Annotated in this window: 60 protein-coding genes and 1 pseudogene (1 of these 61 cut by a window edge); 38 read left to right on the forward strand and 23 right to left on the reverse strand. The window is 60.4% G+C overall.

The window, feature by feature from the left end:
- Both BMH52_RS29625 and BMH52_RS17200 read left to right on the forward strand, forming a co-directional pair.
- Positions 1-158 (forward strand): annotated as a pseudogene (locus BMH52_RS29625) (lysis protein); the annotation flags it as partial.
- A 106-nt stretch (positions 159-264) separates the two neighbouring features.
- Positions 265-1,449: an acyltransferase gene (locus BMH52_RS17200; RefSeq protein WP_073844439.1), complete on the forward strand. Its 1,185-nt coding sequence runs from the start codon at positions 265-267 to the stop codon at positions 1,447-1,449.
- A 17-nt stretch (positions 1,450-1,466) separates the two neighbouring features.
- Here the strand turns inward: BMH52_RS17200 and BMH52_RS29630 are convergent, their stop codons facing one another.
- The 3 genes from BMH52_RS29630 to BMH52_RS17215 form a co-directional block, all read right to left on the reverse strand.
- A complete protein-coding gene (locus BMH52_RS29630; RefSeq protein WP_073844441.1) occupies positions 1,467-1,859 on the reverse strand; it encodes a hypothetical protein in 393 nt (130 codons plus the stop codon).
- Positions 1,860-1,947: 88 nt separating this feature from the next.
- Positions 1,948-2,157: a hypothetical protein gene (locus BMH52_RS17210; protein WP_019816802.1), complete on the reverse strand. Its 210-nt coding sequence runs from the start codon at positions 2,155-2,157 to the stop codon at positions 1,948-1,950.
- A 331-nt stretch (positions 2,158-2,488) separates the two neighbouring features.
- The gene (locus tag BMH52_RS17215; protein WP_020303086.1) at positions 2,489-3,265 is read right to left on the reverse strand and encodes a hypothetical protein; all 777 of its coding nucleotides are present in this window, start codon (positions 3,263-3,265) and stop codon (positions 2,489-2,491) included.
- A 346-nt stretch (positions 3,266-3,611) separates the two neighbouring features.
- Here BMH52_RS17215 and BMH52_RS17220 point away from each other — a divergent pair, with 346 nt between their 5' ends.
- The 6 genes from BMH52_RS17220 (at position 3,612) to BMH52_RS17245 (ending at position 8,434) form a co-directional block, all read left to right on the forward strand.
- Complete coding sequence (locus tag BMH52_RS17220) at positions 3,612-4,028, forward strand: Ivy family c-type lysozyme inhibitor (protein ID WP_032902864.1); 417 nt, start codon at positions 3,612-3,614, stop codon at positions 4,026-4,028.
- Between the two features lie 129 nt (positions 4,029-4,157).
- A complete protein-coding gene (locus BMH52_RS17225; RefSeq protein WP_014718871.1) occupies positions 4,158-4,559 on the forward strand; it encodes a hypothetical protein in 402 nt (133 codons plus the stop codon).
- A 92-nt stretch (positions 4,560-4,651) separates the two neighbouring features.
- The gene (locus BMH52_RS17230) at positions 4,652-4,849 is read left to right on the forward strand and encodes a hypothetical protein (RefSeq protein ID WP_014718870.1); all 198 of its coding nucleotides are present in this window, start codon (positions 4,652-4,654) and stop codon (positions 4,847-4,849) included.
- Between the two features lie 194 nt (positions 4,850-5,043).
- On the forward strand, positions 5,044-5,784 hold the full coding sequence (locus BMH52_RS17235; RefSeq protein ID WP_032902865.1) for a hypothetical protein: 741 nt from the start codon (positions 5,044-5,046) through the stop codon (positions 5,782-5,784).
- Positions 5,785-5,917: 133 nt separating this feature from the next.
- Positions 5,918-6,187 carry a hypothetical protein gene (locus tag BMH52_RS17240; RefSeq protein WP_019816804.1) on the forward strand — a complete coding sequence of 90 codons (270 nt, stop codon included), beginning with the start codon at positions 5,918-5,920 and terminating at the stop codon, positions 6,185-6,187.
- Between the two features lie 135 nt (positions 6,188-6,322).
- A complete protein-coding gene (locus BMH52_RS17245) occupies positions 6,323-8,434 on the forward strand; it encodes a TonB-dependent receptor domain-containing protein (protein ID WP_073844443.1) in 2,112 nt (703 codons plus the stop codon).
- Between the two features lies 1 nt (position 8,435).
- On the opposite strand, the gene BMH52_RS17250 is transcribed toward BMH52_RS17245, so the two are convergent.
- Positions 8,436-10,250, reverse strand: a complete 1,815-nt coding sequence (locus BMH52_RS17250; protein WP_073844447.1) for a sigma-54-dependent Fis family transcriptional regulator — start codon at positions 10,248-10,250, stop codon at positions 8,436-8,438.
- Between the two features lie 345 nt (positions 10,251-10,595).
- Between BMH52_RS17250 and BMH52_RS17255 the strand changes: the two genes are divergently transcribed.
- From BMH52_RS17255 to BMH52_RS17310, 12 genes are all read left to right on the forward strand, one after another.
- A complete protein-coding gene (locus BMH52_RS17255) occupies positions 10,596-11,690 on the forward strand; it encodes an ABC transporter ATP-binding protein (RefSeq protein ID WP_014718865.1) in 1,095 nt (364 codons plus the stop codon).
- Positions 11,690-12,787 carry an ABC transporter ATP-binding protein gene (locus BMH52_RS17260; RefSeq protein ID WP_032902868.1) on the forward strand — a complete coding sequence of 366 codons (1,098 nt, stop codon included), beginning with the start codon at positions 11,690-11,692 and terminating at the stop codon, positions 12,785-12,787. The genes BMH52_RS17255 and BMH52_RS17260 overlap by 1 nt, the downstream gene beginning before the upstream one ends.
- Positions 12,784-13,650: a carbohydrate ABC transporter permease gene (locus BMH52_RS17265; RefSeq protein ID WP_003192014.1), complete on the forward strand. Its 867-nt coding sequence runs from the start codon at positions 12,784-12,786 to the stop codon at positions 13,648-13,650. Before BMH52_RS17260 ends, BMH52_RS17265 begins: the two co-directional genes overlap by 4 nt.
- A gap of 10 nt (positions 13,651-13,660) precedes the next feature.
- Positions 13,661-14,461, forward strand: a complete 801-nt coding sequence (locus BMH52_RS17270) for a carbohydrate ABC transporter permease (protein ID WP_003192012.1) — start codon at positions 13,661-13,663, stop codon at positions 14,459-14,461.
- Positions 14,462-14,472: 11 nt separating this feature from the next.
- The gene (locus BMH52_RS17275) at positions 14,473-14,745 is read left to right on the forward strand and encodes a DUF2160 domain-containing protein (protein WP_014718862.1); all 273 of its coding nucleotides are present in this window, start codon (positions 14,473-14,475) and stop codon (positions 14,743-14,745) included.
- Between the two features lie 47 nt (positions 14,746-14,792).
- A complete protein-coding gene (locus BMH52_RS17280) occupies positions 14,793-16,535 on the forward strand; it encodes an ABC transporter substrate-binding protein (protein WP_003192009.1) in 1,743 nt (580 codons plus the stop codon).
- A 145-nt stretch (positions 16,536-16,680) separates the two neighbouring features.
- Positions 16,681-16,875 (forward strand): hypothetical protein, encoded by a 195-nt coding sequence (locus tag BMH52_RS17285; protein ID WP_014718861.1) that lies wholly within the window; start codon positions 16,681-16,683, stop codon positions 16,873-16,875.
- Positions 16,875-17,150, forward strand: coding sequence for a type II toxin-antitoxin system RelE/ParE family toxin (locus BMH52_RS17290; protein ID WP_019816805.1), 276 nt, complete (start codon positions 16,875-16,877; stop codon positions 17,148-17,150). The genes BMH52_RS17285 and BMH52_RS17290 overlap by 1 nt, the downstream gene beginning before the upstream one ends.
- A gap of 209 nt (positions 17,151-17,359) precedes the next feature.
- The gene (locus BMH52_RS17295) at positions 17,360-18,739 is read left to right on the forward strand and encodes an iron-containing redox enzyme family protein (RefSeq protein ID WP_073844450.1); all 1,380 of its coding nucleotides are present in this window, start codon (positions 17,360-17,362) and stop codon (positions 18,737-18,739) included.
- Positions 18,740-18,750: 11 nt separating this feature from the next.
- A complete protein-coding gene (locus BMH52_RS17300; RefSeq protein ID WP_073844452.1) occupies positions 18,751-19,695 on the forward strand; it encodes a class I SAM-dependent methyltransferase in 945 nt (314 codons plus the stop codon).
- A gap of 7 nt (positions 19,696-19,702) precedes the next feature.
- Positions 19,703-20,821, forward strand: coding sequence for a carboxylate-amine ligase (locus BMH52_RS17305; RefSeq protein ID WP_073844454.1), 1,119 nt, complete (start codon positions 19,703-19,705; stop codon positions 20,819-20,821).
- An 83-nt stretch (positions 20,822-20,904) separates the two neighbouring features.
- A complete protein-coding gene (locus BMH52_RS17310) occupies positions 20,905-22,149 on the forward strand; it encodes a zinc-dependent alcohol dehydrogenase (RefSeq protein WP_014718857.1) in 1,245 nt (414 codons plus the stop codon).
- A gap of 286 nt (positions 22,150-22,435) precedes the next feature.
- Here the strand turns inward: BMH52_RS17310 and BMH52_RS17315 are convergent, their stop codons facing one another.
- Positions 22,436-22,867, reverse strand: a complete 432-nt coding sequence (locus BMH52_RS17315; protein WP_072434017.1) for a hypothetical protein — start codon at positions 22,865-22,867, stop codon at positions 22,436-22,438.
- Between the two features lie 92 nt (positions 22,868-22,959).
- On the reverse strand, positions 22,960-23,748 hold the full coding sequence (locus tag BMH52_RS17320; protein ID WP_014718855.1) for a helix-turn-helix domain-containing protein: 789 nt from the start codon (positions 23,746-23,748) through the stop codon (positions 22,960-22,962).
- Positions 23,749-23,833: 85 nt separating this feature from the next.
- Between BMH52_RS17320 and BMH52_RS17325 the strand changes: the two genes are divergently transcribed.
- From BMH52_RS17325 to BMH52_RS17340, 4 genes are all read left to right on the forward strand, one after another.
- Positions 23,834-24,832 (forward strand): bile acid:sodium symporter family protein, encoded by a 999-nt coding sequence (locus BMH52_RS17325; protein WP_019816810.1) that lies wholly within the window; start codon positions 23,834-23,836, stop codon positions 24,830-24,832.
- A gap of 87 nt (positions 24,833-24,919) precedes the next feature.
- Positions 24,920-25,282, forward strand: a complete 363-nt coding sequence (locus BMH52_RS17330; protein WP_014718853.1) for a type 1 fimbrial protein — start codon at positions 24,920-24,922, stop codon at positions 25,280-25,282.
- A gap of 112 nt (positions 25,283-25,394) precedes the next feature.
- Positions 25,395-26,582, forward strand: coding sequence for a sugar transporter (locus tag BMH52_RS17335; protein WP_073844456.1), 1,188 nt, complete (start codon positions 25,395-25,397; stop codon positions 26,580-26,582).
- Positions 26,583-26,604: 22 nt separating this feature from the next.
- Entirely contained in the window at positions 26,605-27,165 is a 561-nt protein-coding gene (locus BMH52_RS17340; RefSeq protein WP_073844458.1) for a hypothetical protein, read from the forward strand.
- Positions 27,166-27,229: 64 nt separating this feature from the next.
- Here the strand turns inward: BMH52_RS17340 and BMH52_RS17345 are convergent, their stop codons facing one another.
- The 3 genes from BMH52_RS17345 to BMH52_RS17355 all read right to left on the reverse strand — a co-directional run bounded on the left by BMH52_RS17345 (position 27,230) and on the right by BMH52_RS17355 (position 30,159).
- Positions 27,230-27,487, reverse strand: coding sequence for a hypothetical protein (locus tag BMH52_RS17345; RefSeq protein ID WP_054917309.1), 258 nt, complete (start codon positions 27,485-27,487; stop codon positions 27,230-27,232).
- Positions 27,488-27,852: 365 nt separating this feature from the next.
- Positions 27,853-29,052 (reverse strand): NAD(P)/FAD-dependent oxidoreductase, encoded by a 1,200-nt coding sequence (locus BMH52_RS17350; RefSeq protein ID WP_073844460.1) that lies wholly within the window; start codon positions 29,050-29,052, stop codon positions 27,853-27,855.
- Between the two features lie 111 nt (positions 29,053-29,163).
- A complete protein-coding gene (locus BMH52_RS17355) occupies positions 29,164-30,159 on the reverse strand; it encodes a GlxA family transcriptional regulator (protein WP_014718850.1) in 996 nt (331 codons plus the stop codon).
- 285 nt (positions 30,160-30,444) lie between these two features.
- On the opposite strand from BMH52_RS17355, the gene BMH52_RS17365 reads away from it, so the two are divergent.
- Together BMH52_RS17365 and BMH52_RS17370 are read left to right on the forward strand one after the other, a co-directional pair.
- Positions 30,445-31,998, forward strand: a complete 1,554-nt coding sequence (locus tag BMH52_RS17365; protein WP_072434020.1) for a DUF726 domain-containing protein — start codon at positions 30,445-30,447, stop codon at positions 31,996-31,998.
- Between the two features lie 42 nt (positions 31,999-32,040).
- Positions 32,041-33,360, forward strand: coding sequence for an Nramp family divalent metal transporter (locus BMH52_RS17370; RefSeq protein ID WP_003191984.1), 1,320 nt, complete (start codon positions 32,041-32,043; stop codon positions 33,358-33,360).
- 76 nt (positions 33,361-33,436) lie between these two features.
- Here the strand turns inward: BMH52_RS17370 and BMH52_RS17375 are convergent, their stop codons facing one another.
- Positions 33,437-34,369: a LysR family transcriptional regulator gene (locus BMH52_RS17375; protein WP_073844464.1), complete on the reverse strand. Its 933-nt coding sequence runs from the start codon at positions 34,367-34,369 to the stop codon at positions 33,437-33,439.
- Between the two features lie 119 nt (positions 34,370-34,488).
- On the opposite strand from BMH52_RS17375, the gene BMH52_RS17380 reads away from it, so the two are divergent.
- The 6 genes from BMH52_RS17380 to BMH52_RS17405 all read left to right on the forward strand — a co-directional run bounded on the left by BMH52_RS17380 (position 34,489) and on the right by BMH52_RS17405 (position 37,818).
- On the forward strand, positions 34,489-34,977 hold the full coding sequence (locus BMH52_RS17380) for a DMT family transporter (RefSeq protein ID WP_014718846.1): 489 nt from the start codon (positions 34,489-34,491) through the stop codon (positions 34,975-34,977).
- Between the two features lie 4 nt (positions 34,978-34,981).
- Complete coding sequence (locus BMH52_RS17385) at positions 34,982-35,437, forward strand: DMT family transporter (protein ID WP_014718845.1); 456 nt, start codon at positions 34,982-34,984, stop codon at positions 35,435-35,437.
- Between the two features lie 88 nt (positions 35,438-35,525).
- Positions 35,526-35,696 carry a putative metallothionein gene (locus BMH52_RS17390; protein ID WP_019816816.1) on the forward strand — a complete coding sequence of 57 codons (171 nt, stop codon included), beginning with the start codon at positions 35,526-35,528 and terminating at the stop codon, positions 35,694-35,696.
- A 114-nt stretch (positions 35,697-35,810) separates the two neighbouring features.
- Positions 35,811-36,587: a helix-turn-helix transcriptional regulator gene (locus BMH52_RS17395; protein WP_019816817.1), complete on the forward strand. Its 777-nt coding sequence runs from the start codon at positions 35,811-35,813 to the stop codon at positions 36,585-36,587.
- A gap of 69 nt (positions 36,588-36,656) precedes the next feature.
- On the forward strand, positions 36,657-36,830 hold the full coding sequence (locus BMH52_RS17400) for a DUF1427 family protein (RefSeq protein ID WP_072434024.1): 174 nt from the start codon (positions 36,657-36,659) through the stop codon (positions 36,828-36,830).
- Between the two features lie 28 nt (positions 36,831-36,858).
- Positions 36,859-37,818, forward strand: a complete 960-nt coding sequence (locus BMH52_RS17405) for a zinc-binding alcohol dehydrogenase family protein (protein ID WP_072434025.1) — start codon at positions 36,859-36,861, stop codon at positions 37,816-37,818.
- Positions 37,819-37,928: 110 nt separating this feature from the next.
- Here the strand turns inward: BMH52_RS17405 and BMH52_RS17410 are convergent, their stop codons facing one another.
- The 3 genes from BMH52_RS17410 to BMH52_RS17420 all read right to left on the reverse strand — a co-directional run bounded on the left by BMH52_RS17410 (position 37,929) and on the right by BMH52_RS17420 (position 41,030).
- The gene (locus tag BMH52_RS17410; protein ID WP_060766981.1) at positions 37,929-38,960 is read right to left on the reverse strand and encodes a purine nucleoside permease; all 1,032 of its coding nucleotides are present in this window, start codon (positions 38,958-38,960) and stop codon (positions 37,929-37,931) included.
- Between the two features lie 14 nt (positions 38,961-38,974).
- Complete coding sequence (locus BMH52_RS17415; RefSeq protein WP_072434026.1) at positions 38,975-39,925, reverse strand: nucleoside-specific channel-forming protein Tsx; 951 nt, start codon at positions 39,923-39,925, stop codon at positions 38,975-38,977.
- Positions 39,926-40,103: 178 nt separating this feature from the next.
- Positions 40,104-41,030, reverse strand: coding sequence for an AraC family transcriptional regulator (locus tag BMH52_RS17420; protein ID WP_073844466.1), 927 nt, complete (start codon positions 41,028-41,030; stop codon positions 40,104-40,106).
- 254 nt (positions 41,031-41,284) lie between these two features.
- Between BMH52_RS17420 and BMH52_RS17425 the strand changes: the two genes are divergently transcribed.
- Complete coding sequence (locus tag BMH52_RS17425) at positions 41,285-42,058, forward strand: L-iditol 2-dehydrogenase (RefSeq protein WP_014718837.1); 774 nt, start codon at positions 41,285-41,287, stop codon at positions 42,056-42,058.
- A gap of 217 nt (positions 42,059-42,275) precedes the next feature.
- Entirely contained in the window at positions 42,276-42,923 is a 648-nt protein-coding gene (locus BMH52_RS17430; RefSeq protein WP_073844468.1) for an isochorismatase family protein, read from the forward strand.
- A 3-nt stretch (positions 42,924-42,926) separates the two neighbouring features.
- Here BMH52_RS17430 and BMH52_RS17435 read toward each other — a convergent pair whose 3' ends face one another.
- The 7 genes from BMH52_RS17435 to BMH52_RS17465 are packed head-to-tail and all read right to left on the reverse strand — an operon-like array spanning position 42,927 to position 49,365.
- A complete protein-coding gene (locus BMH52_RS17435; RefSeq protein ID WP_014718835.1) occupies positions 42,927-43,958 on the reverse strand; it encodes an ABC transporter substrate-binding protein in 1,032 nt (343 codons plus the stop codon).
- Positions 43,959-43,971: 13 nt separating this feature from the next.
- Positions 43,972-45,069, reverse strand: coding sequence for an FAD-binding oxidoreductase (locus BMH52_RS17440; RefSeq protein ID WP_014718834.1), 1,098 nt, complete (start codon positions 45,067-45,069; stop codon positions 43,972-43,974).
- Positions 45,066-46,409 carry an FAD-dependent oxidoreductase gene (locus tag BMH52_RS17445; protein ID WP_014718833.1) on the reverse strand — a complete coding sequence of 448 codons (1,344 nt, stop codon included), beginning with the start codon at positions 46,407-46,409 and terminating at the stop codon, positions 45,066-45,068. The genes BMH52_RS17440 and BMH52_RS17445 overlap by 4 nt, the downstream gene beginning before the upstream one ends.
- On the reverse strand, positions 46,406-46,696 hold the full coding sequence (locus BMH52_RS17450; protein WP_014718832.1) for a (2Fe-2S)-binding protein: 291 nt from the start codon (positions 46,694-46,696) through the stop codon (positions 46,406-46,408). Before BMH52_RS17450 ends, BMH52_RS17445 begins: the two co-directional genes overlap by 4 nt.
- Positions 46,696-47,490 (reverse strand): ABC transporter permease, encoded by a 795-nt coding sequence (locus BMH52_RS17455; protein ID WP_020303062.1) that lies wholly within the window; start codon positions 47,488-47,490, stop codon positions 46,696-46,698. Before BMH52_RS17455 ends, BMH52_RS17450 begins: the two co-directional genes overlap by 1 nt.
- A gap of 4 nt (positions 47,491-47,494) precedes the next feature.
- Positions 47,495-48,340, reverse strand: coding sequence for an ABC transporter permease (locus tag BMH52_RS17460; RefSeq protein WP_014718830.1), 846 nt, complete (start codon positions 48,338-48,340; stop codon positions 47,495-47,497).
- Positions 48,337-49,365 carry an ABC transporter ATP-binding protein gene (locus tag BMH52_RS17465; protein ID WP_014718829.1) on the reverse strand — a complete coding sequence of 343 codons (1,029 nt, stop codon included), beginning with the start codon at positions 49,363-49,365 and terminating at the stop codon, positions 48,337-48,339. Before BMH52_RS17465 ends, BMH52_RS17460 begins: the two co-directional genes overlap by 4 nt.
- Before the next feature lie 242 nt (positions 49,366-49,607).
- Between BMH52_RS17465 and BMH52_RS17470 the strand changes: the two genes are divergently transcribed.
- Both BMH52_RS17470 and BMH52_RS17475 read left to right on the forward strand, forming a co-directional pair.
- Positions 49,608-50,438 carry an IclR family transcriptional regulator gene (locus BMH52_RS17470; protein ID WP_019816829.1) on the forward strand — a complete coding sequence of 277 codons (831 nt, stop codon included), beginning with the start codon at positions 49,608-49,610 and terminating at the stop codon, positions 50,436-50,438.
- Between the two features lie 80 nt (positions 50,439-50,518).
- Positions 50,519-51,874 carry an MATE family efflux transporter gene (locus BMH52_RS17475; protein ID WP_073844470.1) on the forward strand — a complete coding sequence of 452 codons (1,356 nt, stop codon included), beginning with the start codon at positions 50,519-50,521 and terminating at the stop codon, positions 51,872-51,874.
- On the opposite strand, the gene BMH52_RS17480 is transcribed toward BMH52_RS17475, so the two are convergent.
- Positions 51,858-52,445, reverse strand: coding sequence for a TetR/AcrR family transcriptional regulator (locus tag BMH52_RS17480; RefSeq protein WP_032905010.1), 588 nt, complete (start codon positions 52,443-52,445; stop codon positions 51,858-51,860). The two genes, BMH52_RS17475 and BMH52_RS17480, sit on opposite strands and share 17 nt — an antisense overlap.
- A 132-nt stretch (positions 52,446-52,577) precedes the next feature.
- Between BMH52_RS17480 and BMH52_RS17485 the strand changes: the two genes are divergently transcribed.
- Entirely contained in the window at positions 52,578-53,750 is a 1,173-nt protein-coding gene (locus BMH52_RS17485) for an MFS transporter (protein ID WP_014718825.1), read from the forward strand.
- On the opposite strand, the gene BMH52_RS17490 is transcribed toward BMH52_RS17485, so the two are convergent.
- Complete coding sequence (locus tag BMH52_RS17490; RefSeq protein WP_014718824.1) at positions 53,751-54,116, reverse strand: type II toxin-antitoxin system HicB family antitoxin; 366 nt, start codon at positions 54,114-54,116, stop codon at positions 53,751-53,753.
- Positions 54,113-54,364 (reverse strand): type II toxin-antitoxin system HicA family toxin, encoded by a 252-nt coding sequence (locus BMH52_RS17495; RefSeq protein WP_014718823.1) that lies wholly within the window; start codon positions 54,362-54,364, stop codon positions 54,113-54,115. The genes BMH52_RS17490 and BMH52_RS17495 overlap by 4 nt, the downstream gene beginning before the upstream one ends.
- Positions 54,365-54,574: 210 nt before the next feature.
- On the opposite strand from BMH52_RS17495, the gene BMH52_RS17500 reads away from it, so the two are divergent.
- Positions 54,575-54,988, forward strand: partial view of a non-ribosomal peptide synthase/polyketide synthase gene (locus BMH52_RS17500; protein WP_073844472.1) — the start only. Its footprint extends 13,620 nt past the window's final position; only the first 414 of its 14,034 coding nucleotides appear in the window; the start codon lies at positions 54,575-54,577; its stop codon lies beyond the right edge, outside the window.

Raw genomic sequence — 54,988 nt, forward strand, 5'->3', positions numbered from 1 at the left:
TGCCTACCACCCCCGGCGCCATCGGCGTGGTTCATGCAGCCCGTCGAGCCCAACTTGACCCAGCGTATGCTCAAAGAATTTTTGCCATCACCGACGATGGGGATAACGCCGTAATTGCCTTGCGTGCGTGCCAAGCGTATGTCAGAGCCATCAAATGAATCATCCATGGGGTGCTAAGGAGTCCTTCGTTTAAAATGCAGAGCGAGTGAAAAAAAGATATTATGGTAGGAATGAATAGTAAAAATACAATAGGAAGTAAAAAGAGTGGAAGTGATTGGCGTGCTTTTTGCCTTTTTGGCGATATCTATAGCTTTGTTGTCGACTTATTTTATTTCTAGCAGATTGTCTGTTTCAGATAGTGTCGGTCGGTTTGTTACTATTGATGGATTGAGAGGGTATTTGGCTTTTTTTGTATTCCTTCATCACTCTTGCATATGGTTTTTTTATTTGAAGAGTGGTAGTTGGTCTAATCCGCCAATTAGAGTTTTTGTAAGTTTTGGACAGGTCGGAGTTTCGCTGTTTTTTATGATAACGGGATTTCTGTTCTTTTCTAAAATGCTCGATGCTCGTAACACTGGAGTTGATTGGCTTAGGTTGTATGTGTCTAGATTTTTAAGGTTGGTGCCTCTCTACTTTTTCTCGATGGGGTTGCTGTTTTTAATTGTTTTTATGGTTACCAGGGATAAGCCGCTCGGTGAGCCCAGTGAAATGCTTCTGAGTATTTCCAAATGGCTTTTATTCACTATTAGATATGGCTCTCCTGATATAAATGGTCTGGCGAATACAAATCTTATTAATGCGAGTGTTGCATGGAGCCTCCCATATGAGTGGACGTTTTATTTTGCGCTTCCTTTGGTATTTTTGGCCATTGGAGGCAGGTCCTCAATTAAGTATCTGTTTTTGAGTGTGCTATGCATGTATATGTTTGGTAGCCTGTACTTTGCCAATGGTTTTTATTGGCTGTTTGTTGGCGGCATGTTCGCGGCCCTTGTTGTCAGGCTGGAGTCGTTTAAGAATTTCTCCGCTTCTAAGTTTTCTTCTGTAATTATCTTGTTGTTATTGGGTGTGGTTTTTACAGGGTTTTCGTCTATTTATGAGAGTGTGTTGGCGAAGGCGTTAATGGTAGCTGCTTTCTGTCTGATTGCAGGTGGTAATAGTGTTTTCGGTTTGTTTAAAAGCAAGGTCTCGCGAGTGATGGGGGAATTAGCTTATAGTATGTATCTTCTTCATGGGATTCTGTTGTATGTGATGTTTAAGTTGGTTTTTGGGGTTGCGGTGATCAGTCAGGTCAGTGCGCTTCAATACTGTTTTGTTATTCTGGCGCTCACGCCGGTTTTGGTTTTTATATGTGGCCTAACATTCTCCTTGATTGAGCGTCCTGCGATGAAAAAAGTTACAGCCGTCACAGAGTGGCTTAGGTTTGAGAAATCAACCCAAGTAAAGCTCTAGGTGCAGCGGGGGAGCAGTTAAAGACTCTGGGATAGTGTTTTGATGGAGCGCGCGCTCCTGGATTTCATGCTCAAGATTCCAGACTGCTCTCCAGTTGGAAAGCTCCATGAGATCAGCCTCAAGGAAATGCTCATCTGCATAGAAATTGGAAAGCAGGGAAGGTATAACGAGTACCGTTTTTCCAGCTTGCCTATTTTTTCAAGCGCCTCGGCGAGCTTTGCTTCTATCTCGGCCTTTCCCGTCATCAGCAGGTCATTCATCTGCACCAGGCCTGCGATATTCGCCCGCGCTCTACGCAGCATGCGCTCGGTCTCTACCAGCTCGTCCACGAGGATTGCGCACTGGTGCTGGTACATCTGCAGCGGAGTGGGGCAACCGAGCCAATCATCGGTGTCCATTTCAACGGTCATAGCGTGAATCTCAAATACTGTATGCGTGTACAGTAATCGAGGTTTGGACATGGCGCGATTTGAGCCGACGAGCTGTAGGGGCTTGCGACTATTCCGATTCCATCAGCACGGCGAGAGTCATTTTGATGAACTCTTCGTTGTGTCCGATTGTGAAGAGGGCGCCTCGCACGTTGTCTGCCACCTCGGCGGAGCCACGTTGCTCAACCCAATTTGACAGCTCCAGGATGGACGCCTCGAGGGCAAGTTGGTTTTCGTAGAGTTTGGAAAGCAGGGAAGGGATTAGGTCTGAGTTCGGCATCGTTATTCCTCCGTGGAGCGAACAGCGTAGCAGGCAAATTATTGAGTTGGGAGATCGTTCGGCAGGGACGCCGGAGGAGGGGTAAATCATTTCCGCAACCCAATGCACGGCCCTTGATACATGCGGGCTGTAGGCTGGCTAAAAACTCCAGGTTGCGGAAACGATAAATAGCTAAGGTATTGATTTTTGTAGTTAACTCGGCAGTCTTGAAAACCGGCGGACGTTAATAGCGTCTCCAGGGTTCGAATCCCTGGTTTCCCGCCAAGATTTACACGAAAGCCTCGCGAAAGCGGGGCTTTTGCGTTTCTGGGGTTTGGTTATACCGGGCTATTTAGGCAGTTGGTCTAACTCGAAAGGCCAGGAACACCGGCCCGAATGGGAAGGTACTGACTTCCAGCTCATCCAGTGGATTGAGCGTGTGCGTGCGGCTTCCAGCGTTGCTGTAGATCACGTGGCTGCTGGATACGGCAATGTTGATCTTGCCGGCGGCTGCCTGGATTAGATTCACCTTGAACCCTTCAATCACATCATCACCGATTGTCAGCGTGACATCTGTATCGCTGATGACCAGCATCGACTTGCCTGAATCCGACATGGTCAAGGGCCTGCTGCCGGTGATAGAAACATTGGTGTGCACATGTCCGCCAGCGTGGTAACTGACCATTCTCGGATCAGCGAAGACCCGGGCGAAGGAGCCGACATAATTCACACTGGCGCGCATGTCGTCGAATTGCTCAACCACGTATGTACCAATGCTGCCGGAAACTTCCCCATTGGGGTCCAGAACCCATTTGCGTCCTACCATCAACCCGATCTGGGTATTGGCACGTACACCGGCACGCATTTCTTCCAGAAAGAGCTGGCTGATCTGGCCACCGCCTTTGCCCTGGACATAGGTAAATCGTGCAATGGAATGGCTGTCGCCAGTGGGGCTGCCCTGGGCAGTATCGACCTTGTAGTCGACAAAGTCTGCCGAGACGATGGTGGTCGTGGTGTTGGCGTTTGGCGCCCAGGTAAAATCCAGGACCCTGCCGGTTTTGACCTGCTCTAGAGAGATGGTGGCTTGTGATGTAGTCGTAGAGCCTGACTGCTTCAAATCGTCATTCATGATACTCATCCGTAAGTGAAGTCGAGGGTCGAAAGTACACGAAGCAAATGACCGCCGTCATCACAGCACGTTTTCTACAAGACTATGCTGTCTTACTGGATCCGTATGGAGCTGTCATCGTGCACGTGCCCTCGCACTGCGTATTCATTACTAAGCACAGTACGGAGCTTTTAGCTTGACTGATTTACTTCTCTCCACGGCAGCCATGGCCTGCCTCATGATTTCAAGCTTGTTTGTTAGGTGAACGTCGAAACTTCTAAAACAGTGCCCTGTCTCAGCTTTCATACCGATGTTTAAGTGCAACCTGCGAAAGCGGCTGAAAAGTCAGCGAGATGGAGTCATTCGAATGAAAATACTGAGCCTTTCGATGCTGGCGGGTGCCTCCATGATGCTAGTCTCTGAAGGCGTTTGGGCTGAGCAATATCTGCCCGAGATTGCCAGCAAAGCGCCTTACAAAAAAGCCTACGCAGAGATGCTCAGTTATCCGGACTGGGTCAGTAAAGCTCAGGGCACAGCGTCGCCAGTCGAGACGGTTTCGGCGGATGGTAAGCGCTTTACGGTAGGCCACATGTGCAAGCCACATGATTGTGCAGACAATCAGCTAATCGTGGTCTTTAACGCAGATGGAACAAAGTCCTGGGGGCTACTCGCGACGCGTCCAGCCGAGGGAGAGGCATTCAGTAAGCAATTGCTGGGTGATCCCGACAGTGTCGTTCAGGGCCTACTGAATAAGTCGTTTGCTGACAACAATCCCGAAGATTGATGACCGGTGTCGCTCTGCTGCGGCAAACGGTGGGTGGGGAGAACGACCATCAGATAAGACATAGCGAACAGACAGCTTGTTATGGTTATTGTGGATGTTAAAGTCGCACAAATTTTTTGAGGGAACGATATGCGAGGCTTAATCGGAGCATTACTGCTTGCTGCTCTTGGTGGGTGCTCCACATCGCCTATATCTGCCGACATCGCAGACCCTGTGCCATCCACAAGAATGTATGCCTTTACGGAAAAGAACGCGGCTCAGTTGGTGGTGACTAGAGACTCGGGCATCTACGGAGCTGAAGTCCGTTTTATTTTGCATATTGATGGAAAACCGGCTGCCGAGTTTCACCCTGGGGAGGTTGCCAGGTTTGGGCTGGCCCCTGGCAAGCATATTCTTGGTGTCTCGAAATACATGCTTTTCGGCACCTCAAGAATCATCGAATCAGAAATTGATATGAAGCCGGGAGACCTTGTTCGCCGCAGAATTTCTCAGCACGGCAGCAGTTTTTCTTTCACCCCGACTGCCTACTAAACGCCATTCGTCTAACGCCCGGCACTCTCAATCCCGATGCAGCCTCTCAATCCTAAGCGCGGATATCCCGAGCCTATAAACGGAGTGCCAGCATGGAAATCAACGAGAAAGCCCCAGGCAACATTTCCCAGCAAGCGGTTACCCGGGGCACCGATAACGAGACCGGCCATGACCCGCGGCGTGACGAGGACAATATCCCGCTGCCGCCGGATGACGAGGCGCCTCTTGAAGAAGATATGTCGGATGTAGATGCGGCCGATTCAGTAGCTACTGAGCATCCCAAGACCTGAAGGCGTTCAGGCCAAAGAGCCCGGCCCTGTGCCGGGCTTTGTCTGCTGGCCCCCTTGGTCTCGTTCACCTCCTTGTGGCTGTAAGCCGATGCTGATCCGACCCGCACCGCTGCACTTTTTTCCATTTTGCTGATCTACCTCTGTCCCGGCCACCCGACTCCCGCGTGCGGCCCACAGAATCAGACCCGGTGCCGATGGATCGAACGTTTACGATTTTTACCACCCGATGGCCGCTGTTGCTGGCTGCGATGTTCGCGCTGTGTGCAGTGGGTTGCAGCCAACAACAGGGCCGCGATATCGCCAGGCAGTTCAGCGACGGCAAGCCCGATGAGTTCTTCCAGACCAGCGTCGACCGCATGGCCACGCTGGGGATGCGTGACAACCTGCAAAGCCTCTACCTGCTGATGAGCAAGCTCTACCTGCGCAACCCCAACCAGTGGCGTCAATCGGGGTATCCGGATGCGGTGACCGCCGCCCGGAAAATCCGCCAGGCCATCGAAAATCGCCAACCCTTGCCCGCACTGGGTGACCGGCGTGACCTGGCTGCCCTGAGCTATTCCTTGAGCCCCGACTTTCGCGGCGACCGCGTCGGCGCGTTCATCTATGCGATTGGCAGCATGCTCGTGACCGCTCACGGCGGGCGCACGCAGTTCTATGTGACCGACTCGATCAACCCGCAGTTTGTCAGCAATGCCGCGCGCAATATCGAAAAGGCCACCTGGCTGCTCAGCCAGCGTCAGGATGCCAACGGCGTGTTGCTGTTATTTTCCAACGAAATCTCGGAGGAGGGCAGTAACCTCAGTTTTGCCGTTGAGTTCGGCAAGATCGTCGCGCGGTTGGACCTGCTGACCCAAATCCTCGATGAGCGCTACCGGCGCATTGGCCTCAATTACGCACAAAGCCTGTTGCTGATGAATTTCCTGCCGGTGCAGTAAGGCCCATCGCATCGACCAATCGGTGCGGTGTTTCCCTTTCCGCTGTAGGAAGCGGCCTATCTTGTCTCCGGCGGCTTGAAAGGCTGGCCTGCGGGCAATAGCCTCGGATTTTTCTTAAACACGAGGCCCTCCCTTGGGTAAACGAAAAACGGTTTGGCCCACGGATCGCGAAATACGCTTGCGGTTTATCCTCTATGCGGTAATTGACGCCGCGACCGCCCAGGGCGTGTCTGCCGAGTTATTGCTGCCGGCGCATAAGTTATTGCGTGACTCGCCCACGGAAGACCAGTTGCGCGACACCTTGGGGGCGATTCTCGCCACTGACGAAATGTATGGCTTTCGCTTTCCGCCGGGGTCGGATGCAGATGATCTGATGCGGACATTGGCAACTGCCGATGGTTAAACTGATTCACCCCTGTTTTTGATACGCCCCTGTCCGTCATTAAGGAGTGACTCGAGGGGCATACCTGCCTTCCCATCACTGTTCGCGTGGTGGGCTCGGCCCGGCACGTTCCCGGATTCCAAGGACCTGCTCCCAATGCTGCTGCGCCACCCCCCGTTTATTTTTGCCGCCTTGACCCTCAGTTCGCTGGTACAGGCCGAAGGCCTGCAATTGGCGCCGGTTGAAGTCACTACGGCTGAGGCCAGTGCCGCAGAAATCGCCCAGGCGCAGCTCAAAAGCGTGCCCGGCGGCACCAATTACATCGATATGGACAGCGTGCAACAGGGACGGGTCAGCACCAACGAGGATGTCTTCAAGTACCAGGCTGGTGTTTACGCCAAGGCGGCCAATAACGAAGGGGTGAAGGTGTCCATTCGTGGCTCGGGCCTGAACCGCGCCCCCGGTGCCCATGCCTCCGGCCTGTATGAAATGTTCGACGGCCTGCCGCTTACCGGCCCAGGCGGCACGCCCTATGAGCTCAAGGACCCGCTGTGGCAAAGCCGGGTAGAGGTGCTGCGTGGCGCCAACGGGTTCGATCAGGGTGCATTGGCCTTGGGCGGTGCGGTCAACTACGTTACCCGCACCGGCTTGGACGCGCCCAAGCTGCAAGTGCGCTATGAGGTCGGCAGTCGCGGCTATGCCCAACGCGAAGTCAGTTCCGGGCAGGTGCTGGGGGACGCCGACTATTACATCAGCCTCACCGATTCGGAGTCCGACGGTTATCAGCACCAGAGCGCTGGTACCGGCAAGGGCATCGCCGCCAACTTTGGCTATCGCTTTAACCCGGACCTGGAAACGCGCTTCTACTTGCGTTATCGCGAAACCACCAACGATTCTCCCGGCAGACTCACGCGTGACCAGATCAGCCATGATCCGCGTGCCGCCAACAGCCTCAACGCCGCCCGCGATTCAAAACGCCTGCAACCGGGCTCTACCTGGATCGCCAACAAGACCACCTTGCAACTCGATGACGCATCAAGAATCGAAGTCGGGCTGGCCTATCACGATTACCCGATGGATCTGCGCGAGGGCACCAACCGCCTCAAGGTCGCCTACACCGATATCAGCGGCACCCTGAACTACATCCGTCAGGACAACCTGTTCGGCCATGCCAGCAAAACCACCGTCGGTCTGCGCACCACCCAGGCGATGCCCAATAATGGCGCTTCGGAATATGTGCGCATCCCGGCGGGCAAGACCGCAATCTACGCCCCCGGCACCAAAACCCGCGATTACAGCTACCTGGGCTCCGACACCGTGCTGCATGTCGGCAACGAGTTGGAACTGCTGGAGGATCTGTGGCTGACCACTGGCCTCGCCGCGATCTACACCCGCCGCGAAACCCAGGTGACTTACCCCGACGGCCAGGCGCCGCTCAGTCAGCATGACTGGGACTACGCACCGCGCATCGGCCTGCGTTACGACTTCACCCCGCAATTGCAGGTATACGCCAACTTGAGCCGGTCGGTAGAGCCGCCGCACGCCTGGTCGATGATCTGGGGTTCCAACAAATATTTCGACGCCGGCCCTGCCAATGGGTTGGCACGCGAAGGTGTCAGCCTGAAGAACCAGACCGCCACCACTCTGGAAGTCGGCGGTCGCGGTGAAGCCTGGCTCGGCCAATGGGACCTGGCCCTCTACCGCTCCGAAGTACGCCACGAATTGCTCTCCGTCGAAACCCAGGCCCAAACCGCCAACAGTAGCGCGATTATTGCCGAATCCAACGCCAGCCCCACCGTGCACCAGGGCGTGGAGCTGAGCCTGCTCAGCCCGCTATGGGACGGTGGCCGCAACGGCAGGCTCGACCTGCGCCAAGCCTATACCTACAGCGACTTCCACTACCGCGACGATGACCGTTTCGGCGACAACACCTTGCCCGGCATCCCCAAGCATTACTATCAGGCCCAGGTGCGCTACAGCCACCCGACGGGTTTCTACACCAGCCTCAACACCGAGCACGCCTCGCGGGTAGCGGTGGACTACGCCAATTCCTACTACGCTGCGGCTTACACCACCCTCGGTGCCACGTTCGGCTATGACGCACCCCAGCGAGACTGGCAAGCCTGGGTCGACCTGCGCAACCTGACCAACCGCCGTTATGCCAACACCGTTACGCCGGCTTACGACGACAAAGGCATGGACGCTGCACGTTCAACCCCCGCTGACGGGCGGGGTATCTACACCGGCGTTTCCTGGAGCTGGCGTTAAATCAACCTTCGTGTTGGCGCAGGCGCTTGTACAGGGTGTTGCGACTCACCCCCAGCTCTCGCGCCAGGTGGGAAATATTCCCGCCCACGGCTTCCAGGCGCTGGCTCAGGTCGAGACTTTCATCCAGGTGTTCAGGTTTAGACAGCGGCACTGTCGCCTGCAAATCCACAAAAAAATCATCGGGCAGGTGCTCTGCGCGGATCGGCTGCTCCTCGGCCATTGCCAACGCCACCTGCAACACGCTGCTCACCTGGCGTAAATTCCCCGGCCACGGGTGTTGCTCGAATAGCCTCAGCACCTCGGCGCTCAGCCCGGCCCATTGCGTCGGTTCGCGGTGTTGCTGCCACAGTTGCTGGAACAGCGCCTGCTTGTCGGTACGCTCGCGCAATGGCGGCAATTCCAGGGTCAGGCCCCCGATGCGGTAGTACAAGTCCTCGCGAAAGCGTCCGGCCTGTACCAGTTCGCGCAGAGCGCGGTTGGTCGCCGAGATGATGCGCAAGTCCACCGGGAACACCTCGCTGCTGCCCACCGGTTGCACACAGCGCTCCTGCAATACTCGTAACAGGCGGGCCTGGGTGGGCAGCGGCATATCGCCAATCTCGTCGAGAAACAGCGTGCCCTTGTCCGCCTTGCGGATCAGGCCGATGCTGCCTTTCTGGTTGGCGCCGGTGAAGGCGCCTTTTTCGTAGCCGAACAGTTCCGATTCCACCAGCTCTGCGGGAATCGCCGCACAGTTCACCGCGATCAACGCCTGTCGGCTGCGGGAACTGGCCTGGTGCAGGGCTTTGACGAACACCTCTTTGCCTACGCCGGTCTCGCCATGGATCAACAGCGGAATGTCCTTCTCCAATAGGCGCTCGGCCTGGCGCACGGCTTTTTCCACGCGCACATCGCCAAAATGTAGGGTCTGAAGGTTGATCGACGTCGGTGCTGGCGGCGGTTGGCTGAACAGCCGCGCTTGCACCGGCATCTGCTTGGGCCGCTTCAACAGGCACTGGAACCGATTGCGTCCCGCCGCCTGCAAGGCGAAGGGCAGCCCTTCCGGTTGGTTGAGCAACTCCAGCAGCGAGACCTTGAACAGGCTGTCGATCATCACCCGCGACAGGCTGATGCCCAGCAGATTATCTGCGCGCCGATTGGCCGACAGCACCTGGCCGCTTTCATCAAAGATCAGCAGGCCGGCCCATTGGCTGTCGAGGTTGCTCAAGCCGGTGTTGAAGGTCAGTTGGAAGTGTTCGCCGCGAAACAGGTTGAGGATCAGCCGATTCTCCACGGTCTGGCTCATCATCTTGACCATGCCCAGGGTGTGGGAGGGCGGCAGGTAACTGTCGCTGGACACGTCCAGAACGGCGATGATTTCGCGCTGGGCATCGAAAATCGGCGCCGCGGAGCCGGTCATGAAGCGGTTGGCCTTCAGGAAGTGTTCATCGTGTTCAATATGCACGGCCTGGGCGCAGGCCAGTGCGGTGCCGATGGCATTGGTGCCACTGGCACGCTCCATCCAGCTCGCGCCGGGGCTGAAGCCACGGGCCAGCCTGGGTTCGATAAACCGCTGGGTGCCCCACGACGTCAGGACCTGGCCCTGATTGTCGGCCAGCATGATCAGGCAGTTGGAGTTGCTGAGGATATTTTCGTAGTAGGGCAGCACTTCCTGATGAGTGGTCTGCACAAGTGAATGCTGGCTTTCCAGGAGATGGCGAATGCCCTCGGCGGGCAGTTGGTCAAAGCTGGGGGTGCTCTGGTGATCCAGGCCGTAGGCGCGGCAACGGCGCCAGGATTCCTGGATAAGGGTGTCGTGGGTCAAGGGTTCGGCCATCGTGCGACCTTCATTTTTATTGTTATTGCATATCTAACTGAAGAAACCGATTCAAACTGTGGGAGCGGGCTTGCTCGCGAATACGGTGTATCAGTCGACCGATGATTGACTGACCCACCGCATTCGCGAGCAAGCCCGCTCCCACATTTACCCTGTGTTGGTCATGAGAGTGTTGTTCACAACTGTTCATTGTCAACCCCGGCAGTGTTCAATTGTTCAGCCGGATTGTTCACTCCCGAACATCACCATTCGACCATCTCCTTACACATCAAGCGCTTGCGGTATTGGCACGAAACTCGCTCTGACAACGGACCAGATTCATTCCAATAATAAAAAGGTCGTGTCATGTCATTGACCCTGGAACATGTCTCCCGCGTTGTCGACGGCCAAACCTGGATCGACGACGCCAACCTGCGGTTCGAAGCCGGTTCTTTCAACGTCCTGCTCGGTCGCACCCTATCCGGCAAGACCAGCCTGATGCGCCTGATGGCCGGCCTGGACAAGCCCGACAGCGGCCGCATCCTGATGAACGGCGTGGATGTCACGCAAAAGCCGGTGCGCCTGCGCAATGTGTCGATGGTCTACCAGCAGTTCATCAACTACCCGACCATGACCGTGTTCGAGAACATCGCCTCGCCGTTGCGCCAGGCCGGTGTGTCCCAGGAGGTGATCCAGAGCAAGGTGCTGGAAACCGCCAAGATGCTGCGCATCGAGAAATTCCTGCAGCGCCACCCCCTGGAATTGTCCGGTGGCCAGCAGCAACGCACCGCCATGGCCCGCGCCCTGGTGAAAGACGCTGAACTGATTCTGTTCGATGAGCCGCTGGTCAACCTGGACTACAAACTGCGCGAAGAGCTGCGTCAGGAAATGCGCGAACTGTTCAAGGCGCGCCACACCATCGCGATATATGCCACCACCGAGCCCAACGAGGCCCTGGCCTTGGGTGGCACCACCACCATTCTTCATGAGGGGCGGGTGATCCAAAGCGGCAAGGCCGCCGAGGTCTACCACCAGCCGCAAACTGTCCTCGCCGCTGAGCTGTTCTCCGAGCCGCCGATCAACCTGATGCCAGGGCGCATCAGCGGCAACGAAGTGAGTTTCGCCAACTTCGTGCATTTCCCACTCAATGTTGACCTGCGTCCTATCGGCGAAGGCGAGTTCCGCTTTGGCGTGCGCCCCAGCCATATCAGCCTGGTACCCAGTAATGATGATGACCTGGAGCTGGCGGTGACCGTGGAAGTCGCCGAGATCAGCGGCTCGGAAACCTTTCTGCATGTGCGCAGTGAGCACTTCCTGCTGGTGCTGCACCTGCCGGGGGTGCATGAATACGATGTCGACGCGCCGATCCGTGTGTATATCCCCACCCATAAACTGTTTGTGTTCGATGGTCAGGGCCGCTTGGTCCAGGCCCCCGGACGCCGTGTCGCGAGGGTTGCCTGATGGCCGAGATCCATTTGCGCAACCTGGCCCATAGCTATAGTCCTACACCCACAGGGCCAGAAGATTACGCCATTCGTGAAATGAATCATGTGTGGGAGCAGGGCGGTGCCTACGCCTTGCTCGGGCCGTCGGGCTGCGGCAAGTCCACGCTGCTCAATATCATTTCCGGCCTGCTCAGCCCGTCCGAAGGCCAGGTGCTGTTCGATACCCAAGTGGTCAACGATCTCACCCCAGAGAAACGCAATATCGCCCAGGTGTTCCAGTTCCCGGTGGTGTACGACACCATGACGGTGTTCGACAATCTGGCGTTCCCGCTGCGCAACCAGGGCATGGCCGAAGCGAAAATTCACAGCAAGGTGCAGGAAATCGCCGAAGTCCTCGACCTGCAAAACCTGCTGAGCAAAAAAGCCCGCAACCTCACCGCCGACGAAAAACAGAAAGTCTCCATGGGCCGTGGCCTGGTGCGCGATGACGTGTCGGCCATTCTGTTCGATGAGCCGCTGACGGTGATCGACCCGCACCTGAAGTGGAAACTGCGGCGCAAGCTCAAGCAGATTCACGAGCAGTTCAATATCACCATGGTCTACGTTACCCACGATCAACTGGAAGCCTCCACGTTCGCCGACAAGATCGCGGTGATGTACGGCGGGCAGATCGTGCAGTTCGGTACGCCGCGTGAATTGTTCGAGCGGCCCAGCCACACCTTTGTCGGTTACTTCATCGGTAGTCCTGGGATGAATCTGATCGAGGTGCAGGCCAAGGCTGGCGGTGTAGGGTTCGCCAATACCCTGTTGCCGCTGTCCGAAGCAATGCAGCAACGTCTCAACACCACCGACTACAAAAAGCTCCAGGTCGGCATTCGTCCGGAATTTATCCACGTATGGGACGAGTACAACCCTGACGCCCTGCAAGCCGACGTCGTACATGTGGAAGACCTGGGCACCTACAAGATCATGACCCTCAACCTCGACGGCGCCACCCTCAAGGTGCGCCTGGCCGAGGACAAGCCGGTGCCGGAAGGCAAGGCTTCCATCAGCTTCCCGACGCAATGGCTGATGCTCTACGCCGACGATTACCTGCTGGAGGTGGCGCCATGAACAAAGTGCAGAACAACAAGGCCTGGTGGCTGGTGTTGCCGGTGTTCCTGCTGGTGGCGTTCAGTGCGGTGATCCCGATGATGACCGTGGTCAACTATTCGGTGCAGGACATTTTCGACCAATCCAGCCGCTATTTCGTCGGAGCCGACTGGTACAAGCAGGTGCTACTCGACCCGCGCCTGCACGACTCGCTGCTGCGCCAGTTCATCTACTCGGCCTGCGTGCTGTTGATCGAGATCCCACTGGGCATCGCCATCGCCCTGACCATGCCCACCAAGGGCCGCTGGTCCTCGCTGGTGCTGATCATCCTCGCCATTCCCTTGCTGATTCCGTGGAACGTGGTCGGCACTATCTGGCAGATTTTTGGCCGTGCCGACATCGGCCTGCTGGGCTCGACCCTCAACGCCCTGGGCATCAGCTACAACTACGCTGCCAACACCATGGACGCCTGGGTCACCGTACTGGTGATGGATGTGTGGCATTGGACCTCGCTGGTAGCGCTGCTGTGCTACTCAGGTTTAAGGGCCATTCCGGACGTGTACTACCAGGCTGCGCGGATTGATCGTGCATCGGCCTGGGCGGTGTTCCGACATATCCAGTTGCCGAAGATGAAAAGCGTGCTGCTGATCGCGGTGATGCTGCGCTTCATGGACAGCTTCATGATCTACACCGAACCCTTCGTGCTCACCGGCGGCGGGCCGGGTAATGCCACCACTTTCCTGAGCCAGACGCTTACCCAGATGGCCGTCGGCCAATTCGACCTGGGCCCGGCGGCGGCGTTTTCCCTGGTGTACTTCCTGATCATCCTGTTGGTGTCCTGGCTGTTCTACACCGCCATGACCCATTCCGACGCCAACCGCTGAGGCCGCCAACATGAGCAAGCGCAAGCTGATTCCACTACTCGTTTACATCCTGTTCCTGCTGGTGCCGATCTACTGGCTGCTGAACATGTCCTTCAAGAGCAACACCGAAATCCTCGGCGGCCTGACCCTGTTTCCGCAGGATTTCACCCTGGCCAACTACAAGGTGATCTTCACCGACCCGAGCTGGTACACCGGCTACCTCAACTCGCTGTACTACGTGAGCCTGAACACCGTGATCTCCCTGAGCGTGGCGTTACCAGCGGCGTATGCGTTCTCGCGCTATCGCTTCCTGGGTGACAAGCACCTGTTCTTCTGGCTGCTGACCAACCGCATGGCGCCGCCGGCAGTGTTCCTGCTGCCGTTCTTCCAGCTGTATTCATCCATTGGCCTGTTCGACACGCACATCGCCGTGGCCCTGGCCCATTGCCTGTTCAACGTGCCGTTGGCGGTATGGATCCTGGAAGGCTTCATGTCCGGCGTACCCAAGGAAATCGACGAAACCGCCTACATCGATGGCTATAGTTTTCCCAAGTTCTTCGTGAAGATTTTTATCCCGCTGATTGGCTCCGGTATCGGCGTCACGGCGTTTTTCTGTTTCATGTTTTCCTGGGTCGAACTGCTGCTGGCGCGCACGCTCACCTCGGTCAACGCCAAGCCCATCGCAGCGGTGATGACCCGCACGGTGTCGGCGTCCGGCATTGATTGGGGCGTGCTGGCAGCGGCGGGGGTGTTGACCATCCTGCCGGGCATGCTGGTGATCTGGTTTGTACGCAACCACGTGGCCAAGGGCTTTGCCCTGGGCCGGGTCTAGAGGAGTCGATGATGGAATGGATGGCCTGGACCACCCCCACTGCGCTGTTCTTTGGCGGCATTGCCCTGATTCTGGCGGGCATGACCACTTGGGAATTACGTTCGCCGAGTATCCCGCGGCGCGGTTTGCTGCCGATCAGCACCACCCGTGGGGATCGCTTGTTTATCGGTCTTCTCGGTAGCGCCTACCTGCATTTGCTGGTCATTGGCGTTACCGACTGGAGTATCTGGGTGGCGTCCGCGCTCTCCCTTGTTTGGCTGTTGAGTGTGATGCGTTGGGGCTAGCAAGCTCGCTCCTGCAAGCCCCGTTTGAAACTAACCTGGAGGTCTCTATGTTGAATAAAAACAATAAGCTGCGACATAGCATTTCATTGGCCGCCGTACTGGCCCTCAGTGGTTTGAGCGCTTCGGCCTGGGCTGATGCGTATGAAGATGCCGCGAAAAAATGGATCGGCAGCGAGTTCAAACCCTCGACCCTTACCGAAGCCCAGCAGTTGGAGGAGTTGAAGTGGTTTATCAAGGCGTCGGAGCCGTTCCGTGGGATGAAGATCAACGTGGTGTCGGAAACCCTCACCACCCATGAATACGAATCCAAGGTGCTGGCCAAGGCCTTCAGTGAAATCACCGGCATCAAGCTGACCCACGACCTGCTGCAGGAAGGCGACGTGGTGGAGAAGCTGCAAACCCAGATGCAATCCGACAAGAATATCTATGACGGCTGGGTCAACGATTCCGACTTGATCGGTACGCACTTTCGCTACGGCAAGACCGAGTCCATCACCGACCTGATGGCCAACGAAGGCAAGGATTTCACCTCGCCCACCCTGGACCTCAAGGACTTTATCGGCCTGTCTTTCACCACCGCGCCGGACGGCAAGATCTACCAGTTGCCCGACCAGCAGTTCGCCAACCTCTACTGGTTCCGCGCCGACTGGTTCGAGCGGCCGGAGCTGAAGGCCAAGTTCAAGGAGAAATACGGCTACGACCTGGGCGTGCCGGTGAACTGGTCGGCTTATGAAGACATCGCCAAGTTCTTCAGCGAAGACGTCAAGGAAATCGACGGCAAGCGCATTTATGGGCACATGGACTACGGCAAGAAAGACCCGTCCCTGGGATGGCGTTTCACCGATGCCTGGTTCTCCATGGCCGGCGGCGGCGACAAAGGCTTGCCCAACGGCTTGCCGGTGGACGAGTGGGGCATTCGTGTAGAGGACTGCCACCCGGTGGGCTCCAGCGTCACCCGCGGCGGCGACACCAACGGCCCGGCGGCGGTATTCGCCACGCAGAAATACGTGGACTGGATGAAAGCCTACGCGCCACCGGAAGCGGCGGGCATGACCTTCTCCGAATCCGGCCCGGTGCCGTCCCAGGGCAACATCGCCCAGCAGATCTTCTGGTACACCGCGTTTACCGCCGACATGGTCAAGCCGGGCCTGCCGGTGGTGAATGCCGATGGTACGCCGAAATGGCGCATGGCACCGTCCCCAGTCGGGCCGTATTGGGAAAAGGGCATGAAGAAGGGCTATCAGGACGTAGGTTCCTGGACCTTCCTCAAGTCCACGCCCGAAAAGCAGAAACTCGCGGCCTGGCTCTACGCGCAATTCGTGACCTCAAAAACCGTGTCGCTGAAGAAAACCATCGTTGGCCTGACGCCGATTCGTGAGTCCGATATCAACTCCCAGGCCATGACCGACATGGCGCCCAAACTCGGTGGCCTGGTGGAGTTCTACCGCAGCCCGGCCCGCACCGAGTGGTCCCCGACGGGCACCAACGTGCCGGACTACCCGCGCCTGGCGCAACTGTGGTGGAGCAACATCGCCGCAGCGGCCAGCGGCGAGAAAACCCCGCAACAGGCGCTGGACAACCTGGCCAAGGAGCAGGATGCGATCATGACGCGCCTGGAACGCTCCAAGGTGCAACCGGTGTGCGGCCCGAAAATGAACCCCGAGCGTGACGCGCAATACTGGTTTGACCAGCCGGGCGCGCCGAAGCCGAAACTGGCCAACGAGAAGCCCAAGGGCGAAACCGTGAACTACAACGACCTGCTCAAGCAGTGGGAGGCGGCACGTAAGTAATTTCGCTGAATGAGCTGAACACAACGGCACGCTTGCGTGCCGTTGTTTTTTTTTGTGGGTGAGCCACCTGCATTTCATCTGGTGCTCCGAGACAGCTTGCTAGCTTGGGACTAAACTGCTGAGCATTCATACAGGAGGTCATCTTATGGGTGTTCCACTTTCCCCAATTGTTTCCGAATTTGAAACCGAGGAGCAGGCGAATAGTCATGATCTTTGGTTTCGCGCCAAAGTCGAAAAAAGCTTGGCCAACCCCGGACCCGGTGTACCCCATGACGAAGTCATGGCGAGGGTCGAGGCGATTATCCTTGAAGCAGAACGCAAGCAGTGGGCCAAAGCCTGATGTTAAGCGTTGTTTGGCTTGATGAGGCTATCAGCGACCTGATTGACATCGTTACTTTCATTGCAGAAGAGAATCCTGGGGCGGCGCGACGTATCAAGACACGTCTTGAAGGTGCGCCTCTGCCACTGACCGAGCATCCTTACCTGTATCCGAACGGCCGTGTGCCCGGTACGCGGGAGGTCGTCGTTCACCCCAATTACGTCCTAGTGTATCGAGTAACAGCAGAGCGCATCGAGATAGTCAACGTGTTGCACGCTCGGCAAGAGTACCCCTGATTTTCTCCTCATATCGCGTGAGGCACGATTTGGTGACCCAATGTCCCCATCGCAATAGCACCGCGACCGCTTGTCCCCACGTTAACAATCCAATCTGAATTTTCCGCACATCTCAAGGTTCTGCATCTTAGAAGCGCATGTTTTCAAGCGCTATTGCAGGGCCACCTTGTGGGAGGCCCGTTGTAACGGACTTTGCGGAAACTGCCATCATGACACTCCTCACAGCGCTGTCAGGCCAGCCGGCCTCTCTCACCGATTCGGCCCAGGGCCGCCATCAACAGGTGTACCAACAGCTGTATGGCGAAACCCGAGACGCCACCGAACTGGCGCGTGAATACCTGCACGATCAATTGGCCCTGGTAGAGGCCACCGACTGCGACTTGCCAGAGGCGCCAGAACAGCTGATGGCCTGGGTCGAGCAACGCTGCGCCGAGGTGGCCCAGGCCTATGCCGACTATCTTGAGCAGCGCCGGCAAGGTGGGCCACGGCGGTATTTCCAGAACAAGGCCCATGCGTTGTACTTTCTGCAGCGCGTGGCACCCACTAAACAGGTCGACGGCGCCTGGCTCTATGGCTTGCTGCGCTATTGGCAAGACCAGCGCTTCGACGGCCTGCTCACCACTTACCTGGAAGAATTGGGCGACGGTGAAGCTGCGCAGAACCATGTGGTGATCTACCGCAAGTTGCTCAGCGAGCACGATGCCGACAGCGACGCCGGCCTTGAGGATGACCATTACCTGCAAGGCGCGCTGCAACTGGCGCTGGGCGTTTGCGCCGACGAGTTCCTGCCGGAGGTCATTGGCTTCAACCTGGGTTACGAGCAACTGCCGCTGCACCTGTTGATCACCGCCTATGAACTCAGTGAGCTAGGCATCGACCCTTATTACTTCACGCTGCATGTCACCATCGACAACGCCAGCAGTGGCCACGCGTGCAAAGCTGCACAATCGGTGCTGAACCTGTTGCCGCTGGGCGAGGGCAGGGCAGACTTCTATCGCCGTGTGGCGGCAGGCTACCGTCTGAATGATTTGGGCCTGGGTACCACGTCTATCATCAAACAATTCAACTTGCAGGACGAGGTGGTGGCGATGCTTGAGCGCAAGCGCGCCTTCGGCCAGCACATGCATTCGGACTATTGCCGCTTTGAAGGGCAGACCGTCAACCAATGGCTGGCCCGGCCTGGGCAGATCGGCGCTTTCCTCAAGGCCCTCGAAGACAAAGGCTGGATCAAGCACAACCAGGACCCCACCAACAGTCGCTTCTGGCAATTGATCGAGGGCGCTGGCGCCGCGATGTTCGGGGTGTTCAGCGGTTATGAAAAACAACTGATCCATGACTGGATTGCGGGTGAATGGGTTGCCAGCGAACGCGTGCCGCCCGTGCGGCCGGGACGCGGCAGCCGGTTTTCCCGCGAGCAGCATCGTCCCGCGGATCCTGATACCCAGGCCCTGGCGGAGTCATTGTGCAACTTGCCCGATGAGCAACAGCTCAATGCGCTGATCCCGTGGCTGTCGGCCCGCCGTCACTGCACGCCTGCCGGGCTGTATGCCACTCGCCGCTTTATCCAACTGCGTGCGCGCCTGCGCTAAGGAATGTGCCTATGTTTGCGCAACAACTGGCTGATCGTGCCTTGTTGAATTTGGGCCGCGGGTTGAAGGAGGGTGGTTATCGCTTTATCACGCCAACGCCCTTGACCCATGAGCGTGTCTATCGGCGGCTGGCGACGCCCCTGGCAATGACGCTGCGCGATGTGTTCGGTTGGTCGATGCCGTTCGATCAAGGCCTGTTGCCCGAGGCCCTGCGTGAAGAATTGCAGCAAGCGGATGTGATCGAAAAGCACGGCGCGCTATGGCGCAGCGCAGTGCGATGGTCGAGCCTCGACGAGCTGCTGTTCGCCCATTCGCCTTATCCCACCGACCAGGCGGACGCGGTGTTTTTCGGCCCCGACAGCTATCGCTTTGCCCAGGTAATCGAAGCTTACCTGCAACAACGTTTCGAGCCGCTCAAGCGCGCTGTGGACATCGGCTGTGGCGCCGGTGTCGGCGCGCTGGTGATTGCCCAAGCCCGGCATGACGCCCAGGTGCTGGCAGTGGACATCAACCCCCGCGCCCTGCGCATGACCGCGGTGAATGCCGAGCTGGCCGCGCTGCATAACGTCAGCGTGTATCACAGTGACGTGCTGGCCAGTGTGGAGGGCGAATTCGACCTGATCGTCGCCAACCCGCCGTACATGAAAGATGACCGCCAGCGCGCCTATCGCCATGGCGGCGGCGCCTTGGGGGAGCAGTTGTCGCTGCGCATCGTCAGTGAGTCCATCGGGCGCCTGGCCCTGGGCGGTAGCCTGTTGCTGTATACCGGGGTGGCGATGGTGGCCGGCAGCGACCCTTTCCTGGAGGCAGTCAAGCCATTGCTGGGCAGCGACGCCTACGGCTGGACCTACCGCGAACTGGACCCGGACGTTTTCGGCGAAGAACTGGAAAAGCCCGGCTATGAGCAGGTGGAGCGCATCGCCGTGGTTGCGCTGACTGTCACCCGATTGCGCTGAATACCCGATGCTCACCTTTGGCATTGAAGAGGAATACTTCATCACCGACCTGCACAGCCGCCAGATGGTCGGCGAGCCCTCGGCGGCGGTGCTGGCGGCCTGCCGCGAAGCGATTGGCGCAGGCTTCTCGTTTGAGATGTTCCAGGGCCAGATCGAGGCGGCCTCTCCGGTGTTCACCTCCAGCGCCGAAGCGGCGGACTACTTCCGAGCAGTACGCGGCAACCTGGCGCAATCCCTGGCTGAGTTCGGCCTCGGTGTGGTGTGCGCCGGCAGCCACCCCCTGGCCGATTGGCGTGGGCAACGGCCAACCGATCAGGCGCATTTCCGGCAACTGTTCGACGATATTCAATATGTAGCGCGGCGCAGTGTGTTGTGCGGGCTGCATGTGCATGTGCAGGTGCCGCAAACGCTGGACCGTATCGCGGTGATGAACCAGGTGTCGCCGTGGCTGCCGTTGTTGTTGTTGCTCAGTTGCTCATCGCCTTTCTGGGACGGCGCGCCCAGCGGCTTCATGAGCTACCGCCAGGCCGCTTGCGACGAGTGGCCCCGCATGGGCGTGCCGGAACACTTCAGCGATTGGGCCGAGTACCAGCGCTACCTGGCCATGTTGCAGCGCATCGGCGCGATCAAGGCCGATGGCAATGGCTGGTGGGGCATTCGCCCGGCGGCGCGTTACCCCACCCTGGAACTGCGCATGACCGACGCCTGCCCACGGCTGGTGGACGCCTTGGCCCTCGCCACGCTGTTTCGGGTGATGGTTACCCATGCCTGCGCGATGCAGCGCCCTGGAGCCAGGTTCAGTGCCGAGGCGCGCTGGCTGCTCAAGGAGAATCGCTGGCAGGCCAAGCGTTATGGGGCCGCTGGTACCTTTGCGTTGGACGACACCGGCACCCTGGGCAGCGCTGAGCAATGGCTGCAATACGCCCGACAGACCTTTGCCGCCACCGCAGAGGCCATGGGCGAGCCGCTGTTGTTCGATACCTTGGATGCCTTGCTGCAACGCGGCAACAGCGCGACTGAGCAGTTGCGCTGGCACGCCCAGGCCCAGGCCAGCGGCGCCGATGCAATTGCCAGCGTGCGCCAGGTAGTCGACCTGCTGTTGGCCCAGACGCGCGGCGACCATTGATCGGGTGTCGCTCTACGTCGAAGGAACACTGAGGGGCTGCTCTGTCCTTAATTAGTAACCCCTCAACGGCAGGAGCGCAGAGCATGCGAGCGATGACTTACCAGGGCGCACACAAGGTGCAGGTGGATACCGTGCCCGATCCGATCATTGAACAACCCGACGACATTATTTTGCGGGTCACCGCCACCGCGATCTGTGGCTCGGACCTGCACCTGTACCGGGGCAAGATCCCGACCGTGGAGCACGGCGATATCTTCGGCCATGAGTTCATGGGCATCGTCGAAGAAACCGGCCCGGCCGTTACTGCCGTGCAACCCGGCGACCGTGTGGTGATTCCGTTTGTGATTGCCTGTGGCGATTGTTTCTTCTGCCAGCTCCAGCAATTCGCCGCTTGCGAAACCACCAACGATGGGCGCGGTGCGATCCTGAATAAAAAAGCCATCCCGCCGGGTGCTGCGCTGTTCGGCTACAGCCGTCTGTATGGCGGCATTCCCGGCGGCCAGGCGGAGTGGGTGCGGGTGCCCAAGGCCAACACCGGGCCGTTCAAGGTGCCCGGCACCCTGGCGGATGAGAAGGTGCTGTTCCTCTCCGATATCCTGCCCACCGCCTGGCAGGCAGTGACCAATGCCGGCATTGGCAAAGGCTCTAGTGTGGCGATTTATGGCGCCGGGCCGGTGGGCCTGCTCAGTGCGGCTTGCGCACAAATGTTGGGCGCCGAGCAGATCTTCATGGTCGACGACCATCCGTATCGTTTGGCCTATGCGCAGAAAATGTACGGTGTGATCCCGATCAACTTCGAAGAAGACGAGGACCCGGCGGACACCATCATCCGCCAGACCGCCGGCATGCGCGGCGTCGATGGTGTGGTGGACGCGGTGGGTTTCGAGGCCAAGGGCAGCACTACAGAAACCCTGCTCACTGCCCTCAAGATCGAAGGTAGCAGCGGCAAGGCGCTGCGCCAGTGCATCGCCGCCGTGCGTCGCGGTGGCGTGGTCAGTGTCGCCGGGGTGTATGCCGGGTTTATCCATGGCTTCATGTTCGGCGATGCCTTCGACAAGGGGCTGACCTTCAAGATGGGCCAGACCCATGTGCAGCGGTTCTTACCGGAGTTGTTGGAGCACATCGAGCTGGGGCATCTGCACCCGGAGGCGATCATCACTCACCGGCTGCCCCTGGAGCAGGCGGCGCGGGGGTATGAGCTGTTTGATAAAGCCGAAGAGGAATGCCGCAAGGTGATCCTGCTACCGGGTGGGAGCGACCGGCCGCTGACCGAGCCAGTGGACGAACTGACCCCTGAGTTGCGCGTACAAGGTGTTCCCGGGTTCTAGGCCAATAACCGGAAAAATGTGGGAGCTGGTTTGCCTGCTATAGCGGTGGTTCAGTTGAATATTCAGTGACTGACGCGCTGCCTTCGCGGGCAAGCCCGCTCCCGCAGGGGATCTGTGCCGGACGCTGATTTTGTGGGCGATGCATGACCAATGTGGGAGCTGGCTTGCCTGCGAAGGCGGTGTGACAGTCACTGCATCTGTGACCGCACTACCGCTATAGCAGGCAAGCCAGCTCTCACATGGATTTTCTTTGCTTTGACAGTGGTGTTTCCCACATTAACCGGTGTCAGGCTGCGGCTTGCGGCTGGATGCGCAATTGGCCTTCGACATCCTTGACCAACCCACTGGCGACAAACAGCGGCGCCAGGCGTTTGTGCAACTGTGGCTCGACAAACTCGTTGACCGTATCCAGCCCCAACGTACCACTGAGCGGCAGCTCGGCCTTGGTGTACGACAACCATGCCTTCTTCAACGCCATCAACACATCACTGCCCGCCGTCGAAGCGAAGCGACGGTGCAGGGGCTTGGTGTCGAAGGTGAAGGTGTGTTGGAACTCATAACCGCTTTCATCGCCGCCGTTGGCCGTGCAGCGCACGCAGGTGCAAGTGCCGTCGCCGAAGGCGCTGCGCAGGTAGGCGTTGAAGTCCACCACGGGCTTGAGTGACAGGCGCTTATCAACCTCGAACAGGTCCCCGGTCATTTTTTCGTCAGTGTTCAACGTCCATTTCCTCGCAGTCGGTTGCTGTGTTTCAAAGCGCGGCACAATACCAGCCGAGCGTGGGTTTGGGGATTATTTGCGTCGTGGGAGGGTCAGCGGAAGAATTCACCGGGGGTGGAATCAAACTGCTGACGAAATGCATTGATAAAGGCTGAGGTCGATTCATAGCCACACCCCAATGCCACATCCGTCACCCGCTCGCCTTGTTCCAGGGCGGGCAGGGCGCTCAACAGGCGCAGGCGCTGGCGCCATGCGCGAAACGTCAGCCCGGTGTCACTCAGGAACACCCGACTCAGGGTCTTTTCACTCACCTCCAGCTTTCGGCTCCACTCGCCCAACGTCGTCTGCTGCTCGGGATGCAGGTTGAGGCTGCGGTAGATCTGTCGCAGCCGTGGGTCGTGAGGCAGTGGCAACATCAAATCCACCTGGGGTGCGGCGGCGAGTTGATCGAGCAGTACCTGAGCCAGGCGCCCGTCCGGCCCGTCCTCGGTATATTCCACCGGCAATTGGCTGAAGTTGCGGATCAGCTCGCGTAGCAAACTGCTCACCTCCAGCACCTGGCAACGCTCGGCGGCCCAGGCGGTGACGCTGCAATCGAGGTATAAGCTGCGCATTTCCGTATGGGGTGAACTGAACACCCGATGGGGCATGCCGGCCGGAATCCACACCGCGCGCTGCGGTGGTGCGACGAAACGGCCAACGCTGGTCTGGATCTCCAGCACTCCGGAAATCGCGTAGGACAGCTGCACCCACGGGTGGCTGTGGCGTCGCGTCAGCGCACGGTTGGGCAAGGATTCAGTACGCCCGTACACCGGCCTCGGCAGGCTGGAAAGCCCTGGGACACTGCGGCGAACGGCTTTTTCATGTCCTTTAGGCGGCATTTACTGGCTCATTGGCGTTAGTCGGTAACAGGTGGTTACGTTAGAGTCGTCGCGACGCTCTTGGCAACCCCTGGAAGAATTGCTTATGACCCGGCCCCGGTTTCTCCCCGACAACTTCACCCTCACTCTGATCGCCACGGTGATCCTCGCTTCACTGCTGCCCGCCAGCGGCCAGACCGCCGTGGCGTTCGGCTGGGTCACCAACCTGGCCATCGCGCTGCTTTTTTTCCTCCACGGCGCCAAGCTGTCGCGCAAGGCTATCGTCGCCGGTGCCGGCCACTGGCGTTTGCATTTGCTGGTGTTCAGCCTGACCTTCGTACTATTTCCGTTGTTGGGCCTGGCGCTCAAGCCAGTGCTGTCGCCGTTGATCGGCAACGAGCTGTACATGGGCATGCTCTACCTCTGCGCCTTGCCGGCCACTGTGCAATCGGCGATTGCCTTTACCTCCCTGGCCCGCGGCAACATCCCGGCGGCCATCTGCAGCGCGGCGGCGTCCAGCCTGTTCGGCATCTTCCTGACGCCGCTGCTGGTAGCGCTGCTGCTCAACGTGCATGGGGATGGCGGCTCCACAGTCGATGCGATTGTCAAAATCAGCGTGCAGTTGTTGCTGCCGTTCATTGCCGGGCAGATTGCCAGCCGATGGATCGGTGGCTGGGTCGGGCGTAACAAAGCCTGGCTGAAATTCGTCGACCAGGGCTCGATTCTGCTCGTGGTCTACGGGGCTTTCAGCGAGGCGGTCAACGAAGGCATCTGGCACCAGATCCCGCTGTGGGAGTTGGGCGGCTTGGTGGTGGCTTGCTGCGTGCTGCTGGCCCTGGTATTGGTGGCGTCTACGCTGCTGGGCAAGGCGTTTGGCTTTAACCAGGAAGACCGCATCACCATCTTGTTCTGTGGTTCGAAGAAAAGCCTGGCGACCGGCGTGCCGATGGCGCAGGTGCTGTTTGCCGGGGCGAGCATGGGCGTGTTGATTTTGCCGTTGATGCTGTTTCACCAGATCCAGTTGATGGTCTGCGCGGCGTTGGCCCAACGCTATGCCCAGCGGCCGGAGAGCATCCCCGAGTTAATGGGGCAGGTGGATCCGTGATGCACCTCTCATTCGCGGGTAAATAAGCTCAAGTTAACCGGCGTGACGACGACTTACTTCTTAACTAACCCAAGAAGGAGTGTCGGCATGAACGTTCGTCGTGTAGCGGTAATGACTGGCCTTCTGGGGCTGTGGGCAAGTACCTGCGGCGCCGCACAAACCGTGGGGCAGGGCACCATCAGGTTCAGCGGCGCCATTGTCGAGTCAGGGTGTGCGACAAATGCGCGCAGCGGTTCGGTGATGGAACTGCGCGGCTGTGCCCAATCCAGTCGTGGCAGCCGAATCGAGGTGCGCAGTGTGGCGCCGGTTGTCAGTGTCGATGCACCCCATGTGCGGCTGGTGGCGGACAGCGGCAAGGGGCGCTATTACGATCAGCGTTATGTGTTGGTAGACAGCGCCGGCAAGCTCATCCAGTCAGGCAACTACATCATTACCATGACTTCGCCGTAGGCCGCCGGGCGACGATCCGCAGCAACAGCGGTGCGAGAAACCTATAGAATGCTCGGCGGCGGCGCTTGTCCTGGGTGGCCGCTTGATCACCGTCAGAGTACCGCGCCCGTCAATGAGCCTTTCAGCCGCAACCCCACAAGCCAATTGGCAACCGGTCATCGCCCTTGCGCTGGCCGCGTTTGTGTTCAATACCACCGAATTCGTCCCCGTCGGGCTGCTCAGCGCCATCGGCGCCAGCTTTGACATGCCCGTGGCCAGCGTCGGCCTGATGCTCACCATTTATGCGTGGATCGTGTCGCTGACCTCGCTGCCGGTGATGCTGCTGACCCGCAACGTCGAACGGCGCAAATTGTTGATTGTGCTGTTCGGTCTGTTTATCGCCAGCCATATTCTCTCCAGCGTGGCCACCAGCTTCGGCTTGCTGATGGTCAGTCGGGTCGGCATTGCCCTGGCCCATGCGTTGTTCTGGTCGATCACGGCTTCGCTGGCTGTACGCCTGGCGCCAGAGGGCAAGCAGGTGCAGGCCCTTGGTTTGCTGGCCACCGGCACGTCCCTGGCGATGGTACTGGGCATTCCGTTAGGCCGTCTGTTGGGCGAGGCCATGGGCTGGCGTACCACCTTTCTGGTGATCGCCGCGTTCGCCGCCGCCCTGGTGTTCTGGCTGGCGCGCACCTTGCCGCTGCTGCCCAGCCAGAACTCCGGCTCCCTGCGCAGCCTGCCGCTGCTGTTCAAGCGCCCGGCTCTGGTGGCGCTCTACGTGCTGACCGCAATGACCGTCACCGCGCAATTCACCGCCTACAGTTACATCGAACCCTTCGTCGAAGGCGTCGCCGGCCTGGGCGGCAGGGCCGTGACCCTGATTCTGCTGGTGTTCGGTGGTGCTGGCATCATCGGCTCGTTGTTGTTCAGCCTGGTGCATCGCTTCAACCCCCATCTGTTCGTGATCGGCGCAGTGTCTATCCTCGCCGCGTGCCTGGCGCTGATGCTGCCGTTGAGCGGCGCCGAGTCTTACCTGGTGGGGCTGAGTATTTTCTGGGGCATGGCGATCATGGGCTTTGGCCTGGCCATGCAGTCCAAGGTGCTGGTGCTGGCACCGGATGCCACGGATGTGGCCATGGCGATGTTTTCCGGGATCTACAACATTGGCATCGGCGGCGGCGCGTTGATGGGCAGCTGGGTGGGCAGCCACTTCGGCTTCGCCTGGATCGGCGCGGCGGGCGGTTTGCTGGCGGGGCTGGCGTTGGTGGGGTATTGCCTGGCGATTTGGCGGTTTGGGCAGGGTGTGCCGCTTAATAAATGAATTTCACAGGGATTGGTGATTGATGAAGTACTTGATCGTTGCATGTGTTCTGTTAGGGCTCAGTGGTTGCGTTACCAACCAGTTGCACTTCGCGGCGTACTCGACGGAGGCCGAGTTGGCGGCAATCAAAAGTAGTATTGTACAGGCCGACATCGTGCAAGTGACTGGCGCTGAAAAGTGTACGCGCTGCAAGGAGTCGAGCAAGCTTGTTTGGCATGCTGCTAATTACAATGTCGGCCTTTACGAGGGGTTCGCCAACGTTCCTGTTGACGACTGGACCGACTTCACCAAGCGTGCGGTGGGCGTTTCTCCCTCTTCGACACTCAAAACCAGCGTCGAGATCGACAGAGTCTTCGTCAAGACTTGGAACTCTCCTGACTATTACGCCTGTGAGGTTAGCCTGACGGTGGATATCGCCGGCACGAAATATGCCGGGCATTCCCGGCTCAAGTTGAAGCAGGCGGGGCAAAGCTTGATAGGTGACAAGCTTGCTGCCCTTAACGCGAAGGTATTGGATACTGTAGGCCTGACCGTTAAAGCAGCATATATGAATGCTTTGGCCAACTATCACAAGGTACGCTGAATAAATGCGGCTTTGCTGATTTGCTGAGTTTATAGAGGGCGACCGTAAGGTCGCCTGTTTTCGGTTACGACATCCTTGCCCTTAGCCTACGCCCGATCACATCCAGTAAATCGCAGCCGTCCCGCAATGGAATACTCAACAGCGACGCGAAGTCCTGCAGCACCACGGTATCGCTGCTGATTTCATCGCGAAGTGCCAGGTTTTCCAGAACTTGAGTGACTGCCCGAATACGAAAAACTGCTGCGTCATGCAAAGCATCAAGCGGCGCCTGAGTATCGATTAGCAGTGTAGGTATGGTGCAATCGGGGCCCGTTATGGGCATATACCGATCAGATGAGGTCATGGTTCTTGCTCCTATATCTAAGTGAGCCGTCACCTTCTGCCGCCAAGCAGAATTAGGGTGGCGGATTACGCAAGGTTGGCGGACCGGGGATATAGGACCCGGCACTTCCGAAGAAGTCCCTGCGCAACCCGCCATTGCACGAAATCACGGGCGCAAAAAAAGCGCCTGCAATCGTGTTGGGGGCGCCGTTGCGCCTATATCTGGTCGGACCGCCAAGTCCAATCGCAGCACTTGCTGCGAGTTGAAAGAGTAGCCTGCGCGATGCTCCATCGCAACCGGGAAGTGGATGACATCAAAAAAATGGATCGTTCACATCCTGTCATTGTAGTGAGCAACGCGAAGTTCTACGCCACCGGAATCAACGGATCCGCCGCCGCCAGTGCCACTGCTCTATCCGCCGCCGGTGGGTAGATCCACACGCTATTGATCTGCTGTTTGAGTTCCTTGGCTTCCTGGCCCACCAGCTTGAGCTGACGGTCCCAGCCTTCGGTGTACACCGCGCCCCAAGCGCCGAGGTCGAGGCAGGTCACGTATTTGGGTTGGCTGTAGGCCATGGGGGCCACGCCGATCAGATCGGCGGCGACGTTGTTGCCGGCGTAGCGGCCCAGGGCGATAGCGTGCTGGCAGGACATGGCAGCGAAGTTGCCCAGCGCGTCTGTGGCGGCGTAGGCCACGTCGCCAGCGGCGAAGATGGCAGCCTGGCCCTTGACCTTGAGGTGGGCGTCCACGTGCAGGCGGCCCTGGGGATCGCGGGTGCCCTCAACCTGTTCGGTCAGCGGGTTGGCGCGAAAGCCGATGGTCCAGATCACGGTGCTCGATTCAATCCGCTGCCCATCTGCCAGGGTCACGCCACCGGCATCCACCGAGGCGACCGAGGTGTTCAGTACCCATTCAATCCCCAGCTCGCGGCTGGCTTCGATGATAGAGGGGCGTATGCCGTCGCCCATCGACGCGGCAATCTGCGGCCCGCGGTCGACCACGATCACACGGATGTTGGCCGTCTCACCCAGTGCCGCACGCAGGCGCGCCGGCATTTCGGTGGCGGTCTCGATACCTGTAAAGCCGCCGCCGGCCACCACTACGGTATTGCGGGCCGGAGTGTCGGGCAGATTTTTGAGGGCCTTGATATGGGCCTCAAGGCGCGCGGCGTCTTCGATCTGATCCACATCGAACACATGCGCAATGCCGTCCATGTTTGGGCGGTTCAAGCGGCTGCCGGCAGCCACTACCAGGCGGTCGTAGCTGAGGGTGGCCGGGATGCCGGCCGCGTTGCGGTAGGTCACTTGCTTATTAGTGGCGTCGATGCTGTCGGCGGCGCCTTGCACAAAGGTCACGCCCACAGCGTCGAACAGCGCATCAAGCGGGGCCAGCATGGTATGCACATCGGGCTCGTAGAACCGCGGGCGGATACGCAGTTCTGCTTGGGGGGCGAGCAGGCTGATACGCACATCGTTGCGGTCGTGTTTATCCAATAGCCGAGCGGCGCTCAAGGCGCTCCACACGCCACCAAACCCAGCGCCGATGATCAGAATATGTTGTTTCATGGGGTTGCTCCAGAGACCAGGTAAGCCGCAAGGCATTGCCGGATCACTGTAAAAGCAGCAGGGTCTGTCCGAAAGGACAGATAACCCTGGATGACTGCCAGGTCAGTCGGCCTAGCGGGAAAAACGCTCGCGGTAGTCGCGCGGTGAGATGGCCAGCTGGCGGTGGAAGGTGCAGCGCATGCGTTCTTCGTCGCCAAACCCGCACAGCCCGGCGATCTGCTCGATGCTGCGCTGGGAGTCTTCAAGCATGCGGCGCGCCGCTTCCATGCGAAACAGTTCGATGGCCTTGGCCGGGGTGCGACCGGTTTTTTGCTTATAGACCCGGGCAAAATTGCGTGGGCTCATATGGCTCTGCGCGGCCAAGCGTTCGACGCTGAGGTCACTGTCGCGCAGGTTGTCGCTGATCCAGGCATGCAGCGCATCAAAGCCGGCGCTGTCGGCGGTTTGCGCTTGCAGCACCTGGCTGAACTGCGCCTGGCCACCGGGGCGCTTGAGGAACACCACCAGTTCGCGTGCCACTTGCAGCGCCACTTCGCGCCCGCAGTCGGCCTCCACCAGCGCGAGCGCCAGGTCGATCCCGGCACTGACGCCCGCCGAGGTCCACACCTGGCCCTGCTGCACGAAGATCGCGTCCACGTCCACCTCGATGCTCGGGAAGCGTTGCTTGAGCAGCTCGCACATGGCCCAATGCGTCGCCGCGCGGCGACCCTCCAGCAAGCCCGCCAACGCCAGCAAAAACGTGCCGCTGCACACCGACGCGGTACGTCGCGCCTGACCGGAGGCGTTGCGCAGCCAGTCCACCAGCGCAGTGTTGTCCAGCATGGCTTGCTCAATGGCGGGCGCGCCGGGTACCACAAGAGTGTCGATGGCGGCTGGGTCCAACTGCGCCAAAGCCACAGTGTCGACGCTCAAGCCTTCGGCGGTTGGCATCAGCCCGCCCGCCAGGCTGGCATTGTGCAGCACATAACCTTGCAAACCGCGTTCGGCCATGGCCTTGGTGGCGGCCCAGAACACCGTCTGCGCGCCGGTCAGGTCGAGCAAACCCATCTGCGGATACGTCAGGAACACCAAGGTGCGCGGTTGGGCCAATGGGGAGAGTAGGGTCATACGCTGGCCAGTTGCTCGATCTGGCTCAAGGTGCGCAAGTGTGCACCCATGCCCCTGGTAAATGGCTTGAGTTGTTCAACTTTGGACGTCATGACAGTGGTCTCCGGTAAAGGGGCAGGGCGCTGTTTTACCATGCCCCCCAGACAGTTTAAGCCGTCGCACAGCGTTTGGTCTTGGTTGAACAGTGTTTTGGCAAGGCCCTTCTGCGAATGTCGGTCAGGATTCACCTTGCTGGTCGGCTCTGTTTGTTACTATCGCCATCCTGTCACCCGGAGTCGCCGCCCTATGCAACACCAGTGGGATGAAATGCACCGCACCCGCAAGCCCACGTTCGTCCTGTGTGGCGAGCCCCAGGGGGATGTGCTCAATCTCTATGTTCACGGTTACTCGGCGTTCTTCAACCGCCAGCAACTGGGCAACTTCAAGCAGCAGTTGGCGGGTATCGAAGGTTCGACCAACTTGATGCTGTTCTGGCCGGCGGGGCATTTTCTGGAAAACCTGTTTGCACCGTTCAAGGACGTGCTCGCCTCGCTGCTCGGCGGTGGCGGCCTGGGCGCGGCGACGGTGGGCGTGGGCAAGGCTATTGCCTATTTTCTCGACCATTACAAAAGTGTCGAGGCACGGGTGGATGAAGTGGCCAAGACCTTGTTGCCCGAACTGGCCGGCTACCTGCACAACCAGGCGCTGCCGGTGCGGCGCATCAACCTGATCGGCCATTCCCTCGGCGCACGCATTCTGGTCAAGAGCCTGCTGGCCAGCCCCGAGATCGCTCGCGAACTGCCGTTGAATAACCTGTTGTTGATGGGTGGGGCGATCTGTACCTCGAGCCCCTGGGACGAGGTGTCGGCGCCGCTGAAGGGGCGGTTGATCAACTGCCATTCCAGCAAGGACTGGGCGCTGGCCATGAAGCCCGATACCGAGCGTTGCATCGGCCGCTATGCGATTGACGTGACGCCCGCGCTCAAGGCCAAGGTCACCAATGTGCACCTGGCCAGCTTCGATCATGCCGCCTATTGGCCGCAGTTGAAGACGGTGGTGCAGTACACCGATTTGCTGCAGGAACGGCGCGGCATGATCCGTGTGGACTCGCGCAGCAGTGACGTGCGGTTTGCCGAAGCAGACGTGGACCTGTACCCGGCGTTGGTGCAAGCGCGGCCGGAGGAGCTGAAGTTTCTTGCCGAACTGATGGCGCAAAAGCGCAGTGCCGCGATCGATGCCAGTGTGCGTGAGCCGTTGAAACTGGCCATTGAATTGCAGCGCATGGGCGGTGATAGCTTTATGAACCTGGCCCGTGGCCATGGCGTGGGCTATCGCCAGATTGCCGAAGATGTGGCGCAACGCCTGGGCATCAAGTTCGACCAACCACTTGAGCATGTGGCGCTTGCCGAGATCGAAGGGCAGGTCGCAGAAACACTGATCGAGCAGTACAAGGACAAACTCAGCCGCGCTGATCGTCAGGCGTTCGAGGCCGAGCTCAAGGCGGCGGCACAAAAAGAGCAGGGGTTGTTCAACCGCTTGGATGTGGGCCGTTCGGCTACCGCAGCCTTGAGCGGCACGGCGTTGGCCGGGCTGACCGGGTTTATCCTGCGGCGCGGTGCGGCCACGGCGATTCCGGTAGTGGGCCAGGCGCTGGCTGCGGCGATGTTGCTGGTCAGCGGCGTTCGGGCGTTTTCCGGCCCGGCGTATTCGATCACCACTTTGGCGGTACTGGTGGTCGGCGTGATCCGCCAACGCATGGAGCGCGAGGCGCTCAACCAGGAACTGGAGCTGGTGGTGCAAGTGGTGGAAGCGTTTGACCTGCCGCGAGACACGGTGATGCGCACCGTCGCCACCGACTGATAAGCTGCTGCCCAAGTCTTGTGTATTTGCCTGGAATACCGCGTGAAATTCAGCCTGCCGAAAATCGCCACCGCCCCGTTCTGCCCGCCGGAAGTGGCCGGCTCTGTCGCTGTTGATCCCAAGGCCTCGTTTTTTAAACGGGTGCTGATGTTCGCTGGCCCCGGCCTGTTGATCTCCATCGGCTATATGGACCCCGGCAACTGGGCAACGGCCATTGAGGCCGGTTCACGCTACGGCTATAGCCTGTTGTTTGTGGTGCTGCTGGCCAGCCTGGCGGGGATGGCGGTGCAATGCCTGTGTTCGCGGCTGGGCATCGCCACTGGCAAGGACCTGGCGCAACTGTGTCGTGAGCGCTACAGCCAGCGCTCTGCTCGTACCCAGTGGGTGTTGGCGGAAATCTCCATCATCGCCACAGACCTTGCCGAAGTGCTCGGCTGCGCCCTGGCGTTTCACCTGTTGCTGGGGGTGTCGCTGACCACCGGCATTGTCATCACTGCATTCGACACGCTGTTGATCCTGGCCCTGCAAAATCGCGGTTTTCGGCGCCTGGAAGCGATCATGCTAGCGCTGGTCGCCACCATCGGCGTGTGCTTTTTCATCGAACTGGTGCTGATCAAACCCTACTGGCCCGACGTGCTCAGCGGGTTCACCCCGTCACTGTCGGCCATCAGCGATGCGGCGCCGTTGTACCTGGCCATCGGCATCCTCGGTGCCACGGTCATGCCCCATAACCTCTACCTGCACACCTCTATCGTGCAGACCCGCCTGATCGGCAAGGACCTGGCGAGCAAGCAGGATGCAGTCAAGCTGGCGCGTATCGACACCATCGGCTCCCTGGCCTTGGCGCTGTTGGTCAACGCCGCGATCCTGGTGCTAGCCGCAGCGGCCTTCTACAAGACCGGCCATACCGATGTGGTGGAAATCCAGGACGCCTATCACCTGCTCGACCCCTTGGTCGGCGGTGCTTTCGCCAGCATCCTGTTCGGTATCGCCTTGCTGGCTTCGGGCCAGAGTTCGACCTTTACCGGCACCATCGCCGGGCAAGTGATTATGGAGGGTTACCTCAACCTGCGCATACCCTGCTGGCAGCGCCGCCTGATTACCCGTGGGCTGGCGCTGATCCCGGCGTTTCTCGGGGTATGGCTGATGGGTGACGATGCTATCGGCAAGCTGCTGATTCTCAGCCAGGTGGTACTGAGCCTGCAATTGCCCTTTGCGTTGTACCCGTTGATCCGCATGACCGGCGACAAGCAATTGATGGGGCCGTTCGTCAACCGGTTGCCCACGCGGCTGCTGGCGTGGTTTCTGTTCGCGGTGATCAGTGGGGCGAATGCGTGGTTGATCGGGCAGTGGTTGTTCTGAGCCAGGGTTGAGTCATGTGCTCTTTTTCTCAACCCGGCCTTCGAACAGTTTGCGCTCCGTCAGGGGGCGGTCACACTCACCGATCCCAATACGGCACCGTCCCAAAACACTCCACGAAATAGTCGATCACCGTGCGCACCTTCAGCGACAGCCTGCGGCTGCCCGGCCACAACGCAGCGATCTGTTGGGGCTCCAGGGTTGTCGCGACCTCGTACTCACTCAGCACCGCCTGCAAGGTACCGGCGCGCAGGCTTTCGCCAATCAGCCAGGACGGAAACACCACCAGGCCCAGGCCTTGTTCGGCGGCGTGGGTGAGGGTGTCGGCGTGGTTGCCGGTGATGGGGCCGCTGACGCTGTAGGCAGTCCAGTCGCCTTGGCCGCGGCGGAAGAACCAGCGCTGCTGACCGGTGATGCCTTTGTAGGCCAGGCAATGGTGGTGGGCCAGTTCGTCAGGGTGGCGCGGCCTGCCATGTTGGGCCAGGTAAGCAGGGCTGGCCGCGATGCGAAAGCGTTGCGGCGCGAAGATGCGCGCCTGCATGCCCGAGTCATTGAGCACGCCAATACGAAACAGCAGGTCGGTGCCATCTTGCAGCGGGTCGACGAAGGTGTCGGTTTGCTGGATATCCAACTGCAACTTCGGGTAGCGCCGGCACAGCGCTCCCAGCCAGGGTGCAAGGTGGCGCTGGCCGAACACCATGGGCGCGTTGATGCGCACCAGGCCGCTGGGCTCGCTGTCTTGCTCCTGCAGGGCCTGGTTCGCCGTCTCCAATTGCTCCAGTAGCAAGCGTGCGTGGCGGCCCAGCAGGCGGCCGGCTTCGGTGGGGCTGACGGCACGCGTATGGCGGTAGAGCAATTGCTGGCCGACGGCCTGTTCCATCAGTTGAATGTGCCGCGAAATGGAGGAGGGCGCCAGGCTTTCGCGGCGGGCCACTTCGGAAAAGCTGCCTTGGTCCAGCACGGCCACAAACAGGCGTAGCGCCTTGAAACTCAGTTCATTCAAGCCCTGCATCATCTCTCCAGGCTGTGCGTTTTACGCAAAGGTGTTGTCCGCATACTCCCATTTATCGCACAGCACGGCCACCGGATAATGCGCGCCATGTTTTTCCATTCTTGATACACAGGTGATGTATGCAGGCACGTTCCACCGAAGGCTTGGCGCAGGCCAGGCCGAGCAATAACCTTCTACGGCTGCTGCTGTTGCCGTTGGTAATTCTGGCGGGCATGGGCCTGTCGGTGGAGGCCGGATTGCTCGGGCCATTGGGCGCGCAGGTCGGGCATTTGTGGGCGACGTTGAGCATCTTTGGCGTTGGCACGGCGATTCTGTTTTTACTGCTGCTGTTCAGCGGCCCGCAAAAGGGCCCGGCATTCACGCAGCTGCCGCGCTGGCAGTTGATCGGCGGGTTTCTGGGGCCGATGTATGTAGTGGTGTTGACCCTGGCTACACCGCACATCGGCATCGCGATGACCATGATCGCGATTCTCTCGGGCCAGGTGGGCAAGAGTGTGTTGATCGACCACTTCGGCTGGTTCGGCACCGCGCGCAAACGGGTCAATGGCGAGCGCTGGATCGCGTTGGCGTTGATTGTGGCGGCACTGGTTCTGATTGCACGAGGCTAAGGCGATGAATCTGTTTATGTTGTTGGTGATGGTGATTGCGGCGGGGGCGGTGCTGAGTGTGCAGGCCGCTATCAATGGGCGTCTGGGCCAGACTGTGGGAGTGTTGCGCAGCAGTCTGTTGACTTTCGCGGTGGGCGCGCTGACCACGGCGTTGTTGATATTTTTCTTCGAGCCGGCCCAGGCCGTCAGCCTGCTGGAGGTGCCAAAGTGGCAATTGACCGGTGCCCTGTTTGGCGTGGTGTACATGATGGTGATGGTCGGCGCGGTGCCGGTGGTCGGTACGGCCGTCGCCACGGTGGCCGTGATTGTCGGGCAACTGGGCATGGGCATGTTGATCGACAACTTTGGCTGGCTGGGCAACCCGGCGATCGAGCTGTCGGGCAGTCGTATCCTCGCGATGCTGTTGCTCGCCCTGGCGTTGGTGTTCATGTACCGCAGTAATAGCCGCCGGGCCGACTGACGGCGCTGAACCATGCTTGCTTGCCCAGGGTCACTGCTTAAGGTGCGGCGCTCGCCGCATCGGACGACCATGAACAAGGAGTCTGACCATGCCAGATCAAACCTGTGCTTGCCCTCACTGCAAATGTGTCCTGGGCGCTGACGCAATAATGAAAGACGGCAAGGGCTATTGCTGCCAGGGCTGTGCCGAGCACCATGCTCACGGTGAACCCTGCGCGGCGGCGACGGGATGCGAATGCGCCAAGTCGGCCCACGGTTGACAGGATTGACCTGCAGGCCCGGGCACCCGGTGCCTGCAGGATGAGTAAAAACAGTTCGCTTGCCGGCGACCAGTCTTTACCATGGTCGCCCGTCCTTGTTTGATGTGTACCGCCATGGCCCTGGCCGCGCCCCCCGACCTTAGTGATCACGCCGTTCCCGTGCAGCCGTTGGCGCGTACCTACCCGCGTGGGTTGTACGTAGAACCGCACAGCCACGATTGGGGCCAGTTGCTCTACGCCATGAGCGGTGTGATGTGGGTCGAGACGCCCCGCGAAGCCCTGGTAGTGCCGCCCCAGCGTGCAGTGTGGTTGCCGCCGGGGGTGGAGCACGGGATCCGTGTGGTCTCCGATTTGCAGATGCGCAATATCTACCTGCGCCCGGCGTTGGCGGCGACGCTGGACAGCCAGGTGCAGGTCATCGAAGTGGGCCGCTTGTTGCGGGAGTTGATCGTGACCTTGGTCGAGCAGGGTGATCACGGTGATGCGGTTTACTATGACGCTGTGGTGGGCCTGGCTCTGTTGGAGTTGCAACGCGCACGGCGCTCGCCTATTCGCATCGCAATGCCGGTGGCGGCGGATCGTCGGCTGATCAATGCGTGCCAGGCGGTCATGGCTGCGCCTTCCCTGGACATCCCGTTCGAACAGCACGCCGAGGCAGCGGGCGCCAGCGTGCGCACCCTGGCGCGGCTGTTCCAGCAGCACCTGGGCATGGGGTTTGCCCAGTGGCGCCGTCAGGTGCAGTTGGCCACGGCGGCTGCGGAGTTGATCCAAGGCCAGTCGGTGAGCGGCATAGCGCGCACCCTGGGTTACTCGCCCAGCAGCTTCAGCGACATGTTCCGACGCGAATTGGGCGTGTCGCCGTCGCAGTACCGGAGTTGGCCGAAATCCTGAAGCACTTGGCCGATACCCACGGTAGGTGCGCCCTAGACTGAGCCCATCAATCCACCGGGCGCAGCCTTCATGAGCTATTTGATTTCCTTGGCCATCGGCCTGTTTGTCGGCGTGATCTACGGCGCGCTGGACTTCCGCTCGCCTGCACCGCCCGCTATCGCACTGGTCGGCCTGATGGGCATGCTGCTCGGCGAAAAGCTCTGGCCCATGGTGCGGCAGTTGGTCAGTGGTTGGTTGTCCTGATCCCTTTTCCCTTCCACGGATGCCCTCTATGAACGCACTGCAATTTACCGACACCGGCGACCTCGCCCACCTGCGCCTGGTGGAGGTGCCCATGCCGGTACCGTCTGCCGACGAAGTGTTGGTCAAGGTCAACGCGGCGGGCCTGAACCCCAGCGACGTCAAAAACGTGCTTGGCCGTTTCCCCTACACCACGCTGCCACGCATCCCTGGGCGTGACTTCGCAGGCGTGGTGGTGGAAGGCCCGCAGGCATTGCTCGGCCAGGAGGTTTGGGGCACCGGTCGTGACCTGGGGTTTTTCGCTGACGGTTCCCATGCCCAATACCTGCGCGTGTCAGCCAAGGGCGTAGCGCACAAACCCACGCACTTGAGCTTTGCCCAGGCGGCCAGCCTCGGTGTGCCCTTTACCACCGCCTGGGACGCCCTGGAGCGCAGCGGCGTTGGCAAGGGCACGCGCTTGCTGGTGATCGGCGCCAACGGCGCGGTCGGCAGTGCGGCGTTGGCGCTGGCGAAGATACGCGGTGCGCAGGTATTGGCGGCCGTGCGCAAGGCCGATCAGCTCGAGTTGTTACAGGCCCAAGGGCTGGAGGCGATTGCCTTGGGCAAGCCGGAGGAACTGGGCGCGCAAGTGCAGGCCGTGTTCAATGGCGGCGCCGACGTGATCTTTGACACTACCGGTTTCTGGCTGCCCGCCGCGGTGGCGGGGCTGGCACCGTTCGGCCGCATCGCCATCATCGCCGCCCCGGTTGACGGCCACGTGCAGTTACCGGCCCTGGCGCTGTACCGTAAGGGCGGGTCGGTGGTGGGGATCAACTCTTTGCTCTATAGCTGCGAACAATGCGCGGTGATGCTGGAGGCGTTTGGGCGCTTCTTTGATGAAGGCCTGTTGCCGCTGCCTACGGGGTTGCGTGAAGTGGCGTTGGTGGAGGGTGTTCAGTGCTATGCAGAAGTGAACAACGACAGCCCAGACAAAATCATTTTCCTGCCCTGATGGGATAGAAATGTGGGAGCGGGCTTGCTCGCGAATGCGGTGCATCAGTCACCTATATATCGACTGACACTCTGCATTCGCGAGCAAGCCCGCTCCCACAGTGTTGATCTTTATTCGGTTTCGGGAACGCCTTTTTCCCACGCCGACCAGTTCTTCACAATCGCCTGGACCAACGGGTTGCCCGTGCGGTACAGGTTTTCCAGCGCCGGTACAAACCCACCCTGATCGGCATACTTGAGCAGGTTGTCCACTTCGCTGTAGCCAGGGTAAGGCCGGTCAAAGTCAGAGCCTGCGCGCACCACGGCCAGACGCTGGATATCCACCAAGCCTTCGCGGCTGGCGCGCAGCAGCGCTTCGTAGGTGGAGTTGTCCTCCTGTTGGGTGGTGCAGTATTCGCCTTTGTTGTCGGTGAGCAACTGGGTCCAGACTTCGGCACGTTCGCTCAACCGCGTGCCGGAAAACCAAGTGTTGCCCGCCAGGGTGTCGCAGCGGGTGACTTGCGGCGGCTGGTTGGCCGGGGCGGCGGGGTAGTGTTTGCGCCAGGCGGCGGACTCTGTGCTTTCTGTCAGCTCCACCTTGTGCGACAAGGCAAACGCCTTGGCTTGCAGCTTTTGGTTGAGCTCAAACACTTCGGTCTTGTAGTCCAGCGGAGGTTTTTCGTTGGGCCCCTTGGTGTTGATCCCGATATAGCCCGTCGGCCAGTCCTTGGGCGCATCCCGTGAATCCAGCTCCCACTGCGTGCCGAACTCCACCAGGTAATGGGCCCAGGCGGCGGTACCGATGGTGCCGTGCTTGGGGTTGATGCCGGCGATCCCGGCGATCAGGAAGTAGCTCTGGCGCAGGTCGAACTTGGGCGACAAGGCCAGGGCCAGGGTAGATGCGGCAGCGTTGGTCTGGCCCATGCCGGTCACCAGCAGGCACACGTCCTGGTTGTTGCAGCGAATCACTGGATATTCGGCGGACAAGCCTGGAACGCGTACTTCTTGTTTAAGTTCGAGGCGGTCGATCCAGGTTTGCGCCTCGGGGGCAAACATGGTGATCAGCATCACCTTGGGTTTGATCGGTGCTGGGCTATCCGCCAGCACCATGTGGGGCAATAGGGCCAGGCCGACGGCCAGCGAGACACGGGTCAATGCGTTCATCTACAGCTCCTTGATCAGAATTGATAGCCCACGCCGGCGTAGTAACCCCAGCCGTCTGAGCGTGCGCGGAAGTTGCCTTCGCCGAAATTCAACTCGCTGCCGTCCTCCCAGTTGCCGCCGTTGTGAAAGTAACGGCCGACCAGGGTAAAGCGCAGATGGGTAAACGAGTACAGCAACACGTTGGTGGCCACCAGGGAATTGGCGGTGCGCGCCGGGTTGTCCTTGTGCAGGTCCGAGCCGAAATCGTAGTTGGTGAAACCGATGTAGGTCAGCGAGGCGCCGTTGTCGAACTTGCCGATGGGCACGATGTACTTCATCTGCGCTCGGTAGCCGTCCCAGGAATACTCATTGCTGGCGCCGTAGTTTTCCCACTGGTAGCGCCCGTAGAAATTGGCCGACAGGTTGACCCTCGAATGGGTGTCGATATCGGTACCCAGGCCGCTGTACAGGGTGTTGGCGCGGTTTTCCTTGCGGCTGCCGTGGTCGTAGATCCAGTCAAAGGCCACATACCATTCCTTGAATGGGCCAATTGCCAGGCTGCGTCCTGCGAGGTAGTCGATGGAGATCCGCGGTTCATGCTCCATGAACACCGGCGAGCCATGGTCCCACACACCTTTGTCATTACTGTTACCGATGGTGAGGATCTTCGGTACATCGATATAGCCGTACAACTCAAAGGGGCCCTTGCGCCCGAAGTACTCGTATTCCAGGTAGACGTCATCTTGAGGCTTGGGGCCGAAACTGATGTCTTTGCTGCCGATCAGCGTGAGGTCCTGGTTGAACCACTCGGACAGATACACGCCTTTTTTCGCCGGGGGGTTGGCTTCAGGGCTGAGGGTTTCGCCCTGTGCTGAGTCATCCACGGGCTTTTCCTGCGCCAAAATGGGTGCACTGAGTACTCCCGTAACGGCGGCCAGTAGCAACGAAACGCCAAGACCGGCACGAGGCTTTGAGGTGGGTTGCATTGAAAGTCCTTATTCTTACGCGGTTTAAACCCGATTCGACGGGGAGGAGTGAACTTGGCGGTCAAGTTCGTTCCGCAAACGTTTGCACAGGTTGTACCAACTTGGGTCAATGGCTTGAACTGTTTAGAAAAAAGAGCAATTAGCCGACGCTTTGGTCAGGAAAACACTGGGATTGATGTCATCCCGCAGAGGCGATGGGGCTGAACATCGGCAATCCGGCCTGCCGCCGGTACTCACTCGGCGTCTGGTGCATTTCGATACGAAAGTGGCGATTGAAATTGGACAGGTTGGCGTAGCCCACTTCAAAGCAGATGTCCGCCACTGACATCTGGCTGTGCAACAACAAGCGGCAGGCACGCAGCACGCGGAACTTGCGCATCAGGTCGATAAAGCCGTGGCCGGTGTTGCGTTTGAAAAACCGCGAAAAGCCAGGTTCGCTCATGTCCAGCTGCCGGGCGATGTCCGACAGGCGTACATCGCCGGTCAGTTCCCGCATCAGGTAGTCAAGCGCCTTGTTGATACGTTCGGCGCTGCGCGCATCCAGGGTCGGTGCGTAGCACGGGCTGGCCAGGGTCTTGGCCTGTGAGGGCGGGGCGTTCTTCAGCGTATCGAGCAGTTGCAGAAATAGGGTCAGGCGTTGCAGACCATGGGCATTGCCGATGGCCTCCATCAGCCTGGCGGCGTGTGTGGCGGTTGCTCCGGTGAATTCGAGGCCGCGTCGCGCCTGTTCAAACAACGCCTGTAACTCGCCCAGTTCCGGCAGGGTGGTGCGCAGAGCGAGCAGGGCGGCGCCGTCGAATTGGAGCACCACATCACGCCCGTGCAGGTATTCGCCGGGGGCCAGGTCGCCGATCCAGTCGTGAGGCAGGTCAGGGCCGATCAGTGCGACATGCCCTGCGCTGAACGCACCGATATAGTCGCCCGCCACCAGCTTGCCGCTGCCTTGGCGGATCAGGTGGATTTCGAATTCAGGGTGGTGGTTCCAGCGTGCCAGTTCATAGGGATAGTCATGTTCGAACCAGCGAAAACCATGTTCCGGTTCGGTCAGGATCACCTCAAGCTCCGCAGGGCGATGCTCGAACAGGGTGGCGGGGCTGACGGGCATGATGCTGCCTCTTGTGGTGGTGCAATTTTCCCAAAATACCCGCACTGGCAATCGGTGCGCTAGCCCCGGTTTCGCCTGAGGCTGATACTTTTTTGATCCTGTGCCTCAGGTTAAAAAAGTATCAGCCGCGCATTCGCCAGCCGTTTGTGAGGCGGCAGGCCAAGCTGCTGTAATCGAGGCTCAACAACAAAGGTCGGCAAGCTGTTCTCGGCGGTGTTCACCGGCTACCGGCAATAACCTTCACAGGAGCCCCCATGAAACGACTCGAAAGTAAAAGCGCGCTGATCACCGGATCGGCGCGAGGCATTGGCCGTGCGTTCGCCCAAGCCTACATCGCTGAAGGCGCCACCGTGGCCATCGCCGACATCAACCTGCAACAGGCCCAGGCCACCGCCGCCGAACTGGGGCCCCAGGCTTACGCCGTGGCGATGGACGTCACCGACCAAGCCTCCATCGACGCGGCGATCGCCACAGTGGTGAGCCACGCTGGCAAGCTCGATATCCTGATCAACAACGCCGCCCTGTTCGACCTGGCCCCCATCGTCGACATCACCCGCGACAGCTTTGAACGGCTGTTCTCGATCAACGTCGCCGGCACGCTGTTCACTCTGCAGGCCGCAGCCCGACAGATGATCAGCCAAGGGCATGGCGGCAAGATCATCAACATGGCCAGCCAGGCCGGGCGGCGAGGCGAGCCGTTGGTGGCGGTTTATTGTGCGAGCAAGGCGGCGGTGATCAGCCTGACGCAATCGGCGGGGTTGAACCTGATCAAGCAGGGCATCAATGTCAATGCCATCGCCCCCGGTGTGGTGGACGGCGAGCATTGGGACGCAGTGGATGCGTTGTTCGCCAGGCATGAAGGGCTGGCGCCTGGCGAGAAGAAAAAGCGCGTAGGGGATGAGGTGCCGTTTGGGCGGATGGGCACGGCTGAAGACCTGACCGGCATGGCGATCTTCCTGGCGTCGACGGACGCCGACTATGTGGTGGCCCAGACCTATAACGTCGATGGCGGCAATTGGATGAACTAGCGGTTGACGCTGATTTAACTGTGGGAGCTGGCTTGCCTGCGATAGCGTTGGTGGATTCACTCGCCTCATCGCAGGCAAGCCCCACCTTTGAACTTCAGCGTTCTTGAGAATAGGGTAAGTCAGCAACGCATCGATCCCCGCAGTAAACTGTCCCATACTTCAAGATTTCTACGCTCGCCCGGAGGCGGTCGTACGTGCAGACCACCCGAGAACGACCATGAGCCTTTCGAAAGCTGCCATCGCTTCATTCGACGTCGACGCCCAGAAGAGCTTCACGCCTTTGTGTCCCAACGAGTTGCCAGTGGCCGGTGGCGACGGCATTGGTGCCGAACTCAATTACATGGCCAGTCTCGCCGGCCACCGCATCGGCAGCAAGGACGCCCACACCCCCCACGCACTCTGGGTGGTCGGGCAGCACAGCGAGATGCTGCAACCCACCGGCCTGGCCCATGCCGATGTGACCTGGGTCAGCCACTGCGTGCCCGGCACCGAAGGGTTCACCCTGCTCGATGAGTTGCCCACCCCCTATGACTACGACTACTTCATCTGGAAAGGGGTCGAGCCCGACCTGCACCCCTACGGCGCCTGTTACCACGACCTGCACGACAAACTGTCCACCGGCGTCATCGAGTACCTCAAGGCCCACGGCGTGGCCCGCGTGATCGTCGGCGGCCTGGCGCTGGACTATTGCGTCAAGACTACCGCGTTGCAATTGCTCAAGGCCGGCTTGCAAGTGATCCTGCATTTGCCGGCGTGCCGAGGCATCAGCGAGGAGGGCGGTGTACAGGCTGTCGACGAATTGCTCAAGGCCGGTGCATACATCAGTCGCACCCGCGAAGAACTGGCCCTGATTGCGCAGGGCTGAGCCTCAACGCTCAATCGACCGACTCCACCGCGCATTCCACTGCGGCCGTGCCTGGTTGACCTGGTCCCAATCAATCGAAATGGCGGTTTGCAGATAACTCTGCATGGCCTCCACCCGCGCGCGGGTTTTGTCGGTGGTGGGGGTGGTCGGGTTCGACGGGATCTGGTCACCTTCTTCCAACGCCGGCGCCTGGGCCTCGGCAGTCAGCAAGAACGCTGCGAGCTTCTGCGCCAGTTCCGGCTGGTCATTGCGGGCGATCACGCATTCGGCCACGTTGAGCACCACCGCACCTTCTTTGGGCTGCGCGTACTCCATCGGTATGCCGAGCAGCTTTTGCGTGGCGACCTGGGTCGGGGTCAGGGGGAAGATCGCGGCCTCGTCGGTCTGCACCATCTCGGAGATCTTTGCGGAGCTGGCGATGTATTCCAGCACGTTGGGGCCCACGGTCGTAGGCCAGGCCTTGAAACCCGGTTCCACATTGCTTTCATCGCCACCCTGGATGCGGTTGAACATCAGGAAACCATGCAGGCCGAAGGTCGAGGAGGCCAGGGACTGGAACACCACTTTGTCCTTGAAACGCGGGTCGGCCAGGTCCATCCATGAGGTGGGCGCGGCCCAGCCTTTGTCCTTGAACATCTTGGCGTTGTAGCCAAGGCCGGTGACGCCCAGGGTCACGGCCACGGCTTCGTCCTTGATTCGGGCCTTGGCCGGGATCTGTTCCAGTGGCGGGCTCGGCGCGAGCTTGTCGCACAGGCCCATGGAGATGGCGCGGTACATGATGCCGTCGTCGAGGAACATCACATGCATCTGCGGGTTGGCCTGGTTGGCCTGGACCTTGGCAAGAATGTCCGATGAGGTGCCGGGTACGATCACGACCTTGGCGTTATTGGCCTTTTCGAAGGCGGGCAGCACCTTGTCGGCGTACACCCGTTCCATGGTACCGCCGTTCATGCCCAGGTACAGCGTGGGGGCGGCATGGGCCGTGCTGGTGAGCAAGGCGAGGGACAAGCAGGACAACGCGAGACGTGATTGCATGGGGTTTTTCCTCTCAGGCTTGGAAACGACGGATGGAAAACGCTTCGATGGGTTGGCGGCTGGCGCCGTCGCAGACGATCTCTGCCAGGGCTTCACCAACCGCGGGGCCGAGCTGGAACCCGGCGCCGGCAAAGCCGAAGCCGTGGAGCAGGCCGGGTTGGGTACTGCTGGGGCCGATCACCGGTTCGTGGTCGGGCAGGTAACCTTCGGTGCCGCTCCAGGTGCGAATGGCCTGGGCTCCCTGTAGAAACGGGTAGAGTTCGCCGGCATTGCGCAGGATCTCCAGCACCGCCGCCTGGCCCGGCCGGGCTTGCTGTGGGCCGAGGGCAAAGCCGCGCCCGCCGCCGAGGATGCAATTGCCACGGGCGACTTGCCGGGCATAGATGCCGCCGCCCTCGACGCCGGTGCTGACGGTCATCACTCCCCGCAGCGGCTCGGTGACCAGCATTGCCGGGTGCGCCGAGATAATCGGCACCGGCTCGCCCAATTGCGCGGCGACCTTGCCAGCCCAGGCGCCGGCGCAGTTGAGCAGCCAGGGCGCTTGCAAGTGCAGGCCGTTGGCGCAGTGCACCTGGAACAGTCGGCTGTCGTGCGCGATGCGGATCACCTCGGCTTGCTCGTACACCGCAGCGCCATGGCGTTGGGCGGCACGGGCAAAGGCTGGGGACACCAGCCGCGGGTTGGCATGCCCATCATCCGGGCACAACGAGGCGCCCACTGCCACGTCGCCCACCCAGGGAAAACGCTTGCGCAACTCGCTGCGGTCCAACAGCTGCAAGCCCAGGCCAAAGCCACGGGTCTGATCGGCGTAGGCTTGCAGTGCGGCAAAATCCCCGGGGCTGCGCGCCAGCTTCAAATGCCCGCAGCGCACGTATTCACCCTCAATACCAATCAACCCAGGCAGGTCGGCCCACAGTTGGTGAGCGCGCTGGGACAGCGGTAACTGATGCAAGGGCCGCCCCTGGCGCCGCACGCCGCCGTAATTGACGCCGCTTGAGTGCGAGCCACAAAAATCCCGTTCTACCAGTGCCACCCGCTGGCCTTTTTGCGCGAGCACCAAGGCCGCCGAAGCCCCGACGATGCCACCCCCCAAGACGATGACGTCGATCATGGCTGCACCTGCACGCCAAACGGCAGCGGCTTGATCGGCGCCTGGCCACGCAAACGCCCGATCTGTGGGAGGTCGCGGCCGCTGCGCTCTGCTACGATTTCCGCCGCCGCCAACCCGCACATGCGCCCTTGGCAGCGGCCCATGCCGACGCGGCAATGGGCTTTGACCCGGTTAATTTCCCAGTGGCCTTCATCCACCACGGCGCGCACCTCGCCGACGCTGACCTCTTCGCAGCGGCACAGGACCAGTTCGTCCGGCGCCTGCGCGGCCCAGTGCTCGGGGAAGGGGAACGCGGTTTCCAGGCCCTGGCGAAAGCGCTGGATACGCGCCAACTGCCGCTCCAGTGTGGCCCGGCGGTGCGGGTCGACCGCGACGCCGGTATCTTCCAGCAACGCCAGCGCGGCACATTCGCCGGCCATTTGCGCGGCATCGGCGCCCATGATCCCGGCGCCGTCGCCCGCCAGGTACACCCCTTCGACACTGCTGCGCCCGGCGCTGTCACGTTGCGGCAGCCAGGCGCGATTGAGCGGGTTCCAGGCAAACTCACAGCCGAGCAGATCGGCCAATTGCGTTTCGCTGCGCAGGGCATGGGCGAAGGCCACCGCATCGCATGGCAGGGTCTGTTCGCCGAAGCGAATGCCACGCACCCGTTGGTCGCCGTCGATCTGCTTGAGCATTGCGCCCTGATGCACGGCAATCCCGTGGGCGGTCAGCCAGGCGCGGTAATACATGCCTTTGGCCAGGGTCGCCGGTTGCCTGAGCAGCGCTGGCAAGGCCCGGCATTGGGCGCTCAGCGGCGCACTGTCAAGCACCGCCAGCACCTTGGCACCGGCCTTTGCGTATTGGTACGCGACTAAATAGAGCAGCGGCCCGGAGCCACAAAACACCACGCGTTCGCCAATAGCGCAACCTTGGTACTTCAAGGCGATTTGTGCCGCGCCCAGGCTGTAGACACCGGGCAATGTCCAGCCCGGCACAGGCAGGATGCGGTCGGTGGCGCCGGTGGCGACTATCACCTGCGCGTATTCGAGGCTGTCGGCGCGCCCGTTATTGAGCATGTCCAGGCGACCGTCCTCGGCGTTCCACACCAAGGTATCGGGCCGATAGTCGATCAAGGCTGCCAGTTCATCCATGGTGCGGTGCACGGCTTGGGCCTTGCGCGCTTCAAACCCGTAGACCTGCCTGGCGGTGCGTTGAAACCCTGGAGGTTGGCGCCGATAAATCTGCCCGCCACCGCGCGGGCTCTCATCCACCAGGCAAGGTGTGATGCCGTGGTCGAGCAACGTGCGCGCCGCGCTGATCCCCGCCGGGCCTGCACCCACAATCACCACCGGCTTCATGGCTGGCGCCCCGGGTCACGGCTGATCGCCTGGCCGTCTTCAAGCAGGGTCGAACAGGCGCGCACCCGCCGCCCATCGGCCAGCCGCACCCAACAATCCTGGCACGCACCCATCAGGCAAAACCCGGCGCGGCGCTCGGCGCTGAAATCGCTGCCGCGCAGGTGCTCGGCACAGGTCAGCATGGCGGTCAGCAGGGTGTCGCCGAGCAGCCCCGTGGCGGGTTGGCCGTCGAGGGTAAAGGCCAGGGCAGGGCGTTGGGTTTCGCTCAGTCGCTTGAACAAGGCCATCAGTGTTTCCCCACCAGTACGCGGTCCAGGCCGTAGACCCGGTCGAGCACAATCATGGTCGCTGCCGTCAGTGCGATGACCAGCGCCGAAACGGCCGCCATCATCGGGTCGATGGACTCGGTGGCGTACACGTACATGCGCACCGGCAGGGTTTGCGTGGCCGGCGAGCTGACGAAAATCGACAGGGTCACTTCATCGAAACTGTTGATGAACGCCAGCAACCACCCACCGGCCACGCCAGGCAAAATCATTGGCAAGGTGATCTGCCGGAACAGCGTAAAGCGCCCGGCGCCGAGGGATTCGGCGGCCTGCTCGGCACTGCGATCAATGCCGATGGCCGCCGCCAATACCAGGCGCAACACATAGGGGGTGATGATCACCACGTGCGCGAGCATCAGCCAGGTAAAGCTGCCGTTTACGCCCATCAGCGCAAACAGGCGCAGCATGGCCACCCCCAGCACCAGGTGCGGAATGATGATGGGCGACAGGAACAGCGCGCTGAAAAAATTGCGCCCCGGGAACGCATAGCGACTGATCGCCAAGGCCGCCGGCACCGCAATCAGGGTCGCCAGCGTGGCGGCGGTGAAGGCCAGGATCAGGCTGTTGTAGAACGCCTGGATAAAGTCAGCGCGTTCGAACACTGCGCGAAACCAGCGCAGGGAGAAGCCCGACGTGGGCAGGCTCAAGGTGTTCTCTGGCGTGAATGCCACCAGGCACACCACCACCAGCGGCGCCATCATGAACAGCACCACCGCTGCATGGAAACCGAGGGCCAACGGACCGTTTCTGGACATGCGCTTAAACCCCCAGGGACTTTTTGTAGCGGCCTTCGACCATACGGTTCCAGCTCAGCATGATCAGCAGATTGACCAACAGCAGCGCCACCGCGAGGGTCGCGCCCATGGGCCAGTTGAGTTCCGAGAGGTACTGGTCGTACACCACGGTGGCGACCATCTTCAGGCGTCGCCCGCCCAGCAGACCGGGGATCGCAAAGGAGCTGGCAGCCAAACCGAATACGATCAGGGTGCCGGACAGCACACCGGGCATCACTTGGGGCAATACGATCTTGCGCATCACCGTCGCTTGGCTGGCGCCAAGGGACAACGCCGCCTGTTCGGCTGACGGATCGAGCTTTTGCAGGGAGGTCCACACCGGGATGATCATGAACGGCAGCATCACGTGCACCAACGCGATGATCACGGCGAAGGGCGTATACAGCAGCTTCATCGGACTGCCGCCGAGAGCCTGGATCATTTGGTTAATCAGCCCGTCGGCACCCAGCAGCAGGCTCCAGCCAAACGCGCGTACCACCACCGAAATCAGCAGCGGTGTGAGGATCACTATCAGGAAAATCGAGCGCCACGGCGTGCCCATGCGGCTGAGGATGTAAGCCTCCGGCACGCCGATCACCACGCACAGCAGCGTTACCAGGGCACTGATCCAGAACGTGCGCCAGAAAATCTCGTAGAAGTAGGCGTCGCTCAACAGCGCCCAGTAATGGGCCAAGGTCCACTCATCGACCTTCACGCCCACTTGGTAGTCGAACACATTGAACGACAGCACCAGGGTCAAGCCCAGTGGCACGATCAGCAGCCCGGCAAACAGCACCAGCGCTGGCAGCGAGAGCAGGTAACCGCGACTCATGGGTGCACCTCATCGGCGGCCAGTACCCGCAGCAAATCGGCCTGCCATTGCAGGCCCACTGCCGCGCCGCCAGCCAACGGTGCGCTGCCGTCGTTACTGCGCACCACAGTGATTTCGCCCAGGGCGGTGTGGACGCGGTACAGCCATTGGCTGCCGAAAAAGTAGCGGTCTAGCACTTTGCCTTGCATGCGCCCGGTGCCAGGCTCCACCAGTTGGATTTTTTCCGGGCGCAGGCTCAGGGTCAGTTCGCCTGCGCCGCCGTCGTGACGCACTTGGGGTGCGCCGAGCGCATCGTAGTCGCCGGCCAGCAGGTTGGCCTTGCCGACGAAGTCCGAGATAAACCGCGTGCGCGGGTGCTCATAGAGCTTGTACGGCGCGTCGATCTGGGTCACACGCCCGGCCTGCATCACCACCACACGGTCGCTGATGGACAGGGCTTCGGCCTGGTCATGGGTGACCATCAGGGTGGTGATGCCCACCGCGCACTGGATACGACGGATTTCAAATTGCATCTCTTCGCGCAGGTTGGCGTCGAGGTTGGACAGCGGCTCATCGAGCAACAACACCGGCGGTTCGATCACTAGCGCACGGGCCAGGGCCACGCGCTGGCGCTGGCCGCCGGACAGCTCACGAGGGTAGCGCTGCGCATGCTGGGCCAGGCGCACCAGCTCCAGCACGGTATTGACGCGGGTGGCGATGTCGGCCGCAGGCACCTTGCGCATCTTCAGGCCGAAGGCGACGTTGTCGCGCACGCTCATATGCGGGAACAGCGCGTAGCTCTGGAACACCACGCCCAGGCCACGGCTGGCGGGTTTTGCGTGGGTAATGTCGCGACCGTCGAGCAGGATCTGGCCGCCGCTGACGTCGACGAAACCGGCGATCATTTGCAGGGTGGTGGTCTTGCCACAGCCTGAAGGGCCGAGCAGGGAAACGAACTCGCCTTGTTCCACCGCCAGGTCAGTGGCGACCACCGCATCGACGGCGCCATAGCGTTTGCTCAAGGCCTTGAGTTGGAGAAATGCCATGTTTGCGTTCCACCTTTATTCAGTCGCGTCTAAACGCGCTTTCTTGTTTTGGGCAGATGCGAAAAGTGCGGTGCCGGTGCGTTGGCGCTCGATCTCAAGTCGGCTGCCGGTTGTTGTTCAATTCGCCCCTGTGGACGCAGATTAGGACGAAGACTAGGATGGGTGGAAGGTGGAATTTCACTCAATGGACTACTATTTTGCGATTTATTCATTGAGCAGAATTATTAACGAGAGTAGGTGTTATGGATTCCACTGAGCGAATTGATGGCGGCAAAGAAGTCGGTGCGGGCAGCGTCTCCCGGTTGTTTGCTGTGCTGCGAGCCCTGGGGGAGGTACCCGAGGGCGGCGAGCGGGTCACCCAGCTCGCCCAACAGGTGGGCTTGTCCCAACCCACCACCCATCGTCTGCTGCGCAGCCTGATGGACGAAGGCATGGTTGAGCAGGATGCACGCAGCAAACGCTATCGCTTGAGTCTGGAGTTCTTCGCGTTGGCGGCCAACGCGGGCAAGACCGGCAACCTGCGCGACCTTGTGCGCCCCAGCCTGTTGCGCCTGAGCGCGTCGCTGGGGGACTCGCTGTTCCTGCTGGCGCGCAGCGGCTTCGACGCCATTTGCCTGGACCGCAGCGAGGGTCCGTACCCGATTCGTACCTTCACCGGCGATATCGGTGGGCGCGTGGCCTTGGGTGTGGGGCAGGGCAGCCTGGCGATCCTGGCGTTTCTGCCGGAAGAAGAGCGCGAGACGGTGATCCGCTACAACCTGCCACGGCTCAAGGACTTCCATCTGTACGACGAAGTGCTGCTGCGCTCCGAAGTTGAGAACGTGCGCAAGCTGGGTTATGCAGCACGCAACACCGGTGTGCTGGAAGGTATGGCAGGGCTGGCGGTCCCCATCCTCAACCGCGACGGGTACGCGGTCGCGGCGTTGAGCGTGGCGACCATCAGCGACCGCCTGGGGCCAAGCCGCTTGCCGATGGTGGTGGAGTTGTTGAAGCGCGAGGCGGCGGCCATCGGGCCGCGGCTCAATCCGTTTGACCCGACGTTGCGCAGGCCGTCGCAGACCTTTGGGGGTTAACCCGGGCCTTCACAACAGCATATTGGATCCAGTTACGGTATAACCCTGAGACGCTTTCGTGATTCGAGGCCCCATTTTTCATGCAAAACCCTTTGCAACGTCCGCTGTGGCAAATCTATCTGTTGTTCCTGGCACCGATGGTGCTGTCCAATTTCCTGCAGAGCTTTTCCGGCACCCTCAACGGCATTTACGTCGGCCAGATGCTGGGCACCCAGGCCTTGGCCGCGGTGTCGGGGATGTTTCCCATCGTGTTTTTCTTTATCGCCCTGGTGATCGGCCTGGGGGCGGGCGCCTCGGTGTTGATCGGCCAGGCATGGGGCGCCCAGGAGACCGGAATGGTCAAGGTGATTACCGGTGCCACCCTGACCCTGGGCGCGTTGGTGGGCCTGGTGGCCGCCGTGCTGGGCAGCCTGTTTGCGCGCCCGGCATTGCAGGCGTTGGGCACGCCGGTGGATGTGCTCGACGATGCGGTGGGTTACGCCCAGATGATGATGTTGATCATGCCGTTGCTGCTGGTGTTCATCCTCTATACCCAACTGCTGCGTGGCGTCAGCGACACGATTTCGCCGTTGCTGGCATTGATGGTCTCCACCCTGGTGGGCTTGCTGCTCACGCCTGCGCTGATTCGCGGCTGGATCGGCCTGCCACCCATGGGCATCCAGAGTGCGGTGTATGCCGGGCTGGTGGGTAACGCCTTGGCGATGCTGTTTCTGATCCTGCGCCTGCGCCACAAAAGCCACGTGATGGCGCCAGACCGCGAGCTGCTTGCCGCCTTGCGCCTGGACCGCGTTATCCTCGGCAAAGTCCTGCGCATCGGCCTGCCGACGGGCTTGCAGATGGTGGTGCTATCGCTGTCGGAGTTGGTCATCCTGGCTTTGGTCAACGGCCACGGTTCCCAGGCCACGGCGGCCTATGGCGCGGTGACGCAGATCGTCAACTATGTGCAGTTCCCGGCGCTGTCGATCGCCATTACCGCCTCGATCCTCGGCGCCCAGGCGATTGGCGCCGGGCGCCTGGAGCGCATCGGGCCGATCCTGCGCACGGGGCTTGTAATCAACCTGTGCCTCACCGGTGGCTTGATCGTGCTCGGCTATGGGCTATCCCACTGGTTGCTGGGCCTGTTCATCACCGACGACAGCGCACGGGTACGGGCCGAACACCTGCTGCACATCATGCTCTGGAGCATTCTGGTATTTGGCTTCCAGGCGGTGATTGGCGGCATCATGCGCGCCAGCGGGGTGGTGCTGATGCCGGTGGCGATCTCGATCTTCTGCGTGCTCTGCGTGGAACTGCCAATGGCCTATCTGTTCAACGCCCACTTCGGATTGGAAGGAGTGTGGATGGCATTTCCGGTGACCTACCTGGCGATGCTGGTGTTGCAGATCGCCTATTACCGCTTGGTGTGGCGGCATAAGCAGATCAAGCGGTTGGTGTGAGGCTCAGCCCGCGCAAAAGCAGCTCCAGGCCTTGCAAGCCTTCCTCCAGCCGTGTACTCGGGTGCTCATCGCGGGCAATCCACAATGCGGTATTGACCAGGCTGCCGTTGATCAACTGCGCCAGTGCGTGGCTGGGGGCCGTAGGCATCAGGCCCGCTTGCATCAGGGTCTCCAGCAATTGGCGCAAGGACTCCACGCAGTGTTGCTGGGAGCCAGTGTCGCCCAGTACCGCCGGGGCATCCTGCAATACAATGCGCTGGATTTCCGGGTCCTGGGCCATGCGCAGATAGGCGCGACAGCGCTCGCAAAAACCACTCCAAGGCTCTACGGCCTGCTCCGAGATGCGTTGCAAGCGCGCGTCCATCTCGCTGTCGAGTTGAGCGACCACCGCCGCCAGCAGCCCTTTCTTGTCACCAAAGTGGTGATACAGCGCACCGCGCGTCAGGCCGGCACGGGCAGTAAAGTCATCCATCGAGGTATTGGCATAGCCTTGGGTGGCGAAGGCCCGGCGCGCGCTCGCTATGAGGCGGGCGCGGGTGTCTTCGATCATTTCAGCTCGGGCTCGGCTCATGGGCGTCTCTTGGTTAAGTGATTGACATACGCTGCGTATGCGAAGCATGATCTGCCACATACGCGTCGTATGTATTTTGCCCTGATGGATTCAGATAGCAAGCCCAGGGCGTCGAGCAAGAGGTCAAGCAGGATGGCAAACCCCTACGCTGAGTTATTCCAGGTCCCCGGTGCCCGGGCCTTTGTGCTCGCGGGCATGCTGGCGCGCATGCCGATATCCATGACCGGCATCGGCCTGATCACCATGCTGTCCCAGGTACATGGCGGCTATGGCCTGGCCGGTTCGGTGGCGGCGGTGTTTGCCCTGGCCACGGCGATTTGCGCGCCGCAAGTGTCACGTTGGGTGGACCGCTACGGCCAGGGCAGGGTGCTGCCGATTGCCGCGCTGATCGGCGGCGGGGCGCTATTGATGTTGCTGCTGTGTACGCGGTTGCAGGCGCCGAATTGGACGCTGTTTCTGTTCGCCGCGCTGGCGGGCTGCATGCCCAATATGTCGGCCATGGTGCGGGCGCGCTGGACCGAGTTGTACCGTGGCCAGCCCAGGCTGCAAACCGCGTTTGCCCTGGAGTCGGTACTCGATGAGGTGTGCTTCATCATCGGCCCGCCCATTTCGGTGGGGTTGAGCGTGGCGGTGTTCCCAGAAGCCGGGCCCCTGGTGGCGGCGCTGTTGCTGGGGGTGGGCGTCACCACCTTTGTGCTGCAACGGCAAACCGAGCCACCGGTACACGCGCATCAGGGCGCGCACGGTCGCTGGCTGATTGCGTCGCCGTCGGTATTGATCCTGATGATTTTGCTGCTGGCCATGGGCGTGATCGTCGGCGTGGTGGATGTGGTCAGCGTGGCCTTCGCCCAGCATCAGGGCCAACCGGCGGCGGCGAGTATCGTGCTGTCGGTGTATGCCATTGGTTCGTGCCTGGCCGGGTTGGCCTTCGGTGCCCTCAAACTCAAGGCGCCGTTGCCACGCCAGTTCCTGTACTGCGGCGTAGCCACGGCGTTGACCACCTTGCCCTTGCTGCTGGTGAGCAATATTCCCGGCTTGGCCGCTGCCATCTTTATCTCCGGGCTGTTCTTTGCGCCCACCTTGATTGTGTCGATGGCCATGGTGGAGCAGATCGTCCCGGCCAGCCGCCTGACCGAAGGCATGACCTGGCTGATCACCGGCCTGAGCATCGGCGTGGCCATTGGCGCCGCCAGTTCGGGGTGGATGATCGACCACTTTGGCGCCACCAGCGGATTCTGGGTGGCGCTGGCGGCAGGGGCGGTGGTTGCGGGCTCGGCGGTAGTGGGTTACCGGCGGTTGGGATAGTCAGCCAATCGTCGGGCATGGCTCTGGGTAGTGATGCTGCAGAAATTCGTTCAGCGCCTGACGCGTGAGATCATTCAATGTCACTTTCTTACGGTTTGCCGCCAGGGCAGCGGCCAAATGCAAGTCATGCCCGACACGTACGTTGAATGAACCTTTGCACGGTTTCTCCGGCGTGTGCCCCAGGCTCTGGCAGGTAGCGAGATAATCATCCACCGCGCCACGGAAGGCTGCGTCCAGTTCAGCCACAGTTTTGCCTTCATAGCTCACCAATGCCTTGATGAACAGGATTTTACCAAACAGGCAGTTGTCCTCGAGGCTGGCTTCGATGGAGCCGATGTAGCCTTTGTGTTTCAGTTGGTTGTTCACTGAATCAGTTCTCCTGATTTCAATTGTTCGATGATCTGGCGCCGAATGTAGTGTTTCAGTTCGTTGCCGGGGTGAGGCTTGTGCAGGGTGATCATTGCACTGGGGTCGCCCATGTCGAACTTGACCCGGCTTCCGGCCCCTTCAATCTGTGTGTATCCCAATCGGCGTAATAACGTGACGAGCTCAGACCAGGTAAATGCCATGTGCTCATTGAGCAGTTTGGCGAGCAGCTTTTCATTCTTGGACACGGCGTTCCCTGCGTGTAACTAAATGTAGTTGCAAAAAGTGGTGTTCGTCAATGCTAGCTCAGCTTCGTGCGGCTTCGCGGGGATTGATGTAACCCCCGATGACAGCCTGTGCGGCGCCACCCATTCCCTCGCTAATTTTTCCCCGCCCGGTTCGTTTTATAGGGACGACGTGCCTTTGTGCTTCCCGCCTATTGCCCCGGATTCCAAGAAATGAATGCTGAAGACTCCTTGAAACTTGCTCGCCGGTTTATCGGGCTGCCTCTGGAAAAACGCCAACTGTTCCTGCAAGCCTTGCAGAAAGAAGGCGTGGATTTTTCAAGGTTTCCGATTCCGGCAGGGGTGGAGGTGGAGGACCGCCAGGCGCTGTCCTACGCGCAGCAGCGCATGTGGTTTCTATGGCAGTTGGACCCGGCCAGCGGCGCCTACAATTTGCCTGGCGCAGTACGCTTGAGGGGGGCGCTGAGCCTGCCAGCGCTGGAGCAAGCGTTCGCCAGCCTGGTGGCGCGTCACGAAACCCTGCGCACGGTGTTCCAGCGTCAGGCTGATGAGCGGCTGGCGCAGGTGGCGGTGGAGCCGTCGGTGACCGTCGAGCACCTGGACTTCACCGCCTTGGCCTTTGATGCG

It is taken from the genome of Pseudomonas sp. BTN1 (genome assembly GCF_001907715.1).
Classification (GTDB): domain Bacteria; phylum Pseudomonadota; class Gammaproteobacteria; order Pseudomonadales; family Pseudomonadaceae; genus Aquipseudomonas; species Aquipseudomonas paracarnis.

Bases quoted from the DNA above. Each gene is read 5' to 3' on its own strand.
- BMH52_RS29630 (WP_073844441.1), bottom strand. From the start codon at position 1,859: ATGACCGTTGAAATGGACACCGATGATTGGCTCGGTTGCCCCACTCCG.
- BMH52_RS17210 (WP_019816802.1), bottom strand. From the start codon at position 2,157: ATGCCGAACTCAGACCTAATCCCTTCCCTGCTTTCCAAACTCTACGAA.
- BMH52_RS17215 (WP_020303086.1), bottom strand. From the start codon at position 3,265: ATGAATGACGATTTGAAGCAGTCAGGCTCTACGACTACATCACAAGCC.
- BMH52_RS17220 (WP_032902864.1), top strand. From the start codon at position 3,612: ATGAAAATACTGAGCCTTTCGATGCTGGCGGGTGCCTCCATGATGCTA.
- BMH52_RS17225 (WP_014718871.1), top strand. From the start codon at position 4,158: ATGCGAGGCTTAATCGGAGCATTACTGCTTGCTGCTCTTGGTGGGTGC.
- BMH52_RS17230 (WP_014718870.1), top strand. From the start codon at position 4,652: ATGGAAATCAACGAGAAAGCCCCAGGCAACATTTCCCAGCAAGCGGTT.
- BMH52_RS17235 (WP_032902865.1), top strand. From the start codon at position 5,044: ATGGATCGAACGTTTACGATTTTTACCACCCGATGGCCGCTGTTGCTG.
- BMH52_RS17245 (WP_073844443.1), top strand. From the start codon at position 6,323: ATGCTGCTGCGCCACCCCCCGTTTATTTTTGCCGCCTTGACCCTCAGT.
- BMH52_RS17250 (WP_073844447.1), bottom strand. From the start codon at position 10,250: ATGGCCGAACCCTTGACCCACGACACCCTTATCCAGGAATCCTGGCGC.
- BMH52_RS17255 (WP_014718865.1), top strand. From the start codon at position 10,596: ATGTCATTGACCCTGGAACATGTCTCCCGCGTTGTCGACGGCCAAACC.
- BMH52_RS17260 (WP_032902868.1), top strand. From the start codon at position 11,690: ATGGCCGAGATCCATTTGCGCAACCTGGCCCATAGCTATAGTCCTACA.
- BMH52_RS17265 (WP_003192014.1), top strand. From the start codon at position 12,784: ATGAACAAAGTGCAGAACAACAAGGCCTGGTGGCTGGTGTTGCCGGTG.
- BMH52_RS17270 (WP_003192012.1), top strand. From the start codon at position 13,661: ATGAGCAAGCGCAAGCTGATTCCACTACTCGTTTACATCCTGTTCCTG.
- BMH52_RS17275 (WP_014718862.1), top strand. From the start codon at position 14,473: ATGGAATGGATGGCCTGGACCACCCCCACTGCGCTGTTCTTTGGCGGC.
- BMH52_RS17280 (WP_003192009.1), top strand. From the start codon at position 14,793: ATGTTGAATAAAAACAATAAGCTGCGACATAGCATTTCATTGGCCGCC.
- BMH52_RS17285 (WP_014718861.1), top strand. From the start codon at position 16,681: ATGGGTGTTCCACTTTCCCCAATTGTTTCCGAATTTGAAACCGAGGAG.
- BMH52_RS17290 (WP_019816805.1), top strand. From the start codon at position 16,875: ATGTTAAGCGTTGTTTGGCTTGATGAGGCTATCAGCGACCTGATTGAC.
- BMH52_RS17295 (WP_073844450.1), top strand. From the start codon at position 17,360: ATGACACTCCTCACAGCGCTGTCAGGCCAGCCGGCCTCTCTCACCGAT.
- BMH52_RS17300 (WP_073844452.1), top strand. From the start codon at position 18,751: ATGTTTGCGCAACAACTGGCTGATCGTGCCTTGTTGAATTTGGGCCGC.
- BMH52_RS17305 (WP_073844454.1), top strand. From the start codon at position 19,703: ATGCTCACCTTTGGCATTGAAGAGGAATACTTCATCACCGACCTGCAC.
- BMH52_RS17310 (WP_014718857.1), top strand. From the start codon at position 20,905: ATGCGAGCGATGACTTACCAGGGCGCACACAAGGTGCAGGTGGATACC.
- BMH52_RS17320 (WP_014718855.1), bottom strand. From the start codon at position 23,748: ATGCCGCCTAAAGGACATGAAAAAGCCGTTCGCCGCAGTGTCCCAGGG.
- BMH52_RS17325 (WP_019816810.1), top strand. From the start codon at position 23,834: ATGACCCGGCCCCGGTTTCTCCCCGACAACTTCACCCTCACTCTGATC.
- BMH52_RS17330 (WP_014718853.1), top strand. From the start codon at position 24,920: ATGAACGTTCGTCGTGTAGCGGTAATGACTGGCCTTCTGGGGCTGTGG.
- BMH52_RS17335 (WP_073844456.1), top strand. From the start codon at position 25,395: ATGAGCCTTTCAGCCGCAACCCCACAAGCCAATTGGCAACCGGTCATC.
- BMH52_RS17340 (WP_073844458.1), top strand. From the start codon at position 26,605: ATGAAGTACTTGATCGTTGCATGTGTTCTGTTAGGGCTCAGTGGTTGC.
- BMH52_RS17345 (WP_054917309.1), bottom strand. From the start codon at position 27,487: ATGCCCATAACGGGCCCCGATTGCACCATACCTACACTGCTAATCGAT.
- BMH52_RS17350 (WP_073844460.1), bottom strand. From the start codon at position 29,052: ATGAAACAACATATTCTGATCATCGGCGCTGGGTTTGGTGGCGTGTGG.
- BMH52_RS17355 (WP_014718850.1), bottom strand. From the start codon at position 30,159: ATGACCCTACTCTCCCCATTGGCCCAACCGCGCACCTTGGTGTTCCTG.
- BMH52_RS17365 (WP_072434020.1), top strand. From the start codon at position 30,445: ATGCAACACCAGTGGGATGAAATGCACCGCACCCGCAAGCCCACGTTC.
- BMH52_RS17375 (WP_073844464.1), bottom strand. From the start codon at position 34,369: ATGCAGGGCTTGAATGAACTGAGTTTCAAGGCGCTACGCCTGTTTGTG.
- BMH52_RS17380 (WP_014718846.1), top strand. From the start codon at position 34,489: ATGCAGGCACGTTCCACCGAAGGCTTGGCGCAGGCCAGGCCGAGCAAT.
- BMH52_RS17385 (WP_014718845.1), top strand. From the start codon at position 34,982: ATGAATCTGTTTATGTTGTTGGTGATGGTGATTGCGGCGGGGGCGGTG.
- BMH52_RS17390 (WP_019816816.1), top strand. From the start codon at position 35,526: ATGCCAGATCAAACCTGTGCTTGCCCTCACTGCAAATGTGTCCTGGGC.
- BMH52_RS17395 (WP_019816817.1), top strand. From the start codon at position 35,811: ATGGCCCTGGCCGCGCCCCCCGACCTTAGTGATCACGCCGTTCCCGTG.
- BMH52_RS17400 (WP_072434024.1), top strand. From the start codon at position 36,657: ATGAGCTATTTGATTTCCTTGGCCATCGGCCTGTTTGTCGGCGTGATC.
- BMH52_RS17405 (WP_072434025.1), top strand. From the start codon at position 36,859: ATGAACGCACTGCAATTTACCGACACCGGCGACCTCGCCCACCTGCGC.
- BMH52_RS17410 (WP_060766981.1), bottom strand. From the start codon at position 38,960: ATGAACGCATTGACCCGTGTCTCGCTGGCCGTCGGCCTGGCCCTATTG.
- BMH52_RS17415 (WP_072434026.1), bottom strand. From the start codon at position 39,925: ATGCAACCCACCTCAAAGCCTCGTGCCGGTCTTGGCGTTTCGTTGCTA.
- BMH52_RS17420 (WP_073844466.1), bottom strand. From the start codon at position 41,030: ATGCCCGTCAGCCCCGCCACCCTGTTCGAGCATCGCCCTGCGGAGCTT.
- BMH52_RS17425 (WP_014718837.1), top strand. From the start codon at position 41,285: ATGAAACGACTCGAAAGTAAAAGCGCGCTGATCACCGGATCGGCGCGA.
- BMH52_RS17430 (WP_073844468.1), top strand. From the start codon at position 42,276: ATGAGCCTTTCGAAAGCTGCCATCGCTTCATTCGACGTCGACGCCCAG.
- BMH52_RS17435 (WP_014718835.1), bottom strand. From the start codon at position 43,958: ATGCAATCACGTCTCGCGTTGTCCTGCTTGTCCCTCGCCTTGCTCACC.
- BMH52_RS17440 (WP_014718834.1), bottom strand. From the start codon at position 45,069: ATGATCGACGTCATCGTCTTGGGGGGTGGCATCGTCGGGGCTTCGGCG.
- BMH52_RS17445 (WP_014718833.1), bottom strand. From the start codon at position 46,409: ATGAAGCCGGTGGTGATTGTGGGTGCAGGCCCGGCGGGGATCAGCGCG.
- BMH52_RS17450 (WP_014718832.1), bottom strand. From the start codon at position 46,696: ATGGCCTTGTTCAAGCGACTGAGCGAAACCCAACGCCCTGCCCTGGCC.
- BMH52_RS17455 (WP_020303062.1), bottom strand. From the start codon at position 47,490: ATGTCCAGAAACGGTCCGTTGGCCCTCGGTTTCCATGCAGCGGTGGTG.
- BMH52_RS17460 (WP_014718830.1), bottom strand. From the start codon at position 48,340: ATGAGTCGCGGTTACCTGCTCTCGCTGCCAGCGCTGGTGCTGTTTGCC.
- BMH52_RS17465 (WP_014718829.1), bottom strand. From the start codon at position 49,365: ATGGCATTTCTCCAACTCAAGGCCTTGAGCAAACGCTATGGCGCCGTC.
- BMH52_RS17470 (WP_019816829.1), top strand. From the start codon at position 49,608: ATGGATTCCACTGAGCGAATTGATGGCGGCAAAGAAGTCGGTGCGGGC.
- BMH52_RS17475 (WP_073844470.1), top strand. From the start codon at position 50,519: ATGCAAAACCCTTTGCAACGTCCGCTGTGGCAAATCTATCTGTTGTTC.
- BMH52_RS17480 (WP_032905010.1), bottom strand. From the start codon at position 52,445: ATGAGCCGAGCCCGAGCTGAAATGATCGAAGACACCCGCGCCCGCCTC.
- BMH52_RS17485 (WP_014718825.1), top strand. From the start codon at position 52,578: ATGGCAAACCCCTACGCTGAGTTATTCCAGGTCCCCGGTGCCCGGGCC.